Genomic DNA, 56744 nt, shown 5'->3' with positions numbered 1-56744 from the left:
GAGGGCACCCGAGCCGTCCTCACCGACTTCCGGGTGAGCGACTGGGGTGAGGACCGCTACGGGATCGCCGTCGGCACGGGGTCCGTGGCGCACCTCTCCTCCGGCCGGATCTCCGACTCGGCCTCCACCGGCATGGCGGTGAAGGGAACGGTCACCGCCGACCGCCTGGGCTTCGAGAACGTCCGGAGCACCAACGTCCTCGTCCAGGGCGGCCACCTCACGGGGCGGGGACTGCGCTTCGAGGGGATGGGGCAGGCCGCGATCCTGGCCTTCGAGAGCCGGGTCGAGCTGTCCGACGTCGAGTTCGCGGACGCCCACCCGGACTCCTACCTCCCCTCCTCCGAGTCCAGCCTGTACGGGCGCGGGGTGCACGTGCGGGGGAGCCGCCTAGAGGCCGACGGGCTCAGGGGTACCGACCTGGCCGGGCCGGTGGCCACCGTGACCGGCTCCGAGGCGGTCCTGGCCTCGCTGTCCTCCGAACGCACGAGGGGCACGGTCCTGGCCGAGGAGGGCAGCACGGTCACGGTGCGCGGCCTGGAGGCCGCCGGGGACCACGGCGCCGCGGTCCGGTCGCGGACGGGCTCGACCGTGGAGGTCGTCGACGCCCGTGTCTCCGACGTCTCCGGCGTGGCCCTGGCCGCGCACGAGGCGTCGCTCTCCCTGACCTCGGGCGAGGTGAGCGGGGCGAAGGGGGCCGGAGCGCTGGCCGACGACGGCGGCACGGTCACGCTGGAGGACGTGGTGATCAGGGACGGCCGCCACGCCGGGTTGGGCGCCGCCGACGCCACGAGCCGGGTGGCGGCGGTGCGGTGCCGGATCACGGGGAACGCGGGAGCGGGAGTGCGCGCCCATCCGGACGCCGTGGTCGAGACGCGGGACGTCACCTTCCAGGACAACGGCGGAGGGGACCGGGAGCACGTCTCCGGACCCAAGGGGTGATCCCGGATGGATTCGGTCGGGGAGGCCTCCGCTGACCTGCGGTCCGGGGGTTTCTGACCGACCCTGGCCACAGGTGTGTGCGTCGTCCCGGGTTCCCGGCGTCCCAGGTGGATACGGTACCTATCGCAGACCCTCCGGCGCGGCGCCGGGGCCGAAACCCCCATGGGAGTCGATGGATGATCACGGTCCGCGTCTCGAAGACAGATCCCGCCGCCACTTCCTCGCTCGGGAAGGCGGTCCGGGACCACCGTTACGCCGGGGAGGACCTGCACCTGCGCGTCGCACCGGGTGAGTACGTGGAACCCCTCGTCATAGGCGTGCGGGGGCGGGTGGTCGTGACGCCCGACGAGGGCGCCGGGACGGTGACGGTGGCCGCGACCGGTGAGACCAACGTGTTCAACGTGCACGAGGGCGGCAGCCTGGAGCTGCACGGGATCTCCGTGCGGAGCGCCTCGGAGGAGTACCCGCCGCTGTACGTCCAGAAGGACGCCCGTCTCCGTGCGGTGGACTGCGTCTTCACCGCGCCCCGGCGGGTCAACGTGGTGGGCGCCCGCGCGGAGATCGTCGGCTGCCGGTTCGAGGAGAGCGGGCTGCTGTGGGACGGCAGCGAGGGCAGCGTGAGCGAGTGCTACTTCGCCGGGGCGGTGATCGCGGTCCAGGGCCGGTGCAGCCCGAAGATCAGCGGGACGGTCTTCACCGGCGCCCACGAGGACTGGCACACGCTGTACGTGGCCAACGCGTCCCCGGAGTTCACCGACTGCGCGCTGGTCGACGGCGGCGGGGTGTACGTGCGGGACCGGGCGCGGGCGGAGTTCACGGACCTGCGGGTCACCGGCTCCTACGACTGGCCCGTGCGGGTCTACGAGCGTTCCAAGGCCACCTTCACCCGCATGGTGGTGGAGGGCGCCCGCAAGGAGGACACCGACGCGTTCTTCGTCCACGGCGACTCCGAGGGAACGCTGAACGACTGCGAGATCACCGACGCCACCCGGACCGGGGTCGCGATCGAGGGCGGCAGACTCACCGTCCGGGGACTGACGGTGACCGGTACCGCCACGGACGCGGTGCTGGTGGACGGTGGCCAGGCCGACGTCACCGACCTGCGGTGCACGCGGATCGGCAAGGCCGCGCTGCTCATCGCGGACGGGGCCCGGGTCACCGTCGCGGGGATGTCCGTGGCCGAGAGCGGCGTGGAGGAGCGCGGCGCCATCGCCTCGGTGCGTTCCCGGTTCGAGGTGAGCGACCTCAGGGTGAGCCGCTGGCACGGCCCGATGGCGATCGTGGTGGGCGGTCGGGGGGACTTCGAGGACATCGTCGGGCACGACGTGGGCTCGGGTATCCACAGCCGCGAGGATGCCACGCTCAAGGTGCGCGGCATGGTGCTGCGCGACGCCCGCGAGGACGGGCTCAACATCCTCGACGGCACCGAGGTCCAGCTCCACCAGGCCGACCTGTCCGACTGCGGTGAGGACGCCGTCTACGTCCAGGGCGGGCACGTCACGGTGCGCTCCTCGACCCTGTCCGGCAGCGGGGAACGCGGGATCAGGGTGGGTGAGGGCGGTGTGGCCGCCCTGGAGGACACCTCGATCCGCGACGGGCGCGGGGACGGGGTCATGGTGGAGGAGGGCGGCCGGGTGCGGTTGGTGCGGTGCACCGTGACCGGCAACGACGAGGAGGGCCTGTGGGCCGCCGACAGCGCCTCGGTGTACCTGGAGGAGAGCACCTTCAGCGACAACAGGGGCGGCGACCTCGACCAGGGCGGCAACGGTGACCGGGCCGCGGCCCGGGTGGCGGGCACGGGGGCGACCCGGCCCGACGAGGGCGGGGCGGCCGCCCAGGAGTCCGGTGACGCGACCGTGCGGGACCGGGCCCGCCCGTTGGAGATCCTGCTCGCCGAACTGGAGGGGCTGGTGGGGTTGGAGCGGGTCAAGAAGGAGGTCCGCGCCCTCGTCAACATCCAGATGGTCAGCGCCAAACGGGTGGAGGCGGGGTTCCCGCCGCTCAACGTGAGCCGCCACCTGGTGCTCTCGGGGCCTTCCGGGGCGGGCAAGGCGACCGTGGCCCGGTTGTACGGGGAGATCCTGCGCTCGCTCGGGCTGCTCAGCCAGGGGCAGTTCGTGACGGCCGGACGGGAGGACCTGGTGGGCGACGGCGCCCAGGGGGCGGCGGACCTGGTGGAGCGGGCCCGGGGCGGTGTGCTGTTCGTGGCCGGGGCGCACGCTCTGGGCCGGGAGCAGGAGGCGGTCGACACCCTGTCCGAACTCATGAAGGAGCTCCGGGACGAGGTGGTGGTGGTCCTCTCCGGCCCCACCGGCGCGATGCGCGCCCTCCTCGACACGAACCCGGCGCTGCGCTCGCGGGTGGCGCGCACGGTGGAGTTCGAGGGCTACTCACCGGAGCAGCTGGGCGGGATCTTCGAGGGCATGGCGCAGGCGCGCGGCTACACCCTGGGGAAGGGGGCGCGCGACCTCCTGCTCCAGCACTTCCGGGGACGGCTCGCGGAGGGTTCCTTCGGCCACGGGCGGGAGGCGCGGGCCGTGTTCGAGGAGGCGCTCCGGGTCCAGGCCGCACGCGTCACGGCGGGCGGCTACCAGACCGTCGCGGACCTCACCCAGATCCGGACCGACGACCTGGAGAGCGTGGTGGCCGAGGGCCTCACGACAGTGGACGGGCCGGTCGACGGCGTCCGGGTGAACGCCCTGCTGGCCGGTCTGGACGGCATGGTGGGGCTCGGGGAGGCCAAACGCCAGGTGAGGGGGCTCACGGAGCTCCTGCGCCGGGCGCGTTCGGAGGGGGATCGGTCCCCGTCCGTGCGGCACCTGGTGTTCCTGGGGGATCCGGGAACCGGGAAGAGCACGGTGGCGCGGCTCTACGGGGAGCTGCTGGCAGCTCTGGGGGTCCTGTCGCGCGGGCACGTGGTGGAGGCCTCGCCGGGGAGCCTGGTGGGCCCGCCGGGACAGCGGGGTCCCGGAAGGGTGGCGCGGCGGACGCGTGCGCTGTTCGAGCGGGCGCGCGGCGGCCTGCTGTTCCTGTCCGACGCGGACGTGCTGAACAGGGACTTCTCCGGTGGGCGCGGGGTCGGTCAGGACGTGGTCGACACCCTGCTGCGGCTCATGGAGGAGCACCGGGACGAGGTCGTGGTGGTCGTGTCCGGCCGGGCGCGGGAGACGACCGGGTTCCTCGCGGACCACCCCGGACTGGCCGCACGGTTCTCCCGGACGGTGGAGTTCCCCTCCTACGACCGGGAGGAGCTGGCCGCCGTCTTCGTGGGGATGGCCGAGCGGGCCGACCTCCTGGTGCCGGAGGCGACCCGGCGGGCGCTCACGGAGGTGGTGGGGGGCGCCGAGGGCAACGGGCACGGGGTGCGCGCGCTGTTCGAGGCCAGCCTGACCAGACAGGCGGGGCGGATCGAGGCGGCGGCGCTGGCGGGGGGCAACCCCGACGTGTCCGAACTCCAGACCCTGCTGCCCGAGGACCTTCCGGACGGGGACCGCGGCTTGGCGGAATGATTACTCCGCGTGAAGGGGTGTTGTGCCTGCTGTGTCCGAAGTATGGGTAGGTGGGCGTTATGAGTCTGATGTTCATGCTGTTCGCCCTGATGGGCGCCGTGGTCGTCGTCGGCGGCGGCTCCTACGCCCTGCGCCGCGTCCTCGCCCACATGGACGCGCGCCTGGAGACCGCGGAACCGGAACCGCCCCCGAGCGTCGAGCCCGACCCGCAGCACGTGGGCGGGTACGTCCCGGTCCAGGGAGACCCGGGCGACCTGCCCGCCGAACTCCGCGCGCGGGTGCGCAACCTGATCGCGCTGGGCCGCACCGACGACGCGGTCCGCGTGGTGCGCACCCGCCTCGGCGGTGACGAGGCGGGTGCGCGCGGGGTCGTGCGGCGCCTGGGCGGCGAGGAACGACCCGCGCTGGAGCCCTGACCGGCTCAGATCCTCTGGCGGTTCTGGAACCAGCCCCACACGGCGGTCGCGACGAAGAGCAGGCCGCCGATCACGGCGAGCCAGAACAGCCCCTTGATCACGACACCGATGATGGCGAGGAGCAGCCAGACGGCGAGCAGGACGAGGACGAGGTAGACCATGTTGACCCCCAGGTGGTCGGCGTTTTCGGTGACCACCTACCCCGGCGCCCCGCCTCCGAAGCGGCCCCGCCCCCTCAGGGCCAGGTGCCGTCGACCACGGTCCCGTGGTCGGGTTTCTCCCGGTCCAGCCACTCCTGCCGCCCGCGGGCGTACTCCAGGGCCCACTCGACCTGGCGCCGGTGCAGTTCGGGCAGGAGCAGGGCGGCGGTCTCGGGGCGGCGGGCCCCGATCTCCACGGCCAGGGCCAGCGCGGCCCGGGCGTCTCCCTCGGCGGTGTGCGCGTCGGTCACCGGCACCCCGTAGTACTCGCACAGGATGCCGAGGGTGCGCCTGCCGCGCCGGTAGGGCTCCACGGCGCGGTCGATCACCAGCGGGTCCACGATCGGCCCCGGCGGGCGCCCGAGGGCCGCGGCGAGCGGACTCAGGCCGTGCCGGCGGCGCTCCGCGTCGAGCAGGGTGAGGTCGAAGGGCGCGTTGAAGACGACCAGCCCGTGCCCCCGACCCAGGTGTTCGGCCAGTGCCCCGGTGATCTCCTCCAGGCACTCCGCCGCCGGTCGGCCCTCGGCGCGCGCCCGTTCGGTGGTGACGCCGTGGACGGCCACCGCCCCGGCGGGGATCTCCTTCTCGCCGGGATCGACCAGCCAGGTGCGTGCGCCGCCCCTCCCGTCGGTCAGCGCGGCCGACACCAGGAAGGCGGTGGCCGGGTCGGGGGAGGAGGTCTCGGTGTCGAACCCGAGCAGGTCGGAGGTGTGCCAGCCGGGGTGGTCGCCGCGCGGGGGCGGGACCGGGCGCGGCTCGTGCCCGGCGCAGTAGGTGCGCCAGCGCGCGTCCTCCTTGACGACGTGCCCCTCTCCGGTCCCCACCCGGGCCGCGCAGGTGGAACAGGTGCCGGGGTAGCGGTTGCGCATGGATTCCTCTCCGACCGGGCGGTCTCCCGGTGCCTGCCTCGGCGTCCCCGCCGTGAACAGCGACGACACCGGGTTCATCGTAGGCGCGGCGGGTGACGTTCCCGGGCGGAGGAGTGACGGGGCCCATGGGGCGAGTGTGTGCGGACGTCCAATTCTGGGGAAGGGAAGGAGCATGAGTCTGGAAGAGGCATCACGTCAGCTGGAAGCCACCATCCACGACGCGCGGGTCGCGTTCGACTGCATCCTGCTGGAGGAACTGGACCGGGCGCACACCAACGCGATCACAGCCAGGGCCGCCGTGGACGCGGCGGAACAGGCCATCCGGGTGGAACTGGAGAAGCGCACGGCCGAGAAGGAAGAGGCCGACACCCCCGACTGATCGGAGGGCTCCGCGATCTCGGAGCCGTGGACATCGAACATACTTTCGAACAACGGGTATGCTGTGTGGTATGCCCGATCAGTCCCTGACATCGGACTGGCCCGCGAGTGTGCACCCACCCGGGTCGGACTCCTTCGAGCAGACGGCCCTGGAGTGGCTGTTCGACCACGTGCCCGCCGACTACCGGCTGCACGGGGTCCTGCGACGTCATCCCGTGGCCCTCTCCCGCCTGGCCCGCCAGTACGTCTCCGCGACGCTGGACGCGGCCCGGGAGGGGTACCGCACGGCCCGCGTGGACCTACGCGGCCAGCTCCCTCCGCACGCGCTGGACCAGGTGATGAACGCCTACCTCGCGGAGGGGCGGCGGACCGCCGAGGTCCTGCGCGCCGTCGAGGCCGTGGACGGTGCCCTGCGCGCCGCGGCCCCGGACCGGGGCCGGGGCCGCGATGAGTGAGCCCCCGAGTCAGTGCCCCGTACCGGTGTCGTCCGGACCGTTCCGGGGCGTTCCGTCGGCTCCGCGCCGGACGCGGACGCCCCGCCCCGTTCGGTTGGGGAGGGGGTGCTCAGACGCTCACACGGACCAGGACGGCGACCTCGTCGCCGGTGTTCACCAGGTGGTGGTGGCCCTGGCCGGAGCCGCCGACACCGCCCACCACGCGGGTCCGGCCGGGGGCCAGCTCCGCGGCCGAACGCATCTGGCCGTCGGCGCCGGAGGTGATCAGGTGGGCCCGCCCGCTGACCAGGTGCAGGACCTCCATGCCGTGCGGGCGGTCGGAGCGCCGGGCCGGGCCGGGCACGAAGCTGTTCGGTTCGAGGGCCACCGTGGTCACCCGCAGACGGCCCCCCGCATGGCGGCGGGCACTGCGCGGGGCGGGCTGCCAGTGCCCCCTGCGGGTCGGCCACAGGGTCGGCCGACGCAGCGAGGCGGCGGCGCCGCGGGCCGCGGTGACCAGCTGGCCCACGGTGGGCAGACGGCGTTCCGCCAGGTGGGCGTAGCCGGAGGTCCGTCCGGCGTCGACCACGTCACCGATCCCGTCGAGGGAGACCGACGCGGCGCGCGGGCGGGGAGTGTGCTCGGTCGTGGCCAGGACCTGCTGGGGCATCGTGGGAGGATCCTTCACGTGTACGCGGCCGGGTCCGGTGACCGGGGCCGCGAGGATGTCGTCAATGGGCCCCGGAAGACGCGGGGCGGCAGGGGCGCCCGCACCGAACGCACGTTCGGAGAGGACAATCACCCTGGTGGAGTTCGTTCGCGGACCGGTCACACCGGAAGGCGGAGGCCGCTCACGGACTGGTCGGGCGGGGTCGGTCGACTCAGACCCCTCGGCGACGACTCAGCGACGACAACACGGACACGCCGCACGGGCCAGGTGGCAGGAGACCCAGGGGGTCGTGCGAGCCGTGGCGTCGGTGCGGGTGCGCGGATACATGAAGGTAAGGAGACCAGCAAAGTCGGTGGCGCGTCAAGCGAACGCCGGGAATCGTGCGTGTCGGACCACTTACCGGTCTGCCCGGAACGTGTTGCGGGCGGCGTCCCGTGGTGGTGACATGTGGAACCCGAGAACACGGCGCGTCCGTCGAACCGGAGTCCATCCCCCAGTACAGCCGTAGTGACAGGAGTGGCCGTGCAGCCGTCCGTCCCCAGAGGGCAGCCTTGACCCCCGAGGCTCAGGGACTGTGGGCGCGTGTCCTGGTGCGTGCCCTCGTGGTGGTCGCCGCCGGTGTGATGGCGCTCGGTTTCCTGGGCCCCGGGGCGGCACTGCTGGTCGCCTTCCTGACCGCGCTCACCCACGTGCTGCTGTGGGCCCGCTCCCGCTACGCGGGCTTCCTGTTCGTCGACTCGGGGGACGACCCCCGCGAGGACCGCGACGACCCGCGAGACGCTTCGGACTGAGGTCACACTCGCCCCCGCCGGAAACCCTCCCGGGCAGGTCGGAGCCGGTCCGGAGCCGAGAGAGGGCGGAGGCCGCCCCGGCGAGCCGTGGGGCGGCGCGCCGCGCGCGGCGTAGATTCTAGGTCTATGACGGACCGGGACCTCCTGCACGCCCTGCGCTTCGACCGGGCCGACACCGCGGACGCCTACGCGAGGCTCCTCGACGCCTACGGGGACGAGCTGTACCGGCGCTGCATCCTGGTCCTGCGTGACCGGGACGCCGCGCACGTCGTCCTCCGGGACACCCTCATCGCCGCCCGCGCGCACATCGAACACCTGCCGGACGCCGAGCGTCTGGGCGAGTGGCTGCACGCCCTCACGGAGGCGGAGTGCTCCCGCTACCTGGAGAGCCACCGCGCGTGCCGGGCCTGGGACGCGCACCCCCTGGCCCTGCCCGCGCGGACGGACCTCGTCCCGGCGCGGGTCCTCAACGGCATCGGCAGACCGGAACTGGCCGGATACCGCACCCACGTCGCGGCCCGGGCCGACCGCTTCGGCCGCGACGGCTTCCCGCTGCCCCCGGGCGCCGGTCCCCTCGCGGACGGGCCGCTGCCCCGGCTGTCCTTCGTCATCGCCGTGCTGTGCGCGCTGCTGGTCCTCATCCTGGCCGGGTACGCGCTGACCCGTGACCCCGGCCGTGAACTGGGCACGGACGCGCCGCAGATCGCCAAGGCCACCTGACCCCGGGCACGACGAAGGCCCGGCGGGAAACCCCGGCCGGGCCTGACAGACACCGGAACTCCGGTTACTGGGCCTCGTTGGTGATGTGCGAGGAGTCGCCGTGCACACCGGCCTCCTCCGCGCGCTTCACCGACGCGATGATCTCCTGCTCGGCCTCGTGGCGGCCGACCCAGCTGGCGCCCTCGACGGACTTGCCGGGCTCCAGGTCCTTGTACACGGTGAAGAAGTGCTCGATCTCGAGGCGCTCGAACTCGTTCACGTGGTGAATGTCACGCAGGTGCTCCTGGCGCGGGTCCGTCGCCGGGACGCACAGCAGCTTGTCGTCACCGCCGGCCTCGTCGCGCATCCGGAACATGCCGATGGCGCGCGCCCGGATCAGGCAGCCCGGGAACGTCGGGGCCTTGAGCAGGACAAGGGCGTCCAGGGGGTCGCCGTCCTCGCCGAGAGTCCCCTCCACGAAGCCGTAGTCGGCGGGGTAGGTGGTGGAGGTGAACAGCATGCGGTCGAGACGGATACGACCGGTCTCGTGGTCCACCTCGTACTTGTTGCGCTCCCCCTTGGGGATCTCGATCGTAACGTCGAATTCCATGCTGATCTCGGCTCCCAATGCGACTAATGTCGCCGTATAACTACAACGTCAGGCCGCGACACCGACGGAAGGCAGGTCCCCGGGTGCGACGGGTACGAGGCGAGGCGTTCCTCGCGCTGGCCCTGCTCAACATATTCGTGCTGATCACCGGGTTCGTCGCCCTGGACGTGATCGAGGCACGACCGCTGTCGGCGGTGCCCAACCCCGTCACGCGCGCCGACGGCGTGGCGGCGGTTGCACCCACGACCCCGACCCCGGCGGACCCGGCTCGGATCGCGGACATTCTTGATGATCCCATGTCATCGTCCGGGCTCGATGAGGGCCTCTCCGGTTACGTCGTGGACGGTGTGACCGGAGAGACGCTCTTCGAACGCGACGCGGACACCCCCGTGACCCCGGCGTCGACGACGAAGATCGCCACGGCCGTCGCCGTCCTGGACACCGTCGGCCCCGACCACGTGCTGCGGACCGAGGCCTACCTCGACGCCGAGGAGAACCGCGTGGTGCTGCGTGGCGGGGGCGACGTGACACTGACCACGACCGCCGACTCCGCAGACTACCCGCAGGTAGCCACACTGGAGGATCTGGCGGAGGAGACCGCCGCCGCCCTCGACGACCTGGGCCTGGACACCGTGGCCGTCGGCTACGACGACTCGTTGTTCACCGGCCCGGACACCGCACCCGGGTGGAAGCCCAACTACGTCACCGAGGGCAGCACGGCCACCATCCACGCCCTGATGATCGACGGCGGCCGGGTGGACCCCGACATGTCCACCCGCTCCCCGAACCCCCCGCTGGCCGCCGCCGAGGCCTTCGCGGACCAGCTGGAGAAGGCCGGGCTGACCGTCGAGGGCCCGCCCGCCGAGGCCGGTGTCTCCGGTGACCCCGTCGCCTCCGTGGACTCCGTGCCGATGAGCGCCCTGGTCGAGTTCATGATGCTCGCGAGCGACAACAACATGGCCGAGTCCCTGGGCCGGATCACCGCCCTGGAGATGGGTGAGGAGCCCGACCACGCCGGGGCCGCCGCCGCCACCCACCGGGTCATGGACGGCCTGGGCATCGAGGGGGTCCGGCTCTCCGACAACAGCGGCCTGAGCACCAAGAACCGCATCACGCCGCGCGCCCTGGTTCAGCTGGTCAAGACCGCCGCCGACGACCCGCGCCTCAACGCCACCATCACCGGACTGCCCACGGCCCACTCCACCGGGACCCTCGCCGGGCGCTACTCGGAGCACAGCAGCTCCCACGCGGCGGCGGGCCTCGTCCGCGGCAAGACCGGCACCCTGGACGGCGTCAGCACCCTGGCCGGGACCATCCACGACCAGGAGGGCAACGTCTTCGTGTTCGCCCTGATGGCCAACAGCCCCGGCGCGACCGGCCCCCAGATGGACACGTTGGCCGCGGCGCTCAGCCAGTGCGGGTGCGGCTAGAGGACCGGGGACCGGGGAGAGTGATTCGGGCGGGCTCAGGGGTAACCCGGGGTCTGCCCTGAAATAGCTCCCTGATCCCCGTGCTCCCCCGCGTCGCGTGGGTAGGCTGGCGGTGTGACTGTGATCGACTGGGACGTAGCCGTCAACACCGGTGTCCGCCTCGTGCGCCCTGGGCCGCAGGTAGACCTGTCCGACGCACGGCAGGCCGTGGTGCAGTTGCGCGAGCTGTCCACCGTGGCGGCCGGGCACGTGCGTGACTTCACCGGAATGAACCCCCTCGAACCCTCAGGGCCCGCGGTCATCGTCGACCGTCCGGGATGGATTCGAGCCAACGTCGACGGGTTTCGGGTCGTACTCGAACCCGTACTCGAACAGATGGGCGCCGACCGGCTGAACAACAGCCCGGCCGGGAACCTGACCAGCGCGGTCGGTTCGCGGATCACCGGGGTGCAGCTGGGTGCGGTCCTGTCCTACCTGGCCGGGCGGGTCCTCGGCCAGTACGAACTCTTCCTGCCACCGGACCCCGACGGCCACTCGCCGACCGGGCGCCTGACCCTGGTGGCGCCCAACATCGTCAACACCGAGCGGGAGCTGGGCGTCGACCCGCGCGACTTCCGCCTGTGGGTCTGCCTGCACGAGGAGACCCACCGGATGCAGTTCACGGCCACACCGTGGCTGCGCGGGCACGTCCAGGACCTCATGCGGGAACTCCTGCTGTCCACGGAGATGGACGCCTCCGACCTCATCGACCGGCTGCGGCAGGCGGGCGAGGCCGTGGCGGACGCCGTGCGGGGCGGCGAGGGCAACCTCCTCACCGCGTTCCAGACCCCGGAGCAGAGCGCTCTGATGGACCGCGTCACCGCCGTCATGAGCCTGGCCGAGGGCCACGGCGACTACGTGATGGACGCCGTGGGGCCGGACGTCGTCCCCTCGGTGGAGACCATCCGCTCCCGCTTCCAGAAGCGGCGCGAGTCACCCAACCCCCTCGACCGGATCATGCGCCAGCTGCTGGGCATGGACCTCAAGATGAAGCAGTACGAGGAGGGGGCCGCCTTCGTCCGGCAGGTCGTCGCTCAGGTCGGGATGGCCGACTTCAACCGGGTGTGGACCTCGCCCGAGACGCTGCCCACCCTGGAGGAGATCCGCGCCCCGTCGCAGTGGATCGAACGGGTCGTGCGCCCCGCCGCCATCACCGAGTGAGCGGGCCGCCCCCCGCCGTGGCCGCCGTCCGATCGGCGGTCCGGCGGGCGCTGTCCGAGCTGCCCGAGGGGACGACCGCCCTGGTGGCGTGCAGCGGTGGCGCCGACTCCCTGGCCCTGGCCGGCGCACTCGCCTTCGAGGCCCCCCGGATGGGGGTGCGCGCGGGCGGCGTCACCGTCGACCACGGGCTCCAGGAGGGTTCGGACGAACGGGCCGGGGCCGTGGCCGAGGTCATGGCCGGGCTGGGGCTGGACCCCGTGCGGGCGGTCAGCGTACGGGTCGGAGGCTCGGGGGGTCCCGAGGCGGCGGCCCGGCGGGCCCGCTACGACGCTCTGGACGGGGTGGTCGACCAGCTGCGTCCGGCGGTGGTCCTGCTCGGCCACACCCTGGACGACCAGGCGGAGACGGTCCTGCTCGGGCTGGCCCGGGGTTCGGGGGCCCGGTCCCTGGCCGGGATGGCCCGGCGCACCGGCGCCTACCTGCGCCCCCTGCTGGACCTGGACCGCGCCACCGTCCGCGAGGCCTGCTCCCTGACGGGACTGAGCCCGTGGGAGGACCCGCACAACCACGACCCGCGCTTCGCCCGCTCACGGGTGCGGCACGAGGCCCTGCCCGCCCTGGAGGCGGCCCTGGGGCCGGGGATCGCGTCCGCGCTGGCCAGGACCGCCGCCCTGCTGCGTTCGGACGCCGACACCCTCGACGCGCTCGCGGAGGCCCTGCACGAACGGGCCCGGGAGGGCGCGGGGCTGGCGGTGAAACCCCTGGAGGGCGCCGAACCCTCGCTGCGCACCCGCGTGCTGCGCCGCGCCGCCCTCGAATCGGGGTGCCCGGCCAGCGCACTGAACGCACGTCACGTACGTGAGCTGGATCGCCTTGTCACCGAGTGGCGGGGACAGGCCCACATCGACCTCCCCGGCGGGGTTCGGGGGCGTCGGAGCGCTGGTCGGATCGTCTTCGGGAGCTGACCCGGACCCCGAACCCCGGGCCCGGGGCGGCCCTCCGGGCACCGTGGCCTCGTTCGGCACGTTTATCCTGGTTGCCGCAAACGGGGAACCCAGCAGCGAGGACGTGAGCGTGGACGCTAAGGACATGGGCGAGGACCTTGAGAAGGTCCTGGTCACCGAGGAAGAGATCAAGACGCGCCTGGCCGAGCTGGGGGCGCGGATCGACGCCGACTACGCGGGCCGCGACCTGCTGATCGTGGGCGTGCTCAAGGGTGCGGTCATGGTCATGGCCGACCTGGCGCGGGCGCTGCACAACCCCGTCTCCATGGACTGGATGGCGGTGTCCTCCTACGGGGCCGGGACCACCTCCTCGGGTGTCGTGCGCATCCTCAAGGACCTGGAGACCGACATCAAGGACCGCGACGTCCTGATCGTCGAGGACGTCATCGACTCCGGCCTGACCCTCTCCTGGCTGGTCGGCAACCTGAAGTCGCGCGGCCCCCGGTCCGTGGAGATCTGCACCATGGTCCGCAAGCCCCTGGCCTTCGACGTCGACCTCGACGTCAAGTACATCGGCTTCGACCTGCCCAACGAGTTCATCATCGGCTACGGGCTCGACTACGCCGAGAAGTACCGGAACCTGCCGTTCATCGGCACCCTCGCCCCGCACGTCTACGAGAAGTAGCGTTCGGCGCCGCCGCGCGGGGCCCGCGCGGCGGCGGTCGCGGGAACAACGGAGCGGGTCACCGTCGTTGCGTTCATGACGGACCCGTCACCGGCCAGAGCGGTGTGCCCGCTCCGCGCGGCGAGGTGTACCGTCGAATATCCCGGCGTCATCGCAGGGAGCACGTGTCCGATAGGTCCTGCTTCGGAAACTCCTCTGGGGCGGGCGGCCTGGTCAGGAGGGACGGACCCGACAGGGTTCCGCTCACATGAATCTGAAGCGTTTTTTCCGCGGCCCGTGGATCTGGATCCTGGCTGTCGCCCTCATGCTCGTCATCGGCTTCCGCGTGTTCGACGTGGGCGCCGGTCCCCAGCCTGAGGAAGCGGACATCTCGACGGTCTACCAGCTCATCGAGCAGGACAAGGTGGACAACGCCGAGATCGTCGACCGCGACCAGCGCATCCGACTGACCACGGTCGACAAGGACATCCTCGAGGCGTACTGGGTCGAGGGGCAGGGCCTCCAGCTGGCCGACATGCTCCAGGAGTCCAGCGAGAACCCCGACGGGAACCTGAAGGCCTACGAGGTCTCGGTGGCGACCACACCGATCTGGACCACGGCCCTGTTCAGCCTCCTGCCGCTGATCATCATCATCGTCATCTTCTGGTTCATCTTCAGCCAGATGCAGGGCGGCGGCTCCCGGGTCATGCAGTTCGGCAAGTCCAAGGCCAAGCTGATCACCAAGGACACCCCGAAGAACACCTTCGAGGACGTGGCCGGTGCGGACGAGGCCATCGAGGAACTGCACGAGATCAAGGAGTTCCTCCAGAGCCCGGAGAAGTTCCAGTCGATGGGGGCGAAGATCCCCAAGGGCGTCCTGCTCATGGGTCCGCCCGGAACCGGCAAGACCCTCCTGGCCCGCGCCGTCGCCGGTGAGGCCGGGGTCCCGTTCTACTCGATCTCCGGTTCGGACTTCGTCGAGATGTTCGTCGGTGTGGGCGCCTCGCGTGTGCGCGACCTCTTCGAGCAGGCCAAGGCCAACGCCCCCGCGATCATCTTCATCGACGAGATCGACGCCGTCGGCCGCCACCGCGGCGCCGGTATGGGCGGCGGGCACGACGAGCGCGAGCAGACCCTCAACCAGATGCTGGTCGAGATGGACGGCTTCGACGTCAAGGGCGGCGTCATCCTGATCGCCGCCACCAACCGCCCCGACATCCTCGACCCCGCGCTGCTGCGCCCGGGCCGCTTCGACCGCCAGGTCGTCGTGGACCGCCCGGACATGGACGGCCGCAAGGACATCCTCGCCGTGCACGCCAAGGGCAAGCCCATGGCCGAGGACGTCGACTTCACCGTCATCGCCCGCCAGACCTCCGGGATGACCGGCGCCGACCTCGCCAACGTCATCAACGAGGGCGCGCTGCTGTCGGCGCGCGCGGACAGCAAGGTCATCACCCACGCCGTCCTCGAGGAGGCCATCGAGCGCGTGATGGCCGGTCCCGAGCGCAAGACCCGCGTGATGTCGGACCGCGAGAAGAAGGTCATCGCCTACCACGAGGGCGGCCACGCCCTGGTGGGCCACGCGCTGCCCAACGCCGACCCGGTCCACAAGATCACCATCCTGCCGCGCGGCCGCGCCCTCGGCTACACGATGTCGGTGCCGACCGAGGACAAGTTCCTCACCTCCCGCTCGCAGATGATGGACCAGCTGGCCATGATGCTCGGCGGACGCGCCGCCGAGGAGCTCGTCTTCCACGAGCCCACCACGGGCGCCGGGAACGACATCGACAAGGCCACCCAGCTGGCCCGCAACATGGTCACCGAGTACGGCATGAGCGAGCGCCTGGGTGCCCGCAAGTTCGGCTCCGGCAACACCGAGCCCTTCCTGGGCCGGGAGATGTCCCACGCCCGCGAGTACTCCGAGGAGATCGCCTCCCTCATCGACGAGGAGGTGCGCCGCCTCATCGAGTCCGCGCACGACGAGGCCTACGAGGTCCTCGTCGAGTACCGCGACGTGCTCGACGATCTGGTCGTGCAGCTCCTGGAGAAGGAGACGCTCACCAAGAACCAGGTGCTGGAGATCTTCGAGCCGGTCACCAAGCGGCCCTCGCGCGGTTCCTACACCGGCTACGGCAAGCGCCAGCCCTCCAACCGGCCCCCGGTCCACTCCAAGAAGGAGCTGGCCGCGCTGAACGGCGCCGACGTCCAGGGCCCGTCCGACAACGGTCAGCACCCGGAGTCGACCACCACGACAGAAGGAGACCAGGCGTGAGCTCGGACCTGCCCGCCAGACCCGTGGACCGCGAGCGCATCGAGCACGCGGTTCGGGAGATCCTCATCGCGATCGGGGAGGACCCCGACCGCGACGGCCTGACCAAGACCCCCGAGCGGGTCGCACGGGCCTACGAGGAGCAGTTCTCCGGTCTGGGCCAGAAGCCCGGCGACGTCCTCACCACGGTCTTCGAGGCCGACCACGAGGAAATGGTCCTGGTCAAGGACATCGAGCTGTACTCCACCTGCGAGCACCACCTGGTGCCGTTCTTCGGGGTGGCGCACGTGGGCTACATCCCGGGCCCGCACGGACGGATCACCGGGCTGAGCAAGTTCGCCCGCCTCGTGGACGTCTACGCCCGCCGCCCGCAGGTGCAGGAGCGCCTCACCGGGCAGGTCGCGGACGCCATCATGGAGCACCTCGACCCGCGCGGGGTGATAGTGGTCGTCGAGGCCGAGCACCTGTGCATGACCATGCGGGGCGTGCGCAAGCCCGGCGCCAAGACGGTCACCTCCGCGGTGCGGGGCATCTTCCGCAGCAGCGACCGCACCCGCTCCGAGGTCATGAGCCTCATCCTCGACCAGCGCTGACCCGCTTCCGGGCGGCGCCGGGTCACGACTCCGCACCACCGGCCGAGGGGCCGGGGGCCGTGTGCCCCCGGCCCCTCGGCGTACGCGTAGGGTGATGCGCATGGCGCCGAAACACACACTTCCGGGGCTGCCCGACCACGGGCGGTGCCTGGTCATGGGGGTCGTGAACGTCACCCCCGACTCCTTCTCCGACGGCGGGTCCTGGTTCGACCCCGAGCGCGCGATCGACCACGGTCTGCGCCTCGTCGAGGAGGGCGCGGACATCATCGACGTGGGCGGTGAGTCCACCCGTCCGGGAGCCCAACGGGTCTCGTCCCAGGAGGAGCTGCGCCGGGTCGAACCGGTGGTGCGCGAACTCGCCGCGCGCGGGATCGCGGTCAGTGTGGACACGATGCGGGCCGAGGTCGCGGCGAGCGCGGTCGAGGCCGGTGCGGTGCTGGTCAACGACGTCAGCGGCGGTCTCGCGGACCCGGAGATGGCCCGACTCGTCGCTTCTTCCGGTGTCGCCTACGTGTTGATGCACTGGCGTGGGCATAGTCATGACATGCAGAGCCGTGCCGTGTACACGGATGTCGTCCAGGAGGTCCTCGATGAGCTCCGCGACCGTATGGAGGCCATGATCAGTGCAGGTGTCGACCCCGGCCAGATCGTTCTGGACCCGGGTCTGGGATTCTCCAAGCGTCCCGAACAGGCGCACAACTGGGCGCTGCTCCAGAGCCTCGACCGGTTCCACGAGCTGGGCCGGCCCGTCCTCGTGGCGGGATCACGCAAACGCTTCCTCAGCCGTCTCCTCGGAGACGCCAAGGGCGAGGACCGCCCCTTCGTCGAGTGCGACGCGGCCACCGCGGCCGTGACCACCCTGTCCGCCGACCGCGGCGCCTGGGCGGTCCGGGTGCACGACGTCCGTCCGAACGCCGACGCCGTGCGCGTGGCGGCGGCCTGGTCCGACGGCGGGGCCAGCCTCGCCGAGGGCCGGGACCGGACCGTGGACCGGGGGGACGCGTGAAGTCCCGCCAGGAGGTCATGGAGCGCGTGGGCGAGGCCAACGCGCAGTTCTACAGCGCCATCGAGAACGGCGACATCGACCTGATGCGCACCGTGTGGGCGGAGGAGCACGAGGCCCCCGACCTGGTGTGCGTCAACCCCGGGTGGCCGCTCCTGCGCGGCCGCACCGAGATCATGCGCGCTTGGTCGCTGATCATGGCCAACGTCACCTACATCCAGTACGTGCTCACCGAGACGCACATCGGGGTGGGCGGTGACATCGCCATGGTGACGTGCGAGGAGAACGTGCTGACGGCGGAGGACGGCAGCCCCGGGTTCGTCGCGGGCGGTCAGGTGGTCACCACCAACCTGTTCGTCGACACCGACCAGGGCTGGCGCCTGTGGTCGCACCACGCCTCACCGGTGCTGATGGAGGACGACGACGAGGCGGAGGCCGAGGACTGATGCGGGACCGCGTCGTGCTCCGCGGCCTGCGGGCCCGGGGCCACCACGGGGTGTTCGACTTCGAGCGCCGCGACGGCCAGGACTTCGTCGTGGACGCCGTGCTGTACCTGGACACGGCCCCCGCCGCGACCAGCGACGACGTCCGCGACACCGTGCACTACGGCGAGTTGGCCGACCGGCTGGTCGCGGTGGTCACCGGAGAGCCGGTGAACCTGATCGAGACCCTGGCCGAGCGCCTGGCCGGTGTGTGCCTGGCCGAGCCCCTGGTGGAGGGCGTGGAGCTGACGGTGCACAAGCCGTCGGCACCCATCGAGCACGAGTTCGCGGACGTGGCGGTCACCGTCACCCGGGGTCGGAGGGGCGAGTGGTGAGCCCGGCGGCGACGCGGGCCGTGCTCTCCCTGGGGTCCAACCTCGGGGACCGGATGGCCACCCTCCAGGGCGCGGTGGACCTGCTCTCGGCGGGGGAGGGCGTCACCCCGGTGACGGTCTCCCCGGTCTACGAGACGGCCCCGGTGGGCGGGCCCGACCAGGGCGCGTTCCTCAACGCGGTCCTGGTCGTGGACGCCCGTGTCGGGCCCAAGGACCTGTTGGAGCTGGCCCGTTCCGCCGAGCGCGCCTTCGAGCGGGTCCGCGAAGTCCGGTGGGGGCCGCGCACCCTGGACGTGGACGTGATCGCCTTCGGGGACGTGACCGACGACGACCCGGAGCTGACCCTGCCGCACCCGCGCGCGCACCTGCGCGCGTTCGTGCTGCGCCCGTGGCTGGACACGGACCCCGGCGCGGTCCTGCCCGGCCGGGCGCCGGTCGCCACCCTGCTGGCCGGGGTGGAGGCGGCCGACACCGAGGGGGAGCAGGAGCTGACCGTCCGGGAGGACCTGCGCCTCCGGCTGCCCGGGGAGGCCGGACGTGTCCGGTGAGGGCGGGGGCACGCTCGCCCCGACCGGGTGGCGCGTCCCGACCCTGCTGGCGCTCCTCGGAGCGCTGGCGGGGCTGCTGGTCGCCAACTCGGTGAGCGGTCTGCCCCTGATGCCGTGGTCGGCGATCCCGACCCTGCTGCTGCTCGCCCTCGCGGAGGGGTTCACCGCAGGGCGGACCGCGCGCCGGGTCCGCAGGGCGCCCGGGACCGAGCCGATGGAGCCGCTGAGCGCGGCCCGTCTGCTGGCCCTGGCCAAGGCGAGCGCGCTGTTCGCCTCGCTGGCCGTCGGGTACTTCGCCGGGACCGCGCTGTCCGTCACCGGGCGGTTGGAGCTGCCCAGCCACCGCGAGGTGTTCCTGATCGCGCTGGGCACGGCGATCGCCGCGGGTCTGCTGTTGGCCGCCGCGCTCTACCTGGAGCACGCCTGCCGGGTGCCCGAGGACGAGGACGAGGACCGGAACGACCCGCCGGGGCTCGCCTAGCACGGGGCGTGCCCCGGGGCCCGACCCGTCCGGGGCGGGGTCGGAACGCGGTCCACTCCGGGTTCCGGCCGAGCCGTTTCGGGCGGGTCCGGCCCGCTGATGATTGACTGAGCCCGTGGACACCAGTGAACCGACACCGCCGACACCGGAGGGGGCCGCGCCGCCCCCTCGCCCCGTGGACGCCGCCTTCGCCGCGCCCGGGGACACCGACTGGACCCGGGTTCCGGTCGCGCTGGCCTGGTACCGCCGCCTGGTGACGACCGCGGGCTGTCTGGCCGCCGGCGCGGGCGGGGCCCTGCTCCTGTTCCTGTGGCGCGGGCCGTGGCCGGCCGTGGTCTGGGCGGCGCTGGTCCTGGTGGCCGCCGTCGCGCTGTGGCTCCTGGCCGGGCGCTTCCAGCGTTCCTGGGGCCACGTCGAGGGGGAAGCCGAGCTGTACCTGACCTACGGGGTGCTGGTGCGGCAGCTGGTGGTGGTCCCCTATGGCCGGATGCAGGTCGTGGACGTCACGACGGACCTGCTCGAACAGGCGCTGGGGATCGCGACGGTGCGCGTGCGCACCGCCGCGAGCACGGCGGACACACGGGTGGTGGGGCTTCCGCTGGCCGACGCAGTCCAGCTGCGCGACCGCCTCGCGGCGCGCAGCGAGACCTTCTCTACGGGGTTGTAAGTGCACGGACAGCCGCAGCCGGGCCCGTGGTCGCGGGGACCGCACCGACCCGGACCGCCGCCCCCGCCCGCCTGGGGCCCGGCGATGCTGCCGCCGCGCCCGGCCTGGGGCCCTCCGGCGCCGCCCCGTCGGCGCGACCCGGCGGACGACGTCACGACGGGGGTCTTCCGGTCGCACTGGCTGATCATCCCGCTCCAGGTCATCGGGGTCACCCTGGTCTTCGTCGCGCTGGTCGGACCGATCCTGAGCCAGTTCGGGCTCGCCTGGGTGTTCGTGCTGGCCGTGGCCGTGGTGTTCGGATCCCTCGCCTACGCGCTTCCCGCGTGGTGGTACGGCTCCTTCGGGCTGCGGGAGGACCATCTGGTGGTGCACAGCGGGCTGTTCCTGCGCAGCTCACGCGAGATCCCGCTGAGCCGCCTCCAAGCGGTGGACGTGGTGCGCCCGCTGCTGATGCAGGTGTTCGGGCTGGCGGAGCTGCGGGTCGAGCTGGCCGGCGGCGACGGGAGCGCCATCCGGCTGCGCTGCCTGCGGTGGAAGGTGGCCGAGCGGATGCGGGTGGCGGTGCTGGCGCACGCCGCCGGACTGTCGGGGCGGGCTCCCGAGGCGCCCGAGTGGCCCTTCTACCGGCTCCCTTTCCTGCTGCTCCTGGGCGCACTGACCTTCCGTGTGCCGGTGCTGCTCTCGTTCGTCCTGCTGCTCCTGCTCCTCACCGCGTTCGTGGTCTTCCTCGAACCCGGAGCGCTGGCGGGGGCCGTCCCGCTCGTCCTGGGGCTGCTGCGCTACTACTGGGGGCCGCTGGCGCGCTACACGGACTTCTACGCGTCGTCGTCCTCGGACGGGCTGAGGCTGCGCTACGGGATGTTCCAGCGGCGCATGCAGACGGTCCCGCCCGGCCGGGTGCAGGCCGTACGCGTGGTGGAACCGCTGCTGTGGCGGGCGCTCGGGGTGGCCCGGGTCGAGGCGACGGTGGCGGGCTACGCGGGCGCGCGCCAGGGCGACTCGACGGCGCTGCTTCCGGTGGCGCCGCGTCGGAGGGCCTTCGCCCTGGTGAACGAGGTGTTCCCGGAGAGCGAGGCGGCGCTGGTGCCGCTGGTGGACAACCGCCTCCTGTTGCCGCAGGCGGTGGGGGTGGACGAGCGGCTGTTCGTGAGCGTGCGCGGGCTCCTGTGCCGGGTGACGGAGATCGTGCCGGTGGAGCGGATGCAGGCGCTGCGGCTCTCGGCCGGTCCGGTGGCGCAGCTGAGGGGCCGGGTGACCGTGGACGTGGACACGCCCCCGGGGCCGGTCACGGCGCGGGCGGCCGACCGGGAGGCGGGGGAGGGGCGCCGGTTCCTGGACGCTCTCGTGGAGCACGGAAGACGCGCGAGAGTGCCCTCTGCGGGAACGGAACGGTGGGCGACCCGGGCGACCATGCACGGAGAGTCGGTAACGAGCCGGGACGAGGGTGAGAAAACGGCGGGTTCGAGCGGTGACACCCCCGGGAGTACAGAGTGACCTGTGTCACATTCAGGGGCCACAGGGGCTCCGGTTCGGGGTTGCATGTCCGACATGTCTTCTCACTCCTGGTGATACCTCCAGGTCAGGACCGGAAAAATCTTTCGCGTTCCGGTCACGTACGGCAACGGAGTATGGCTAAATAGTGGTGAACACGTTGAGTGTTCACTGTCATACACATCGTCAACGTTATCGACCGGTTGGCGCCCCCGCTGACCGGTCTGACGGGAGAAAACACATGCTGAAGAAGGCTCTCGCCGCCACGGCCATCGCCGCTGCCGCTGGCAGCGTCCTGTTCGCCGGCACTCCTGCCATGGCCAACAGCAACGTCTTCACCTCCGGCAACGGCGGCATCCTGAGCGGCAACCAGCTCGTGGCGGATGTCGACGCGCCGATCAACGTCTGCGGCAACGCGATCTCGATCCTGGGTGTCTCCGGCGCCAACTGCACCGGCTCCGGCGCCGTCGTCAAGAACTAAGTGCCGGACTGACTTCCCGGCCCGCCCGGGCGGGGGTGTCCGGTCGGAGACGTCCCGACCGATCCGACCCGGTCCAGGGCCAGCGAGCTTTCCGCGCAGGGGCGCCACTCCGTGACGACGGAGTGGCGCCCTTTCGCGTGCCCGGAGTCCGCTCCGGCCGTGGTGCACACCCGGAACCGGGGTTGGTGTCTGACTGCAACCCCGAACCCCCGTCACTCTGCGCGCACGCGGTGGGGGTCGAAGTCCCCGCCTTTGTCCCGATCGGCACCGGGACGTTCTGCCACCCAGTGTCAACATAGCCCGATTTTCTGTGATCAATGCAGCTCAGGGCATGTTCAGGAGGGCCGTGCGTCGATAGCTTCTTTCTCGACGCCCCAGGGCGCCACCGAAGGGTCACTGCGAGTCCGGCCGGCCCCCCGTCCGGACACTGAAGGAGACAAGAAGTGCTGAAGAAGACGCTCGCCACCGGTGCCGTGCTCCTCGCCTCCGCCGGAGTCCTCCTCTCCGCCGCCCCCGCCGCGGCGCACGGACCCTGGACCCCGCACCACTCCAACGCCAGCGGCAACATCTCCTACATCAAGGACCTGGAGGCCGAGAACGAGGGCTGCGGCAACTCCAACGCGGTCCTCGGCAAGTCCCTGGGCTCCTGCTTCAACTCCGGGGTCATCATCCAGAACTGATCCCGTGGGGCGGGCGCCCTCGCCCGCCCCTCACCCCGCCGCTCACCGCCCCGTCCCCTACCCAGGGGGCGGGGCGGCTGGTCAGGGGTCCGGGAGGGCTATCGTGTGCTCAGAGCACGGTGCGGAGTGAAGCGGACGCACCGGACCACGAGGGGACACGATTCATGGAGACGACCGAGGGGCGTCCCGCCCGCCTGCGCGTCGGCGTGATCGGGGCGGGCCGGGTCGGCTCCGTCCTGGGCGTCGCCCTGGCCCGTGCCGGACACAGGGTCGTGGCCGCATCGGCGGTCTCCGACGCCTCACGGATCCGAGTCGAGGAGCGGCTGCCCGGCGCGCGCGTCCTCGAACCGGCCCAGGTGGCCGAGGCCAGCGACCTCGTTCTGCTCACCGTCCCCGACGACGCGCTCCCCGACCTCGTCGAGGGCCTGGCCGCGACCGGGACCGACCTGCGCGGCAAGATCCTCGTCCACGCCAGCGGCGCCCACGGCTACGGCATCCTGGCCCCCGCCACCGTCGTCGGCGCGCTCCCGCTGGCCCTGCACCCGGCCATGACCTTCACCGGCCGCGACGAGGACGTCGAACGGCTCGCCAACTGCGCCTTCGGCGTGACCGCGCCGGAACAGCTCCGGCCCATCGCGGAGGCCCTCGTGGTCGAGATGGGTGCCGAGCCCGTGTGGATCGCGGAGGACAAGCGCACCCTCTACCACGCTGCCCTCGCCGGTGGGGCGAACCACCTGGTCACGCTGGTCGCCGACAGCGCCTCGCTGCTCTCCGCCGCCGGGGTGCCCGAACCGGGGCGCATGCTCGCCCCCATGCTCAGCGCGGCGCTGGACAACGCCCTGCGCCTGGGCATCCACGGTCTGAGCGGCCCGGTCCTGCGCGGCGACGCCGGGACCGTGGCCGGACACGTCGAGCAGCTGCGCGAGCACGCTCCCGAGAGCGTGGCCAGCTACGTCGAACTGGCCCGGCTCACCGCCGACCGCGCCATCAACGCCGGGATGCTCAAGCCCGAGGACGCCGCCCGACTGCTGGACGTCCTCCGGCGCTGACCGCTCCGGTGCCCCGCGGCCGGGTCACCCCCGGGCCCCGAGGCTCCGCCCCGGACCCGACGCGGTCCCGGCCGCCCACCAAGGAGAACCATGTCCGATTCCGCACGGCCCGACCGCGCCACCGGTCCGCTCGTCGTCAGCACCCCGGAGGAACTGCGCCGCGCACTGGCCGACGCGGGCCGGGTGGGGCTGGTCCCCACCATGGGCGCCCTCCACGGCGGCCACCGCAGCCTCATGCGGCTGGCCCGCGAACGCGCCGACACCGTCGTGGTCAGCATCTTCGTCAACCCGCTCCAGTTCGGCCCGAACGAGGACCTGGACCAGTACCCGCGCGACCTGCCCGGGGACACCCGGCTGTGCGGCGAGGAGGGCGTGGACGTGGTCTTCGCCCCCGAGACCGCCACCATGTACCCGCGTCCGCAGATGGTCACCGTCGACGCCGGGGCCATGGGGGAGCGCCTGGAGGGCGCCTCGCGCCCCGGCCACTTCACCGGTGTCCTCACCGTGGTCACCAAGCTGTTCCAGCTGGTCCGCCCGGACCTGGCGGTCTTCGGGGCCAAGGACGCCCAGCAGATCGCCCTGGTCCGCCGCATGGTCGCGGACCTCGACCTCCCCGTGGAGATCGTCGGCGCCCCCACCCTCCGCGAACCCGACGGTCTGGCCTCCTCCAGCCGCAACGTCTACCTCACCGAGCGGGACCGGGCCAGCGCCCTCTCCCTGTCCCGCGCCCTGCGCGCGGGCGCCGACGCCGCGCTCGGGGGAGCCGACGCCGTCCGCGCGGCCGCCCGCGCCGTCCTGGACGAGGCCGCCCGGGCCACCCCGCCGGTCGAGCTCGACTACCTCGCCCTGGTCGACCCGGCCACCTTCGCCGACGCCGCCGCCGACCACCGGGGCGACGCCGTCCTGGCCGTCGCCGCCCGGGTGGGCCGGACCCGGCTCATCGACAACGTGACGGTGGCCCTCCGGCCGTGACCGTCCCGCCTCCCTCCTCCACCGCCCCCAGAAGAGAACCCAGATGACACCTGCCAGACAGACCCGGATCGGGGCCCCCGAACCGGGGTGGACCGTCCACGCCGACGTCGCGGTGGTGGGCTCGGGCATCGCCGGGCTGAGCACCGCCCTGCGCTACGTGCGCCGCACGGAGACGGGCCGGGTCGTCCTGGTCACCAAGGACCGGCTCTCCACCGGATCCACGGCCTACGCCCAGGGCGGCATCGCGGCGGCGATGGCGCCCGAGGACGGTCCGGTCGCCCACATGGTCGACACCCTCCTGGCCGGTGCCGGGATGTGCGACCCCCACGCGGTGCACGTCCTGGCCACCGAGGGGCCCGACGCGCTGCGCTGGCTGATCTCCCTCGGCGCGGAGTTCGACCGGGACGACGACGGGGCGCTGTCCCTGACCCGTGAGGGCGGGCACCGCGCCGACCGGGTGGCCCACGCGGGCGGCGACGCCACCGGAGCCGAGATCCAGCGGGCCCTGGTCCACGCGGTCCTGGCCGAGGAGCGGATCGAGGTCGTCGAACACGCCGTGGCCCTGGACGCCCTGCGCGACCCGGACGGCGGCGCGGTGCTCGGCGCCACCCTGCACGTCATGGGGGAGGGGGAGCGCGACGGCGTCGGCGCCGTCCTGGCGCCCGCCCTCGTCCTGGCCACCGGGGGGATGGGCCAGGTCTTCGCCGCCACCACCAACCCGACCGTGTCCACGGGCGACGGCCTCGCGCTGGCCGCCCGGGCCGGGGCCCGCCTGCGCGACCTGGAGTTCATCCAGTTCCACCCGACCGTGCTCTGGCTCGGACCGGACGCGCGCGGACGCCAGCCCCTGGTCTCCGAGGCCCTGCGCGGCGAGGGCGCCTACCTCGTCGACGCCGGGGGCCGCCGGATCATGGACGGGGTGCACGAGCTCGGAGACCTCGCCCCCCGCGACGTCGTGGCCCGCACCATCGCCCGGACCATGGCCGAACAGGACACCGACCACGTCTACCTGGAGACCCGCCACTTCGGCCGGGCCACCTGGGAGCGCCGCTTCCCGACCATCCTGGCCTCCTGCCGCTCCCACGGCATCGACCCGCTCACCCAGGTCATCCCGGTCGCCCCGGCCGCGCACTACGCCTCCGGCGGGGTGGAGACCGACATCGACGGCCGCACCGGGGTCCCCGGCCTCTGGGCGGTGGGCGAGGTCGCCCGCACCGGAGTGCACGGAGCCAACCGCCTGGCCTCCAACTCCCTCCTGGAGGGGCTGGTCTACGCCGACCGGATCGCCTCCCGGCTGGTCCGGGAGGAGACGCGCGGCACGGGGGCCGCCCGGACCACCGGAACCACCGCACCGTTGGCCGACCCCTCCACCGTCGCCACGGTCCGCGCCCTGATGTCCCGCGACGCCGGGGTCCTGCGCACCGGCGAGGGCCTCGCCGCACTGGTCGACCGGCTCGACGTCCTGGCCGCCCCCACCGCGCGCGTCGCCCCCGGCGTCGCCGCCTGGGAGGCCACCAACCTGCTCACCGTGGCGCGCCTCGTGGCCGCCGCCGCGCTGCACCGCACCGAGAGCCGGGGCGCGCACCAGCGCGCCGACACACCCGAACCCCGGCCCGAGCTGCGCGTGCGGCCCGTGGTCGTCCGACTGGAAGGGGACACGATCGTGACCACCGACGAGATCCGGGAGCCCGAGCTGCCGCCCGCCCTCGTGAGCGAGCTCGACGCCATCGCGTTCCCCCTGGCCCAGCCCGACCCGTCGCCGGAGGCGCGCGCGGAGTTCACCCTTCCGTGGACCGCCCCGCACCAGTCCCACGTGGACACCGTCCGCCGCGCCCTGGCGGAGGACCTCACCGCCGGGCCACGGATCGACGTCACCACCGTGGCGACGATCCCCGCCGACCAGGTCCGCACCGCCCACGTGGTGGCCCGCGCCCACGGCACCGTCAGCGGGCTCCCCCTCGCGGAACTCGTCTTCTGGATGGTGGCCGAGGGCGCCGTGGACGTCTCCCGGGTGGCCCGGGACGGCGACGCCGTCAAGCGCGGCGACGTGCTCATGACCGTCACCGCCCGTACCCGCGACCTGCTCACCGCCGAACGCACCGCGCTCAACCTGCTCACCCACATGTCCGGCATCGCCACCGCCACCCGCACCTGGGTGGACGCCGTGGCCGGTACCGGGGCGCGGATCCGGGACAGCCGGAAGACCACCCCGGGGCTGCGCGCGCTCGACAAGTACGCGGTCCGCTGCGGCGGCGGGGTCAACCACCGCTACTGCCTCAGCGACGCCGGGCTGGTCAAGGACAACCACGTGGTCGCCGCCGGGGGAGTGGCCGAGGCGGTCCGCGCCATCCGCGCGCGCTTCCCGGACCTGCCCCTGGAGGTCGAGGTGGACCGGATCGACCAGATCGAGGACGCGCTGGCCGCCGGGGCGGAGGAGATCCTGCTGGACAACTTCCCCGTGGAGCGGCTCACCGAGGCCGTCGCCCTGGTGGACGGCCGCGCCCGCCTGGAGTCCAGCGGCGGACTCACCCTGGACGTGGCCGCGGACGTCGCCCGCACCGGGGTCGATTACCTGGCGGTCGGGGCGCTCACCCACTCCAGCCCGGCCCTGGATATCGCGCTCGACCTGTTGTGAGGGGCCCACTTGGTGGAAGATTCCTTGGGTACACACCAATTCGACCAGTGAGGCCCCCAGAATGCTGCTCGCGATCGACGTCGGCAACTCCGAGACGGTCTTCGGTCTCTTCGACTCCGACGACCTTCTCGAACACTGGAGAGTGGGAACCGACACCAGACGCACCGCCGACGAGTGGGCGGTGGTCCTGCGCGGGCTCATCGACGGCAGCTCCCTGAACGACCCGAGCGAGGTCGACGGCATCGCGATGTGCTGCTCGGTCCCCTCCGTCCAGCACGAGATGCGGGACATGTTCCGCCGCCACTTCGGGGACCTGCCCGCGGTGATCGTCGAACCCGGTGTGAAGACGGGCGTGCCGATCCGGATGGACAACCCCAAGGAGGTGGGCAGCGACCGGATCATCAACGCGCTGGCCGCCAGCCACCTCTACGGGGGGCCCAGCGTGGTGGTGGACTTCGGGACCGCGACCACCTTCGACGCCGTCAGCGCCAAGGGCGAGTACGTGGGCGGCGCCATCGCCCCGGGGATCGACATCTCGGTGGACGCCCTGTCCCGGCGCGGGGCGCAGCTGCACATGGTCGAGATCGTGAAGCCGCGCTCGGCCATCGCCAAGAACACCACGGAGGCGCTGCGCTCGGGGATCGTCTTCGGGTTCGCCGGGCAGGTCGACGGCATCGTGGACCGCATGGTCGCGGAGCTGACCGACAACCCGGACGACGTCACGGTGGTCGCCACGGGGGGCCTGGCGGGCACCGTGGTCAGCGAGTGCGAGACCGTCGACGTCCACGAGCCCTGGCTCACCCTCACCGGGCTGCGCCTGGTCTTCGAACGCAACGCGGGCTGACCCCCGGGTGGGCGGACCCCCGCGCCCACCCGCCCCACCGCGCTCCGGCCACCACCGCGGACCGCCTCGCCCGGTGCTCCCGGGGGCGCCGACGCCGGTAGGATCGGGCCCGTGAATGACACGCACGACGACTATGACGACCTGCCCGAACAGATGCGGGTCCGGCGGCAGAAGCTGGACCGTCTCCGGGAGGAGGGCACCGACCCCTTCCCCGTGAACTACCCGCGGACGACGTCGATCGGTCCCGTGCGTGAGAAACACCAGGGCCTGGAGCCCGACACCCACACCGGGGCGAGGGTCGCCATCGCCGGTCGCGTCATGCTCTACCGCTCCGGCGGCAAGCTGTGCTTCGCGACCCTGCGCGACGAGACCGGGGACGTGCAGATCATGCTGTCCCTGGACCAGGTCGGCAAGGAGGGCCTGGACGCCTGGAAGGCCGACGTCGACCTCGGTGACCACGTGGGTGTGGAGGGCGAGGTCATCACCTCCCGCCGCGGTGAACTCTCCATCATGGTGAGCGACTGGACGCTGACGGCCAAGTGCCTGCGCCCGCTCCCGGAGAAGCACAAGGGTCTGACCGACCCCGAGGCCCGGGTGCGCCAGCGCTACGTGGACCTCATCGTCAACCCCGAGTCGCAGCAGATGGTGCGCAGCCGCTCGGCCGCCATCCGGGCGATCCGCGAGGGCCTGAGCTCCCGCGACTACATCGAGGTCGAGACCCCGATGCTCATGCGCGTGCACGGCGGCGCCACCGCGCGTCCGTTCGTCACGCACATCAACGCCTACGACATGGACCTGTACCTGCGCATCGCCCCCGAGCTGTCGCTGAAGCGGCTGGTCGTGGGCGGCCTGGAGAAGGTCTTCGAGGTCAACCGGAACTTCCGGAACGAGGGCGCGGACTCCACGCACAACCCCGAGTTCACGATGCTGGAGTTCTACCAGGCCTACGCCGACTACAACGACGTGGCGGAGGTGACCCGCGAGCTCATCCAGGAGGCGGCCCGCGCGGTCTTCGGCTCCACCACGATCGAGCGTGACGGCGAGACCTTCGACCTGGGCGGCGAGTGGCCGCGCGTCACGCTGTACGGCTCGGTCTCCGAGGCCCTGGGCGCCGAGGTCACGCCGAGGACGCCGGTGGAGGAGGTCCGTCGCCTGGCCGAGGCCAAGGGCGTCGAGTTCAGCCACGAGTGGGGTCCGGGCAAGCTGGTGGAGCACGTCTTCGAGGAGCTGGTGGAGCACACGCTCGTCCAGCCCACGTTCGTGTGCGACTTCCCGCTGGAGACGAGCCCGCTCACCCGCCAGCACCGCGAGGACCCGCTCCTCACGGAGAAGTGGGACCTGATCGGGTTCGGGATGGAGCTCGGCACGGGCTTCTCCGAGCTGGTCGACCCGGTCGAGCAGCGCCGCCGCCTGACGGAGCAGTCGCTGATGGCCGCCGACGGAGACCCCGAGGCGATGCAGCTCGACGAGGACTTCCTGCGCGCGCTGGAGTACGGCATGCCGCCCACCGGCGGCGTGGGGATCGGCATCGACCGCCTGCTCATGGCCTTCACCGGCAAGAACATCCGGGAGACGGTGCTCTTCCCGATCGTGAAGCCCTCCGGGGACTAGGGTCCGACCGAAGGACCCACGCGGGGCCGTCGCACCTCAGGTGCGGCGGCCCCGCGTCGTGGGCCCCGTGGGCGCGAGTGTGGCCGAGAACACGAGAGCCGCCTCACCCACGGGTCAGGGGGAGCGAACTCCCCGACAGGGCGGGATGTCCCGGGGGGAAGAACCCGGTTTTTCCCTTGAAAGTTGAGTAATCGGAGCTCCGACAATGGCGGAGTTGGTTTGCGCAGGTCAACACGGGAAGGACATTTCCCGACCCGCGATCATGTGACCCAGGGGCCCTGTGCCATCACTCATGGTGATTTATTGGGCCTTGACGGTATCATCCGCTCCGCTTAGCGTGCTGAGGGCGGACTTCGGTCCGCGTGTTTGCCGAAGTGATCGAGAACAACGGTGAGCCGGGCACGGATCGAGACGCGATCCGTGGAACCCGCCGCACACGTACCCACGATGTGGTCTGTCCGTCCCAGACCCCAGCGACCGGGGTCCGTGTGTCTCGTGCTCCCCTCCTACTCCCACCCCTGTGCCAGAGGGGCTCCGGGAGCGGTCGGGGTGGCTCGGGGCTCGCCCGCGCCGACAGCCAGTCGACGCGCTTGACTCCTCGGTGACGAGTTGATGTTCCGCACTCACATGGATGAGGGAGGACGGAGTGGAACAGGCCACACTCGTACGACGTACCGTTGAGGACCAGAACACCCTCGCGCCGCGGGAGCACAGGGAGAACGTGGTTCCCCTGCAGGCCCGCTCGCGGGAGAACACGCTCAGCGGCCCCTACGCGCCGGTCGAGCTGAGTCACGAGGAGCTCGAACTGCTCGCGGAGATCGCCACCGGTGTCACCACCGAGGTGGCGGCTCGGCACCTCGAACTCAGCGCCCGGACCCTGCGACGTCGCATTCGCAACATCTGCGACGTGCTGGGCGTGAACACACCCATCGAGGCGGTCGTGTGGGCCGCGAGGCGTCAGCTCATCTGATCTGACGCCACCCGGCGGCCGCCGGGAGACACCGCGGGCATACCGGTTCAGCAGACCGAGCCGCCCCCACCGGATGAGGAGCGTTCCGGCGGGAGGTCGCTTGGGCGTAGTCTGGTCCGGCTATGCCCGTTCGTCATGTCCGGGTCCGTCGCGCCAGGACGCGCGACGTCACCCACATCCGCCGCCTCGTCGACACCTACTCCGTCGACCGCCGCGTGCTCTCCAAGAGCACGGTCAACCTCTACGAGGACATCCAGGAGTTCTGGGTGGCCGAGGCGGAGAGCGCTCCCGACCCGGCTCCGGGCGAGGAGGCCGCGCCGGAGGGTGAACTCCGGGTGGTCGGCTGCGGCGCCCTCCACGTCCTCTGGGAGGACCTCGCGGAGGTGCGCACCGTCGCCGTGGACCCCTCCCTGCGCGGTTTCGGCGTCGGACACCGAATCGTGACCGAACTGCTGGACACGGCACGTGAGTTGGGCGTGCGCCGTGTGTTCTGTCTGACATTCGAGACCGGTTTCTTCGCCAAACACGGCTTTGCCCCGATCCAGGGCACCCCGGTCCCGTTCCGTGTCTACGAGGAACTCCTGCGTTCCTATGACGAGGGCGTGGCGGAATTCCTTGACCTGGAGCGGGTCAAACCCAACACCCTGGGGAACACCCGGATGCTTGTGCACCTCGACGGCAGTCCGGCAAGCGTGTCGGGCTAAAGGTTTTCGGTCCGGATAGGGCGAGCTTGGCCTTCGGAACGGTACGCCGCATCCCCCGATGGACGTAGGTCCTTAACCGCACCGGGTGGTATGGGTGTGGAACAAGGCAGGTAATGTGTACCTGCGTCCGTCAGGATCGCCGGTTCCCCGGTTGAAGTGACGACGGGACGTTCGGGATCCCGGATTTGTGGGACACCGTCCGCGATCGTCCGTCTCCGTGGCCGAGGTCTTCCGCGCGCCGGCTGGAACAGACGACCGGACATTGGCCACCATCAGGCTTTGAAGGGCCATCTTCGGTACGTCCGGTGTCAAGCCGGGGGCAAACGATGTCTATGATGTCTGGTATGCGTTTGCCCGGCGGTGCCGGAGCGCCATCCCCCAGCGCAGACCCGACACTGAGTCGGGTATTTGCTGCAATAAGTAACAACCAGGAAGGGTAGGCCGCTTCGATGGGTGACTTTTTGTCATCGGTGCTTCCCCCTGGACTGATCGACGTATTGTCCGCGCTCATCCCGCCCGTGGTTGTCGCGACCGTGTTCTGTGCCTTCGTCATCAAGCTGCTGCGCAAGGAGATGGCGCCGCGCAGGATGGACGGAAGCCTGGTCAGCGACGAGGCGAAGGGTGAGGAGGCCGCCGTCGACAACGGCGCGGCCGGGGTCGAGGAGACCAAGGCGACGAGCGAGACGCCGATTGCCCAGGATGGGGAACGTACCGAATCCGAGGCTCGTTAGATACGGTGCCTGGCTGAACCCGGTCCCCGGCGCCCAGCGCGTTGGGGGTCAGCGTGTGCGGGCCAACTCGTCGGCCCCGCGCTGCTCCGGCGACCCCGAATCCCGCCGATCCGGGTCCAGGTGATTTCTGGCACGCCGGGAATTGTCTTTCGCGTTCTCGCGAGATAGCTTTATATTCAGGTGTGGAGACACCGCTCTGCTGAAAGGTTTGATTCCATGGCACAGAAGGTCCAGGTTTTCCTGGTCGACGACCTCGACGGCGGCGAGGCCGAGGAGACGGTGACGTTCGGTCTCGATGGATCGACGTACGAAATCGACCTCAGCGCGGGTAATGCCGCCAAGCTCCGTGAGGCTCTTACTCCGTTCATTGAGGCCTCCCGCAAGGCCCCCGCGAAGCAGGCCCGCGGTACCGCTCGTCGCGGCACCCGGAATGCTCCCAGCCGTGAGCGCAGCGCCGAGATTCGCGCCTGGGCGAAGGCCGCCGGGAAGCCCGTCAATGAGCGCGGCCGTATCCCCGCTGCCATCGTCGCCGAATACGAGGCCGTCAAGGGTTAGGTTTGCCGCCGCCCAGCGCGGCGGAATAGGGGTGGTCTGGTCGATATTTCGCCCACGCCTCAGCGGGGCCGAGCCCCGGACCCGTTCGTCCCGAGGCCCGTCGGATCGGGCCTGTGACACCGGGACGAGGGGCCTGAGGTTCCTGTGGGTGCGGGCCCCGGCCCGAGCCCGGGCGGGTGTCGGACCGGCGACCGCGGTCCCCGTCGTCACCGACGGCGGAGGGCGCGGGTGGCGTGACACGCGCGGGACCCCCGCCCACGGGGCGGCGAGGTTCACCGGCGCGAGGGCGCGGCACGGTTCCGCGCAGTAGAGGAGAAGCCCGCGAGCGCGAGGAGATTCGGCCCCCGGCCCGCCGCCGGGGTGGCACGCACGCGGGTCGACCCGGGTCACCAGGGTCACTCCGGGAGATGGTTCGGACCATTTCCGCTTGAAGAACAACACGGCTTCCGCTTGTTCGCTTAGAGCCGATAATCCGGCTTACGCACGTGCGGCCCGGGCACTCTCGTGATGGATGGGAGTCCCGGGCCGTTCGCCTTCGGCGTACAGGGAAATCTGACGCGCCAATTGGTAGTTGGATGTTGGGTGAACGCCCTATCGTCGGGGAAAGTCTCTGGCACGGACGGCTGCGGTCGGCCGTACGGAGACGTCCACCCTGTCGGCAGCAGCCGGAAGGGTGGGCGGGTGCGACAGTGCTCCCCGGGGCGGTTAATCCCTGTGGGGCCTATATGCGGAAGAGTCGGGTCGGTCATCGCCGTCCCTGCCTGACCGCTCTGTAGAGGAGCGACGAGACATGTTCGAGAGGTTTACCGACCGCGCGCGGCGAGTGGTGGTTCTGGCTCAGGAAGAAGCCAGGATGCTCAACCACAACTACATCGGTACGGAGCACATCCTGCTCGGCCTCATCCACGAGGGTGAGGGCGTCGCCGCCAAGGCTCTGGAGAGCCTTGGTATCAGCCTCGAAGCGGTTCGGCAGCAGGTCGAGGAGATCATCGGTCAGGGCCAGCAGGCGCCGTCGGGACACATTCCCTTCACCCCGCGCGCCAAGAAGGTCCTTGAGCTGTCGCTGCGCGAGGCGCTTCAGCTCGGCCACAACTACATCGGTACCGAGCACATACTGCTGGGCCTGATCCGCGAGGGCGAGGGCGTCGCCGCCCAGGTCCTCGTGAAGCTCGGCGCGGACCTCAACCGTGTCCGCCAGCAGGTCATCCAGCTGCTGCACGGGTACCAGGGCAAGGAGCCGCAGGCCACCGGCGCCTCCTCCGAGTCCACCCCCTCCACCTCGCTGGTGCTGGACCAGTTCGGCCGCAACCTGACGCAGGCCGCGCGCGAGTCCAAGCTCGACCCGGTCATCGGTCGGGACAAGGAGATCGAGCGGGTCATGCAGGTGCTCTCACGGCGCACCAAGAACAACCCGGTGCTCATCGGTGAGCCCGGTGTCGGTAAGACCGCCGTGGTCGAGGGCCTGGCCCAGAAGATCGTCAAGGGTGAGATCCCCGAGACGCTCAAGGACAAGCAGCTGTACACGCTGGACCTGGGCGCCCTGGTCGCGGGCAGCCGCTACCGCGGTGACTTCGAGGAGCGCCTCAAGAAGGTGCTCAAGGAGATCCGCACCCGCGGTGACATCATCCTCTTCATCGACGAGCTGCACACGCTGGTCGGAGCGGGCGCGGCGGAGGGTGCCATAGACGCCGCCTCCATCCTGAAGCCCATGCTGGCCCGGGGTGAGCTCCAGACCATCGGCGCGACCACGCTCGACGAGTACCGCAAGTACCTGGAGAAGGACGCCGCGCTGGAGCGCCGCTTCCAGCCGATCCAGGTGGACGAGCCGACGATCACGCACGCCATCGAGATCCTCAAGGGCCTGCGTGACCGCTACGAGGCCCACCACCGGGTCTCCATCACGGACAGCGCCCTCGTGGCCGCCGCGCAGCTGGCCGACCGCTACATCAGCGACCGCTTCCTGCCGGACAAGGCGATCGACCTCATCGACGAGGCCGGTTCGCGGATGCGCATCCGCCGGATGACCGCTCCGCCGGACCTGCGCGAGTTCGACGAGAAGATCGCCGGGGTGCGCCGCGACAAGGAGTCGGCCATCGACGAGCAGGACTTCGAGAAGGCCGCGTCCCTGCGCGACGACGAGAAGCAGCTGCTCAACAAGAAGGCGCAGCGGGAGAAGGAGTGGAAGGCCGGCGACATGGACGTCGTGGCCGAGGTCGACGAGGAGCTCATCGCCGAGGTCCTGGCCGCGTCCACCGGCATTCCGGTCTTCAAGCTGACCGAGGAGGAGAGCTCGCGCCTGCTGCGCATGGAGGACGAGCTGCACCGCCGGGTCATCGGCCAGGAGGACGCCATCAAGGCGCTCTCCCAGGCGATCCGCCGTACCCGCGCCGGTCTGAAGGACCCCAAGCGCCCCGGTGGTTCGTTCATCTTCGCCGGTCCGTCCGGTGTGGGTAAGACCGAGCTGTCCAAGACCCTGGCCGAGTTCCTGTTCGGGGACGAGGACTCGCTGATCCAGCTGGACATGTCCGAGTTCATGGAGAAGCACACGGTCTCGCGGCTGTTCGGTTCGCCCCCCGGCTACGTCGGGTACGAGGAGGGCGGCCAGCTCACCGAGAAGGTGCGCCGCAAGCCGTTCTCCGTGGTCCTGTTCGACGAGATCGAGAAGGCCCACAACGACATCTTCAACTCTCTGCTCCAGGTGCTGGAGGAGGGTCGTCTCACCGACGCCCAGGGTCGCAACGTCGACTTCAAGAACACGGTCATCATCATGACGACCAACCTGGGTACGCGGGACATCTCCAAGGGCCAGGCCATGGGCTTCGCCAAGGAGGACGACGCCAACACCAACTACGAGCGGATGAAGGCGAAGGTCAGCGAGGAGCTCAAGACCAACTTCCGGCCGGAGTTCCTCAACCGTGTGGACGACGTCATCGTCTTCCACCAGCTGACCGAGAAGGAGATCTTCCAGATCGTCGACCTGATGATCACGAGCCTGGACAACAGGCTCAAGGAGAAGGACATGGGCATCGAGCTCCGCCCCAAGGCGAAGCAGATCCTGTCCGAGCGCGGGTTCGACCCGGTCCTGGGCGCGCGGCCGCTGCGTCGCACGATCCAGCGGGAGATCGAGGACCAGCTCTCCGAGAAGATCCTCTTCGGCGACATCAAGGCGGGTCAGATCGTCGTGATCGACGCCGAGGGCGAGGGCACGGACGCCAAGTTCACCTTCAAGGGTGTTCCGAAGCCCGCCGCGGTGCCGGACACCCCCGAGGTGGAGTCCGCCGCCAAGGGCGAGTAGTGACGCCCGCCGGTCGCGGACCGGCGGTGGTCTGAGGACGGGGGCATCCCTTCGGGGGGTGCCCCCGTCGTCGTTTTCGGGAGCGGGGGCGGGCACCCGGACGCTAGGGTGCCGTCCGTGGCCAATCCAAACGAACCCCGTCCGGACGGCTCCCTGCCGCCGCAGTCGGCGCCCCTCGGCTCCTCGTTCCCGCAAGGCCCCTCGGGGCCGCACGACGCCTCTCAGGGGCCTCCGGCGGGTCAGGGCCCGCCTCCCGGCCCCCTGCCGCAGGGTCCGCCGCCGCCGTATCCCCCTCAGGGCCAGTACCCGCAGGGTCCGCCCGGGCAGGGGTACCCGCCCCAGTACCCGGGTTCGCCGCCCGGCTTCGCTTCGGGACAGCCTCCGCAGGGCCCGCCTCCGCCCGGATATCCGCCGCACGGGTACCCGGGGGCGTCGGCGCCCCAGCCGGGCCGCCGGTCGGCGGTGCCGTGGCTCATCGTCGGCGGTGTCATCCTGGCGGTGGTCCTGGTGGGCGGCGCGGCGCTCGGCGGTGCCTGGCTGTACGGCGGCGCCGGGGCGTCGGACGAGGCGAGCGGCCCGGAGGGCTCCGGGTCGGAGGGCTCCGGGACGGGCGGCGGCGCGCGCCCCGACGGGGTCGAGACCTTCGAGGGGCTGTCCAAGAACCACGTGGACACCGGCGAGACCGTCGACTACGCCCAGTTCCCGCCGGTGGGCGGGGAGCACTACAACTTCTGGCAGAACTGCGGGGTGTACGACGAGCCGGTCCTGACCGAGGCGGCCGTGCACTCCCTGGAGCACGGGGCGGTGTGGATCACCCACGACCCCGGTCTGTCCGACGACGAACTGGCGACGCTGACCGCGCACCACACACCGGGCTCCTACGTGCTGGTCAGCCCGATGGAGGACCTGCCCTCACCGGTGGTGGCCTCGGCCTGGGGCGCCCAGCTCACGCTGGACGACCCCGCCGACCCGCGTCTGACGGACTTCCTGTTGGAGTACGAGCAGAGCCCGGACGCCCCGGAGCCGGGGGCTCCGTGCAGCGGCGCCTTCGACGGCACGCAGGCGGAGTTCGACGCCGAGGGCGCCGGGGAGGTCGACGCCCGGATGGACTGACGGTGCCCACCGGTGGGCACCGGACCGGGGCCCACCGGTCAGCCGGGCAGGGCGTAGCGGCCGTCGTCCAGGGGGTCGACCAGACCGTCGGAGACCAGGGCGTCCAGGGCCCTCTCACGCTGGACGCCGTCGTCCCAGACCGCGTCCAGGGCGTCCTTGACCACCGGTTCGCGGGAGGCGCGCAGCACGGCGAGGAGCTTGCCGCGGACCTGGCGGTCGGTGCCCGCGTAGGTCTGTCCGCGCCGGGGCGGGCCGTCGTACGCGGGCTTCCCGGCGAGCTTCCAGGCGCACTGCCCGGCGATGGGGCAGTCCGCGCAGCGCGGCGAGCGGGCCGTGCAGACGAGGGCGCCCAGCTCCATCACCGCCACGCCCCAGCGGGCCGCGACGGAGGGTGTCGGCGGCAGGAGCGTCTCGGCCAGAGAGGTCTCCGCCTTGGTCTGGGTTTTCGGCGGGTACTCGATCCCGGTTTCGGTCCTGGCCAGGACCCGGCGCACGTTGGTGTCCAGAATGGCGTGCCGTTGCCCGTAGGCGAAGCTCGCGACCGCCGCCGCCGTGTACGCGCCGATCCCCGGGAGCGACAGCAGGGTCGCGTGGTCGTCGGGGACCTCGCCGCCGTGCTCCTCCGTGATGGCCACGGCGCAGGCGTGCAGGCGCAGGGCCCGGCGCGGGTAGCCGAGCCGGTTCCACATGCGGACCGCCTCGCCGGACGGCTCCTTGGCCAGGTGGGCGGGGGTGGGCCAGCGCTCCATCCAGGCCTCCCAGGCGGGGAGCACCCGCACGACGGGGGTCTGCTGGAGCATGATCTCGCTGACCAGGATGGACCAGGCCGTGGCCTCGGGGCGGCGCCAGGGCAGGTCCCTCGCGTTGGTCTCGTACCACGCCAGAACGGCGGTGCTGTAAGGGTTATCGCTCATCTTTAACGGGAAATCGGCGGGTTGAGTAGGTGGGTGGCACGCAAAACCGCAATACTACGGCCCATGGCGTCAAGTACCGGACAACCAGCACCCGTCAGCCGTGAGACCTACTGGAAGCGACGCGCCTTCGTACTGGCCGGCGCGATGCTGGTGTTCGCCCTGGTCGCGCTCGCGTTCCGGAACACCTCCGACGAAGGCGAGCCAGCGGGCTCCCAGGCGGCGATCGAGGAGCCCGAGGCCTCCTCCAGTGTCCCAGCCGAGGAGCCCTCCGACGCCGAAACCGAGGAAGAGGACGCGGATCCTTCCGCCTCACCCTCCCCGTCGGCGTCCCCGTCCGCCTCGCCCTCCGAGGGCGAAGGGGGCAAGGAGGACTCCGAGGGCGGATCCGGTGACGGTTCGGCCGAGGCCGCGGCCCCGGAGCGCCCCGAGGACCACTGCCGCCCGCAGGACGTCGTGGTCACCTTCGACTTCGCGGAGAAGGAGCGGGAGGTGTTCGGCGGCGGCGCCAAGCCCGAGTTCAAGGTGACCGTGGTCAACGTGGCCGAGCAGACCTGCACCGTGGACGTGGGGCCGGAGGCGATCGAGCTCAGGCTGGACTCCGGCGAGGACCGGATCTACTCCTCCGCCGACTGCGTCGAGGGCAACGGCAAGGAGGAGCGCCAGCTCACCCAGGGCCGCCCGCACGAGTACACCCTCAGCTGGGACCTGGAGCGCTCCTTCACCGACTGCCGCGACGGCGGTGCCAAGGCGCAGCCGGGCTGGTACAAGGCCAACCTGCGCGGGGACCTCGTCGGCAGCGTCGACCAGCTCGTGTTCCAGCTCAAAGCCTGATTCAGCTCCCGGGTCGGGACGGGTTCACACAAAACACACAACTCATCGTCACCGTGTGGCTACTATTCGTGTCGAACCTTGTTGTCGTCCCGGGAGTTCCCAGTGAATCGCATCGCCACCGCCCTGACCTGTGCCGCCGCCGCTGTCGCCTTCGCCGTGACGGCGACCGCGCCCGCCGCCGCCGACGAAGAGCGCAGGAGCGTCTACACGCTCGAGGTCTTCGGCGCCGTCGAGAAGAGCGGTGACACCGCCACGAGCTGGGCCCGGCAGGCCAGCCTGGAGTGCGACCCGGCGGGCGGCGAGCACCCCCGGGCCGACGAGGCCTGCGACCTCATCTCCCGGCACGGCGACATCGCCAGTGTGCGGGCCACGCCCGAGGGCGCCTGCACCATGGAGTACCGTCCGGTCACCGTCCGGGTCAGCGGCGCCGAGGACTACGAGGAGACCTTCGGCAACGCGTGCGCGCTGGCCAACGCCAAGGGCGTGATCTTCGACTTCTAGGCCGTCACTCCTCGGAGGAGCCACGGGCGGCGCCCCGCCGCCGCCCCCGTCGCTCCACCCAGGAGAGGGCCTCGCTCAGCTCCTCCACCTCGTGCACGCGGATTCCCTGGACCGGGTCGCCGAAGTGCTTGGGCACCACCGCCTGCGTGAAGCCCAGGCGCTGGGCCTCCGCGACCCGGCGGCGCACGCCGTTCACGCTGCGCACGTCACCGGCCAGCCCCACCTCACCGATCGCGATGAAGCCGCTCGGCAGGGCGACGTCGTTGTTGGAGCTGGCGGCGGCCAGGGCCAGGGCCAGGTCCACGGAGGGCTCGCCCAGCTTCACCCCGCCCACGGTCGAGGCGTACACGTCCATGTTGGCCAGCTTCATGCCGGTGCGCTTCTCCAGCACCGCGAGGATCATGTTCACCCGCGAGGTGTCCAGGCCCGAGGTCGCGCGGCGGGGAGCCGGGAGGGGGGTCGGCGCGACCAGCGCCTGCACCTCCGTGATCAGGGGTCGCCGTCCCTCCAGGGTGACGGTGACGCAGGTGCCCGGCACCGGGTCGGTCCGTTCGGTGAGGAAGAGCCCGCTGGGGTCGGGCAGACCGTAGATGCCCTTCTCGGTGAGCTCGAAGACGCCGATCTCGTCAGTGGGCCCGTAGCGGTTCTTGACCGCGCGGAGCAGGCGCAGCTGGGAGTGGCGCTCGCCCTCGAAGTGGAGGACGACGTCCACCAGGTGCTCCAGGAGGCGGGGACCGGCGATCGAGCCGTCCTTGGTGACGTGGCCGACCAGCACGGTGGCGATGCCGCGCTCCTTGGCGATCTGGATGAGCGCGCCGGTGACCTGCCGGATCTGGGTGACGCCGCCGGGGACGCCGGTGGCCTCGGGGGAGACCATGGTCTGCACCGAGTCGACGATCAGCAGCTGCGGCGCCACCGCGTCGACGTGGCTGGCCAGGGTGGCCACGGAGGTCTCGGCGGCGAGGAAGAGCTGGTCGGACAGGGCTCCGAGGCGTTCGGCGCGCAGCCGGACCTGCCCGGCCGACTCCTCACCGGTCACGTAGAGGACGGGGGCCTTGGCGGCGCGCATGGCCGCGACCTCCAGGAGGAGGGTCGACTTGCCCACCCCGGGCTCTCCCGCGAGGAGGACGACGCCGCCGGGCACCGCGCCGCCGCCCAGGACGCGGTCGAGTTCGTCCACCCCGGTGGGCACCGCCTCGGCGCTCTCCACGCTGATCTCGGTGATGGGGCGGGCCCGGGAGGTCACCGGGGCGGCCGCGACCGCCATGGGAGCGGGGGCTCCGGCCTCCTCGACGGTGCCCCAGGCCTGGCACTCGCCGCAGCGTCCCACCCACTTGAGGGTGGTCCATCCGCACTCGGCGCACCGGAACGTCGTCTTCGCTGCTTTTGCCATGGTCGCCACGCTAACGGCTGCGGGGGACAGGCCCGGGGGGAACCGGGGCCCTCAGGGAACACAAGAAAGTTACCTACCGGTTAGGTCAAGGATTTGGTAGGTCATGTTAGAGAATGTGTGGGGAGAGTCACCCTCGCCCCATGGCAGAACACTCCTGTGCCCCCGCTCCTTGGAGAGAGGAAACCCCTCGTGTTCCGTACGAACCGAACCCCCGCAATCCCCCGTTCCCCCGGAGGCGGTGGCCGCCCCGGCGGGCTGCGCCGCCTCGCCCGCCTCGCGGCCCCGCTGGCCCTCGCGGCCATGGGGATCTCGCTGGCGACCGCGCCCGTCGCCGCGGAGGAGGCCGAGTCGGCCGCCTTCGAGCACTACGTGGCCATCGGTGACTCCTTCGTCGCCGGTCCGCTCGTCCAGGCCCAGGCCAACATGCCGCTCCTCGGCTGCATGCAGTCCTCGGTCAACTACCCCAAGCGCCTCGCTGAGGAGCTGGGGATCACCGACCTCACCGACGTCAGCTGTTCGGGCGCGGTCATGAGCCACCTCTACGAGGCCCAGTTCGACGACACCCCGCCCCAGCTGGACGCGCTGCGGCCCGAGACCGACCTGGTCACGGTGGGGATCGCGGGCAACGACTTCGGCTTCTCCCAGGTCCTCATGGAGTGCGCCAAGCGCAGTCTGACCAACCCGCTGGGCAGCCCCTGCGCCGACCACTACGGCGATGAGCTCGACCAGCGGATCGAGGGCCTGCGGGGCGAGGTTTCGGGGGTGTACGCGGACATCGCGGAGCGCAGCCCGAACGCCACGGTCCTCAGCGTCGGCTACCTCCAGATCCTCCCGGAGAGCGGGGGCTGCTGGCCGAGCACGCCGATCTCCCGGGGTGACGTCCCGTTCCTCGACGCCGCGCAGACCAAGCTCAACGCGATGCTCCAGGAGGAGGCCACGGCCCAGGGGGCGGTCTTCGTGGACACCTTCGAGCGCGGCCACGACGTCTGCCAGGGTTCGAGCACCCGCTGGGTCGAGGGTCTGATCCCAGAGGACGGTGCGCCGATCCACCCGAACAACCTCGGCATGGCGGCGACGACCGACTTCGTGCGGTCCGCCCTGAACGTCCCGCAGCCCTAGGTCGTGTTTTTTTGGATCATTCCGCGCTCGCGACCACCAGGCTGCCTCTCACTGCGCCGATGAAGCTCGGACAGCCAAACCCGGGCTGACCTTCACTCATCGTCTTGCGAGAGATTGCCTGGACGGCCGCTCGCATCGATGGCGGCTCCGCCGCCACCGGCGAAAGCATCCAAAAACACTCCCTAGGGACGTGGTCGACGGACGGTAGTCGACCTCGGCGGGCAGGCGGTCGTTTGATGGTTCGATGACCGGTATGCCTGCCGAGGTCATGTGGTCTTTACCGTCTTTGGGGACGGATTGGGCCACGGAGAGTGATTTTCCTTGGTGTCTGTGTGACGAATGGTGGTGTGTTGGCGGCAGGGAGACCCGCGTCACAGTGGCGCGGGCTGCCCCGACGGACCAGGAGCACCACGTCATGCGAAAACCTCGGCACCACGAGCCAGCGCGGGCCTGCCGTTCCACCACGAACACGGGGCGGCAGGCCGCATCCGCCCGGACGCGCCGCCGATCGCGGCGCGCACTCCTCGCCACCGCCCTCGCGGCCGCGACCCTCGCCGCCGGGGGAGCCCCCGCGCAGGCCGAGATCGACCGGCCGGGAGACGACGCCACGGCCGCCCCGTCACGGGGCCCCGCGCACTCCCAGGACCGCGAGCGCGTCCACCAGTCCCTGGCCTCCACCGACGTGGAGAAGGCCGTCACCGCCGCCGAGTCCCAGAAGGGCAAGCCCTACGCCTGGGGCGGGACCGGACCCCACTCCTTCGACTGCTCCGGACTGGTGCAGCACTCCTTCGAGCAGGCCGGTGTGAGCCTGCCCCGCGTGGCCCAGGACCAGGTCGGTTCCGGGACCCGGGTGAGCTACTCCAACGCGCGCCGCGGCGACGTCCTGTACTGGACCGACAGCGGGGGATACGCCTACCACGTCGCGATCTACCTCGGCGGGGACCGCATGATCGACGCCCCGAGCTCCGGCGGGAAGATCGCCGAGCGGGACGTGACCCGCCACGACCTCGCCGGTGCCGTGCGGCTCTGACCCGCCGCCCCGGCGCCGCGTCGCGAGGCGCGCCGGTGTCGCTCCGACGGCCGTTCCCCGAGTGCCGGGGAACGGCCGTCCCTCCGGTCCCGCGCGTCCCGCCCGTTCCGTCCGGAGGGGCCCCGCCACGCCGTGTTCACACGCCCGCCCACCCCGGATCGCCGTGGAGCGCATAGTCTGGGAGGCGTGAGCCCTATCCAGGTCCCAGACGCGCCCGTGGTCCTCTCGTCGGCGTCGGTCTACCCGGAGAAGACCCCGGCCGCGTTCGAGATCGCCGCGAAGCTGGGGTACGACGGCGTTGAGGTCCTCGTCTCCTCCGACCCGGCCAGCCAGGACATCGAACTCCTGCGGCGCCTCTCGGACTATCACCAGATGCCCGTGACCGCGGTCCACTCCCCGTGTCTCGTCCTCACCCAGCGCGTGTGGGGCCGTGAGCCCTGGGGCAAGCTCGTCCGGTCCAAGGAGATGGCCGAGGCACTGGGCGCCTCGACGATCGTGGTGCACCCGGCCTTCCGCTGGCAGCGCGAGTACGCCCGTGACTTCGAGAACGGCGTGGCCCGCATGCAGGAGGAGACCGACGTGGTCTTCGCCGTCGAGAACATGTACCCGGTCCGGGTGCGCGAGCGCGAGGTCGTCCCCTACGCGCCGAGCTGGAACCCGCTCGACCGGGACTACCCGGACGTCACCCTCGACCTCTCCCACACCGCCATGTCCGGGTCCGACGCGATGGACATGGCCAGGCGGCTGGGCGACCGGCTCTCCCACGTGCACGTGGCCGACGGCTTCGGCGGCCAGAACCTGGACGAGCACCTGATCCCCGGACGCGGCAGCCAGCCCGTGGCGGAGCTGCTCGAACACCTCGCGGGAACCGGCTACGAGGGGCAGCTGGTGCTGGAGGTGAGCACCCGCAAGGCGGTGGACCGGGAGGCGCGCCTGCGTGAGCTGGCCGAGGCGCTGGCCTTCACCCGGCTGCACTTCGCGCAGGGTCCGCCCGAGCCGGAGCCCACGCTGGGCCGACGCGAACGCATCGCGCTGCTGCGCGGGCGCCCCCAGTCCCCGCCCCGGCGCTTCTCGGTCGACCCCGGGGGAGCGGTGGACGACGAGGGCACTCCCGACCAGGGCTGACCGGCCGGGGCCGGGCCCCTCCCCGGGGTGTCCACTCCGTGGGACGCGAGGCGGCGCGGGAGCCTCCGGGCCGCTAGCGTGGAGGGAACGCGCAGAGAGGACCCCTAATGATCGCGATCATCGGCGCAGGAAAGATGGGCGAGGCGCTGCTCGCCGGGCTGCTGGCCCAGGGCCACGCCCCGGAGGACGTGCTCGTCACGGAGCCGCGCGAGGAGCACGCGGCGGAGCTGCGCGCCCGCCACGGGGTCGAGACGGTTCCGGCGGAGGACGCCGCCAAGCGGGCGGGCACCCTGCTGCTCGCCCTCAAACCCCAGGACATGCTGGCCCTGCTGGACGACCTCGCTCCGCACCTGTCCGGCGAGCACCTGGTCATCTCGGTGGCCGCCGGGCTGACCACCGCCGTGATGGAGAACCACCTGCCCTCGGGCGTGCCGGTGGTGCGCGCGATGCCGAACACCCCGGCGCTCATGGGCCGGGGCATGACGGCCGTCGCCGGAGGGGCCTACGCCGGGGGCGAGCACCTGGACCGCGCCGAGGAGCTGCTGGGCGCCGTCGGTGAGGTACTGCGCGTCGGTGAGCAGCACATGGACACGGTCACCGCCATCTCCGGCAGCGGACCGGCCTACTTCTACTTCATCGCGGAGACCATGATCGAGGCCGGTGTGGCCATGGGTATGCCCCGGGTCACAGCGGAGCGCCTCGTGGGGCAGACGATCACCGGCGCCGCGGCCATGCTCGACGGTTCGGGGGAGCACCCGGTGGTCCTGAGGGAGGCCGTCACGTCACCCGGAGGGACCACGGCGGCCGCTCTCCGTGAGCTGGAACGACACGGGGTGCGCACGGCCTTCACGGACGCGATCGAGGCGGCGCGGGACCGCAGCAGGGCGCTGTCGGAGAGCTAGACGCCTTGTTTGTGACGTAAATCACAGATGGATTTCCTGGCGGCTCTGGTCGCGGGGCGTCGGACATTGCGTCCTACCTGACGAATAAAGTCGGGATAAGAGGGCTCGTCCCCTCTTCCCTCCTCGACTCCGTACGTCTTCCCCTCACTGATTCCGGGGCCCCATGACAACTCCTCAACCCCCTTCTGACCCGTCCAACTTCCCGGGCCAGCCCGGGTCCGCGACACCTCCCCCCGCTCCGAGCGGCCCGCAGACCCCGGTCGGCGGTCCCGCACCGGGAAGCGGTCCCGCCGCCCCGACCCCGTCCGGCGGCCAGCCGCCGCCCGTGGGCCGGCCTCCCGGAGGCCCGCCGCCCGGTGGGCCGCCCCCGATGGGGCAGGCCCCGAGCGGACCGCCCCCCGGCGGTCCCCACGGTCCCGGTGCTCCCGGCGGCCCCAATGGCCCCAATGGCCCCGGTGCTCCCGGCGGACCGAACGGTCCCGCCGGTCCGGGTGGGCCCCCTCCCGGACAGTTCGGCGGCCCGCCCCCGGTCGGCACCCCCTCCGGCGGCAACCCGCCCTTCGGCCCGCCCCCGGGAGGCCCGCCGCCCGGCGGCATGCCCCCCGGTGGGATGCCGCCCGGCGGTATGCCCCCCGGCCCGCCCGCCGGTCAGTTCGGCGGACCGCCGCCGCCCCTGCCCCCGCTCGGCCTCCTCAAGTCCAAGGCGGGGCTGCGCGCCGCGCTGCTCAACCTGTCCGGTGTCGGTGCGGGCTACTTCTACCTGCGCAGCTGGGTGTTCTTCGGGATCAACCTGGCCGTCACCGTCGGCCTGCTGGTCACGGCCGCCCTCATGGGCGCGGCCGACAACCTGCTCACCTGGGTTCCGGTTCTCCTGGGCTGGGTCCTGGTCACCGTCGTGCACGGCCTCCTCGCGGGCCGCAAGCACGACCGCCGCCTCATGGCGCGCGGAGAGGAGCCCCGGGCCACGGGCAAGCCGGTCGTCCTGGCCGCCTGCCTCGTCGTGGTCATGGCGCTCTCGCTGGTCGGCGTCTGGCAGACCGGCGAGTGGCGGCTCCGCGTCGCGGACGCCGCCCACGCCCAGGGCGACTGCGACAGCGCGATCGACACCTACGGACAGGTGGAGGGCGGCTTCCAGCTCTCCATGTCGCCGTCCCTGATGAGCCGGGCCCGCGCGGGCAGCGAGGCCTGCGAGATCCTCAGCCGGGCCCAGTCCGACGTCGCCAACGAGGCCTACGACCACGCGCTGGAGTCCTACACCGACTACTTCGCGCACGCCGGCGCCCGCTGGGAGGACACCGACGGCAGCATCGCGGAGATCCACTTCGACTACGCCGCCCAGCTCGCCGCCGACGCGGACGAGTCCTACAGCGGAACCGTGACCGACGAGGTCAGCGAGGCCTTCCGGAAGGCGCAGGAGACCTACGCCTTCGTCGCGGAGGACTTCTCCGACACCCCGTCCGCCGCCCAGGTGCCCGACGCCCTCGTCGAGCTGTACGACCTGGCCACCGGCGACTACCAGGCGGAGAACTGGTGTTCGGCCTTCGACCAGATCGGGATGTTCGACGACCTCACCTGGGACGCCGCGCCCGACATCGCGGAACGCATCGAGGAGGAGCGCCCCGACGCCGCCCTCAACTGCGGCTGGGCCCAGGTGGACTCCGGTGACCTCGACGACGCGGACGAGACCGTCGAGTTCCTGGAGGCCAACTACCCCGACCACGAGGCCGACGACGTCGAGAAGCTCACCAAGCACATCGGCGCCGGCCGCATCGAGCAGGAGATGGACCGCAGGACCATCTTCGGTGATTCCTCCATCGAGGACATGAGCCCGTACAGCACCGGCAACGGCGACAAGGTCGTCATCGAGTTCACCAACAACTCGCCGGAGGAGATGCACTTCATGTTCGTGGGCCCGGACGCGGTCCACGGCGAGGAGTTCACCGAGGCCTGTGAGGGCTGCGAGGTCTACTCCTCGCCGCCCACCGGCAACTCCTGCTTCGACGAGGGCGAGGTCATGAAGGTCGAGCTCGACCCGGGCGAGTACCGGCTGATGATCACCTCCACCGAGACCGGCCTCGGCAAGCCCCTCCACGGCACCAAGAAGCTCAAGGCGGGCGAGACCTACAAGTCCTGCTACTACAAGATGGAGAACAGCTAGGCACGCGCGGCGGCGGGACCGCCGCCATGGGCCCCGCGGCCCCGGAGGGACCCCCTCCGGGGCCGTTCCCGTCTCCTCGGGTGCGCGTCCCCGCCGGGAGCGCCCGGGAAACGAACCGGACCCGGGGTTCTGCCCGGGCCCGGCCTTGCGTACTGTGTGCTTCGGAGCACGCACACCTGAAACGGGGGTCACCACATGGGAGGGCGCACGTCCTGCTCGCTTCGGGTGGCATGGGACGACGGACTCACCGCCTACGACTTCGGGCCGCAACACCCGATGGCGCCGATCCGGGTCGAGCTGACCATGGCGCTCAGCCGCGAGTTCGGCGTCTTCGACGGTGCCGGGGTCGACTTCCTGGACGTCGAACCGGCCTCCGACGAACTCCTCTCCCTGGTGCACGACCCCGCCTACGTCGAGGCGGTCAAGCGGGCCGGTCGGACCCTGGAGCCCGACGACACCCACATGCTCGGCACCACCGACAACCCCGTGTTCCCGCACATGCACGAGGCCTCCGCGCTGATCGCGGGCGCCTCGGTGGCCGCCGCGAGAGCCGTGTGGACCGGCGAGAGCGCGCACGCCGCCAACATCGCGGGCGGCCTCCACCACGCCATGCACGGCAACGCGTGGGGGTTCTGCGTCTACAACGACCCCGCGCTGGCCATCGCCTGGCTCCTGGAGCAGGGCGCCAAGCGCGTCGCCTACGTCGACGTGGACGTCCACCACGGGGACGGCGTCCAGAACGCCTTCTACGACGACCCCCGGGTCCTCACCATCAGCCTCCACGAGTCACCGGCGACCCTGTTCCCGGGCACCGGACACGCCTCGGAGGTCGGCGGCCCCAACGCCGAGGGCTACGCCGTCAACGTCCCCCTGCCCGCCGGGACCGGGGACACCGGCTGGCACCGCGCCTTCGACGCCGTGGTCCCGCCCCTGCTGCACGAGTTCCAGCCCGAGATCCTGGTGACCCAGCAGGGTTGCGACACCCACGCCCTCGACCCCCTCGCCAACCTCACGCTCAGCGTGGACGGCCAGCGCCGGGCCTACGAGGAGCTCCACAAGCTGGCGCGCAAGACGGCGGGCGGCCGCTGGCTGCTGTTCGGGGGCGGCGGCTACGGTCTCGTCCACGTCGTGCCCCGTGCCTGGACCCACCTCCTCGCGGAGGCGGCGGGATCGCCGATCGACCCGGACCGCGAGACCCCGCAGGGGTGGCGCGACTTCGTGCGCCAGCGCACCGGCGAGCTGGCCCCGCTCTACATGACCGACGGCCGGGGGGTCTCCTTCACCCCCTTCGAGCAGGGTTACGACCCGGGGGACCCCGTCGACCGGGCCATCCACGCGACCCGCACCGCCGTCTTCCCGAGTCACGGGATCGACCCCACCCTCTGACCGGTTCCCTCCGCCCCGCCTCCGGCGCCGCCGACGGGTCACGCCACGGTGAAATCTCCGGGATGGCGGCGTGGCGCGCGTTCAGCGGGTAGGAAGGTGATGAATACCGGGCGAACAGGAGCCGAAGCCGTGGTGGTCGCGCGGCGTGTCACCGGCTCGCCGCGCAGACGAGGAAGGGGAACGCAGGTGACGCCGCCGACACGCGCCGAACTCATCACCTATCTGGTTCGCACGGGGATCGCGGGGCACGTCGACACCCCACGGCAGAACAACCTGCGCCACTACCGGCGGCTCGTGCAGAAGGACCCGTACCACCAGTTCGGGCTGACCTTCTCGCACGACTGGACGTACGCCGAGGTCCTCGCCCTGATGAACAAGCGCTGCGGTGTGGTGGGGGACGCGGAGTACGTGTGGGGGATCGACACGATCGACCCCGACCTCACCATCGACGCGCTGGAGGCCCTCGCGGACCGGCTGGCGCTGGCGGCCACGCGTCAGGAGAGCGTCATGTTCGCCACCGGGCACCCGCGCAACCTGCGGGAGACCTACCAGGCGTGGAAGGACGCGCTCACCGCACGCGGGTGCAAGGTCCTCACGGCGGCGGGCGGCTACTCCTACGAGGTGACCACCGAACGGCCTCCGAACCGGCGGATCGTGGTCTGGAGGGAGGACGTGGCCCTCGTGACGGACGGGAACCTGCCCCGGCACAGCCACCACCCCTTCGCGATGCGGGCGATCCTGGCCGAGCTGACGGACCGGGGCGAGCCATGGCCGCAGTTGGTCATCGCGGATCACGGTTTCGCGGGTGCGGCGGGGGAGGCGGGGGTGCCCACGATGGGCTTCGCGGACTGCAACGACCCCGCCCTGTTCCTCGCTGAGCACGAGGGAAAACTCCTGGTCACCGTGCCTCTGGACGATGGATACCTGCCCGAGGACTACGCTCCGCTGCGCGACTACGTGCTCGCCAGAGCGGGCCTTCTTTGAGCGTGGTCGGCCATTTATACCCACCGTTAAACCTCATCTGACCCGTGGTCACCGCACAACCACGAAGACCGCACGAACGACCTTCCGTAGAGGGGAACTCGGCTCTACTCTGAAAACGGACGTGTCAGTAGTGACAGCATGACACGCTGGCGTGTCGGTGGGGCGGGGACTGTTTCGCCGGAGTCCCCCGAGCACCGTGAGGCACGCCAGGGCTGAACGGTAGACAAATGCTCACGTCCGGGAATGAGGGCGTCGGAAGATGAACGGGAGCAAACCGCCTCTCGAAGAGGTCAGGTTCCTGACCGTGGCGGAGGTCGCCACGATCATGCGTGTGTCCAAGATGACCGTTTACCGAATGGTGCACTCGGGAGTTCTCCCCGCGATTCGTGTGGGGCGTTCCTACCGGGTCCCCGAACGAGCCGTGCACGACTACCTCCGCGAGGCTTTCGTCGAGGCTGGCTGACGAACCAGGCCGGACCCGGGGGCGGGGCCCTCTGACCCAGCACCCGATCCGCCGACCACTCAGGGGCGATGTTCCCCAGCATCGCCCCTGACGTGTGCCGTCCCCCGTCTCCGGCGCCGTCCCCACGGCGCCGGTACCGCTCCTCTCACCGGGCGCCGAACCCGCCGAAACCGGGCCGTACCTGGAGGAGGCTCCCTTGTGTCGGGTCGGCCGAGCGGGCCCCAGGGCATCTACTACACTTTGTCGTTGTTGTAGTCCGCCCTGATCACACCCGGTTCGCGAGGTCCCCTCGATGCCCAGTACCAGCACAGGTACGCGACGCCGTCGTGCCGTGCCGTTCCTTTCGGCCGCCGCGATGACGGCCGTCCTCGTCCTGTCCGGCTGCGCCGGTGGCACCGAGATCGAGACGGGGGGTGAGGAGGACCGGTTCATCTCGGGAGACGGCAGCGCGACGGAGTTCGAGGCCGGTGAGCGTGCCGCGGCCCCGGAGGTGACGGGGACGACGTTCGAGGGCGACGAGCTGTCGCTGTCGGAGTACGAGGGCCGGATCCTCGTCGTCAACGTGTGGGCGAGCTGGTGCGGGCCCTGCCGTGCCGAGCAGCCGGTCCTGGACGAGGTGCACGCCGAGTACGGGGATCTGGGTGTGGACTTCCTGGGTGTGAACATCAAGGACGACGAGACGGCGGCGGCGGCCTACACCGAGAACAAGGGCGTGGAGTACCCGAGCCTGTACGACCAGCCGGGGGAGATCCCGCAGGCCTTCCGGGAGACCGTGCCTCCCCGGGCGATCCCGAGCACGCTGGTGATCGACCCCGACGGGAACATCGCCGCGCGGGTGATCGGTCCGACCACGTACGGGCAGCTGACGGGTCTGCTGGATCCGTTGGTCGTGGAGTTCGACCTGGGTGACCCCGAGGAGCGGACCCGGATCTCCGAGCTGGAGGGCTACGGCGAGGGCGCCGACGACTCCGAATCCACAGACGAGGCGGAGCCCACAGGCGACGCCGAGGCCTCCGAGGAAGCGACCGACGAGGCCGCTCCGGCCGGGGACGGCGACTGATGGACGCGATCGGCACCACCGTCATGACCGGCTCCCTCCTCCTGGCCGCACCGCTGGCCCTGGCCGCCGGACTGGTCTCCTTCCTCTCCCCGTGCGTGCTGCCCCTGGTCCCCGGCTACCTGTCGTACGTGTCCGGGATGAGCGGCTCCCACGTGCGGGAACGCCAGGCGGGCGCCCCGGACGCCGCTGGCGGCGACGGCGGGACCGCCACCAGCACGATCGCCGACGTGGACGCCGAGCTGGCCCAGCGCCGTTGGACGATGGTCACCGGCAGCGTCCTGTTCATCGCCGGGTTCAGTCTCGTGTTCATCGCCGTGGGCGGGTTCATCGGCTGGCTCGGTGACCTCCTCATGGACTACACCGACCCGATCACCCGCGTGCTCGGCGCGCTCACGATCCTCCTCGGCCTGGCCTTCATGGGCGTGCTGCCCGGTCTGGGCCGCGAGTTCCGCTTCCACCGCCTGCCCCGCGCCGGACTCGCGGGGGCGCCGCTGCTCGGTGTCCTGTTCGGCCTGGGCTGGACCCCGTGCATCGGCCCGACCCTGGCGGCCGTCCAGACGCTGGCCTTCATCGAGGGCGGCGCCGGTCGCGGCATGCTCCTCTCCCTGGTCTACTGCGTCGGGCTGGGCCTGCCGTTCATCGTGGCGTCGCTGCTCTACCGCCGGGCGCTGAACGCGTTCGGCTGGCTGAAGCGCCACACCCGCACCGTCACCGTGGTCGGCGGTGTCATGCTCGTCCTGGTCGGCCTGGCCATGGTGACGGGTCTGTGGACCCAGATGACCATCGCCATGCAGGGCTGGGCCGCCAACTACCAGACGGTGATCTGACTTGAGTACGCGTACGTCCGAGAACTCCGGGAACGCCGACGAGGGCGCGTCCACGGCGGCCGAGCCGACCGGGACCGGCCCGAAGGGGCTCGGCCTGGCCGGGTGGGGCCGGTGGGTGTGGCGCACGCTCACCTCGATGCGCACGGCGCTGATCCTGCTGTTCATGCTGGCACTGGGGGCGATCCCGGGGTCGATCCTGCCGCAGAACGTGGTGAGCGTGGACGAGGTCGCCACCTACATGCGGGAGAACCCCGAGCTGTCGGTGTGGTTGGACCGCTTCCACCTGTTCGACGTGTTCTCCTCGCCCTGGTACGCGGCGATCTACCTGCTGCTGTTCGTCTCCCTGGCCGGGTGTGTGATCCCGCGCGCCCTGGTCCACGCCAAGGCGGTGCGGGCGCGGCCGGTGGCCACCCCGCGCAACCTGGGGCGGATGCCCTACGTGGCGCGGTTCGGCACCGGGGCCTCGCCCGAGACGGTGCTGGAACAGTCCCGCACGGTCCTGAAGGGGTACCGGGTCGAGCGGTACGGCGACTCGGTCTCGGCCGAGACGGGATACCTGCGTGAGGCGGGCAACGTCCTGTTCCACTTCTCCCTGCTGGCGCTGCTGCTGGCTCTGGCGGCGGGTTCGTTCTTCGGTTACCGGGGCAACATGCTGCTGGTGGAGGGGGACGGGTTCGCGAACACGCTGCCCTCCTACGACGCCATCTACCCCGGGCACTGGACCGACACCGACGCCTTCGAGCCGTTCTCGATCCACCTGGACAGCTTCGAGGCGTCCTTCATCGACGACGGGGACCTGCGGGGTCAGGCCGAGTCCTACGTGGCGGAGCTGAGCTACAAGGAGTCGCCCGAGTCGGAGGAGCAGCAGCACACCCTGGAGGTCAACCACCCGTTGAGCGTGGACGGGGTGCAGGTGTACCTGCTGGGCCACGGGTACGCGCCGCAGTTCGAGGTGCGCAACGCCGACGGCGACCTGGTCTTCGACCAGGCGGTGCCGTTCCTGCACCGCGAGACCATGACCTACACCTCGGACGGTGTCGTGAAGGTGCCCGACACCGGTGGAGAGGAGCTGGGTTTCGTCGGGGTGTTCCTGCCCACGGCGGCCGAGGACCCCGAAGGCGAGCTGGTCTCGACCTTCCCCGGGGCGGAGAACCCGATGGTGACCCTGGAGGCCTACCAGGGCGACATGGGGATGGTGGATCCGCAGTCGGTCTACCAGCTCCGGACCGAGGGGATGGAGTCCCTGGGCGAGTCACCCGTCATGGCGGTGGGCGACACCTGGGAGCTGCCCGACGAGGCCGGTTCGATCACCTTCACCGGATACAAGGAGTACGCCACGCTCCAGAGCAACCGGGACGGCGCCCGCCTTCCCGCCCTGGGTGCGGCCACGGCGGCCGTGGCGGGTCTGCTGCTGACCCTGTTCGTTCGCCCCCGCCGGGTGTGGGTGCGCGCGACCAGGGGCGAGGACGGCACCACCCGCGTGGAGCTGGCCGGGCTCGGCAAGACCGAGGTCGCCGGTGACAACGCCGAGTTCCACGAGATCACCAAACGACTTGCCGGACGGCTCAGGAGCGAGTCCGACGACAACCCCCACACGACATCCGACCCGCGAGAGTCGACGACAAGAGGGAGTGACCGGTGACGTACACACTCGCCGGACCGGTGGACGAGACGATGGCGTCGGCCAGTGACACGTTGATCATCGCGATGATCGTGACGTACGCTGCCGCGCTGTTCCTCTTCGCCATCGAGGCCGCCTACGGACGACGCACCAGGCTCAGGGCGGGACGCCTCATGCCCGTGGGCGCGGGCTCCGTCGAGGGCGCCGACGACGACATCGAGGTCAGCGTCCGCACGGACGAGGGTGAGGCCCAGGCCTCCCAGAGCGTGCTCGGCCGGATCGCGCTGGGCGTGACGGCGCTGGGCTTCGTGCTCGGCGCCGTCCAGATCGTGACCCGGGGGCTGGCGGCGGGACGCTGGCCCTGGGGCAACATGTTCGAGTTCGTGGTGGCGATGTGCCTGGTGGCCGTGGGCGCGCTGCTCTACGCCTCCTGGCGGTACCAGGCCCGCTTCCTCGGCGCGTTCGTGCTGGTCCCCGTCCTCCTCCTGCTGGGCATCGGGGTGCGGTGGCTGTACGTGGATCCGGGCCCGCTCATCCCGGCCCTCCAGTCCTACTGGGTGCCGATCCACGTCTCCGCGGTCATCATCGCGGGTGGGGCGTTCATGGTGTCCGGCGCGGCGGGCATCACCTACCTGGTGGCCCACCGGGCCGAGGCCAGGCGGGCGCTCGGGGAGAAGGTGGTCGGGATCGCCGGGCGCCTGCCCAGTCCGGAGCTGCTCGACCGCATCTCGCACCGGTTCATCCTCTTCGCGTTCCCGCTGTGGACCTTCGGCGTCATCGCCGGTTCCGTGTGGGCCGACGAGGCCTGGGGCCGGTTCTGGGGGTGGGACCCCAAGGAGGTGTGGTCCTTCATCTCCTGGGTGATCTACGCGGCCTACCTGCACGCCCGTGCGACCGGCGGCTGGCGCGGACCCAAGGCGACCTGGATCAACGTGATCGGCTTCCTGACCGTCATGTTCAACTTCTTCGCCGTGAACTACATGTTCAGCGGGCTCCACTCCTACGCCTGACCCGGTCCGGGCGCGCCCCGGACGAAAGACGAAGGTGGGGCCGTACCCGGACGGGTACGGCCCCACCTTCTCGTGTTCCGGGTGCCGCGGCTGCCGCGTGCGGTGGAGCGTGTGCCAGCGCCTGCGGAGACTCAGTCCTCCGGGTCGATCCGACGGTTGAGGTCCCTGAGGAACTCCGGATCGTCGTCCGGGCCGAGTGGGTGCGGGCTGTCCGAGGGCTTGGCGAAGTCTGACGGGTCAAGGTCGTCCACGGACCTGGCGGCCTCCTTGGGGGAGGACGCGTCGCCCAGGACGGTGACGGGCTTGGGCGGACGACCGAGGAAGAGCCACAGGATGGATCCCACGGGCATGAACAGCGCGATGACGACCAACCACAGGACCTTCGGGAGGTTGCGGACCTCCTGGGCAGGGGTGGTCAACGCGTCGAAGAACGCGTACACCCATAGAACGATCGACACGAGCGTGATCAGGCCACCGAGCCACACCATGGTTCCAGCCTACTCATGCTGTCGACCCCTCCCGGCCGGGGACACCGGCCCGGGTTGGGGGAAGACCGCTCGGGTCGTCGGGTCCGGGACCGTCGGGGGTGTGCCGGACGTCTTCAGGTGGTGCTCTCGCTCGGTTCCCCGAGCAGGAGGGCGCGTACCTCGGACTCCCGGAAACGGCGGTGGCCGCCGGGGGTCCGAATGCTGCTGATGCGCCCGGAGGCGGCCCAGCGAGTCACGGTCTTGGGATCAACCCGGAAGAGTGAGGCCACTTCCCCGGGGGTCAACAGGCGTTCGCTTGCTCGTTCCACCTTCACATTCCCCCAATCGTGCCCGCCTGGACTGAGGGGGCGGCGGGCGTTTGATCCCCTAGTGTGCACGAGTTGGTCCGTTTCCTCCCTAGTTTTCGGAGAAATTGCGGTGTTCGGGGGAGAAGCGGGGGATATGTGATCGGAACGTGATGTTCTGACCCGGCTGTCGGGATTGGAAACATCCCATGACTATCTGAATCCAGTGCTGACCGCCGTTCGGCCTGCGACGGGACACACCCCGCCCTGGTGCGCACCGGCGAAGGCACCCCCTTAACCTGGAGGTAAGGCTGCCTGATCCGGGACACCTCCCCTTCGACCGCGGTCGCCTGACCCGGCCGTCCGCGCACGTGATGCGCGTGGATGGGTGCGCTGCCCAATCTAGTGCAGGTAAACGTCTGTTGTGAGGCTTTTTGATGCGTAGCTGGCTGACCTATACCGCCGCCCGTCTGGCGCTGTTCGCGGGCGCCTTCGGCGTCGTCTACCTGTTCGGTGCGCGCTCCTGGATCGCGTTGGTTCTCGCGTGGGTGATCAGCGGTCTCGCCTCCTACGTTCTCCTTTCCAAGTGGCGCGACCAGATGTCGGCGTCGGTCGACGAGTGGTCGCGGAAGCGCCAGGCACAGGACAAGGCCGTGGGGGACCGCCTTCAGGGCGGCGCCGCCCGCGAGGACGAGATCCAGGACGAGCTCCTGCGCGCCCAGGAGGCGGAGGACACCCGGAAGTGACCGACGGGGCGGTGCTCCGAACGTTCGGACACCACCCCGCCGGGTGCTTCTCGTCAGGCGCTCACCCGCCGCCGGGCCTCACGCGGTCGGGAACATCCCCAACCGCGCGTGGTACTCGCCCGCCAGGCGGTCGGTGTCGCTGCCGACGTAGAGGCCGTCGGAGGTCGCGTGCAGCGCCTCCACGCCGTAACCGCGGGAACGGCCCGGGTTCCACGACAGGGCCCGGCCCGTGGTGGGGTCCACCGCGGCGATGCCCTCGCGGGCGACCGCGCCCGGCCCCGGGTTCTGGGAGCCCTTCTCGTTGTCCATCCAGCGCTGATGGCCGCCCACGTAGACGGCGGACGAGGTGACCTCGACCGAGTACAGGGTGTCCCCGCCGGTCATGTTGGACCAGGTGGCTTCGGAGCCCGCCGTGTCGGTGTTCTCGAACCGGGCCACGGCCTTGCACAGACCGGGCTTCACCTCGGGCCCGCCCCCCGTCGCCACGGCGAAGTAGGAGCCGTCCGGCGCGAAGTCCATCTGCCGCATGTAGGTGTGGATGCTCTCGTAGTCGCACTCCGCCTCGTAGGCCGAGGTCGACCAGCTGGTGGGCGCGCCCGTCGACGTGTCGATCATGGCGATCTGGTACCGGTCCAGGCCG

At 71.3% G+C, this 56744-nt stretch carries 57 protein-coding genes (2 of these 57 cut by a window edge); 48 read left to right on the top strand and 9 right to left on the bottom strand.

The features are described from left to right. The 3 genes from AC0VYL_RS25250 to AC0VYL_RS25240 form a co-directional block, all read left to right on the top strand. A protein-coding gene (locus tag AC0VYL_RS25250; RefSeq protein ID WP_475481653.1) for a right-handed parallel beta-helix repeat-containing protein crosses the window boundary here: on the top strand, positions 1-939 show its 3' portion. 702 nt of this gene lie to the left of the window's left edge; the window shows 939 of its 1641 coding nt (coding positions 703-1641); its start codon lies beyond the left edge, outside the window; it ends in the stop codon at positions 937-939. Between the two features lie 176 nt (positions 940-1115). Continuing rightward, positions 1116-4448, top strand: a complete 3333-nt coding sequence (locus AC0VYL_RS25245; RefSeq protein ID WP_475481652.1) for a right-handed parallel beta-helix repeat-containing protein — start codon at positions 1116-1118, stop codon at positions 4446-4448. 59 nt (positions 4449-4507) lie between these two features. Continuing rightward, positions 4508-4864, top strand: a complete 357-nt coding sequence (locus AC0VYL_RS25240; RefSeq protein WP_475456546.1) for a hypothetical protein — start codon at positions 4508-4510, stop codon at positions 4862-4864. 5 nt (positions 4865-4869) lie between these two features. Here AC0VYL_RS25240 and AC0VYL_RS25235 read toward each other — a convergent pair whose 3' ends face one another. Then, entirely contained in the window at positions 4870-5061 is a 192-nt protein-coding gene (locus AC0VYL_RS25235) for a hypothetical protein (RefSeq protein ID WP_475483593.1), read from the bottom strand. A gap of 38 nt (positions 5062-5099) precedes the next feature. Then, positions 5100-5933, bottom strand: coding sequence for an exonuclease domain-containing protein (locus AC0VYL_RS25230; RefSeq protein WP_475481651.1), 834 nt, complete (start codon positions 5931-5933; stop codon positions 5100-5102). 172 nt (positions 5934-6105) lie between these two features. On the opposite strand from AC0VYL_RS25230, the gene AC0VYL_RS25225 reads away from it, so the two are divergent. Further along, positions 6106-6312, top strand: a complete 207-nt coding sequence (locus AC0VYL_RS25225) for a hypothetical protein (RefSeq protein WP_378738801.1) — start codon at positions 6106-6108, stop codon at positions 6310-6312. Positions 6313-6370: 58 nt separating this feature from the next. Continuing rightward, positions 6371-6766 carry a hypothetical protein gene (locus tag AC0VYL_RS25220; protein WP_475481650.1) on the top strand — a complete coding sequence of 132 codons (396 nt, stop codon included), beginning with the start codon at positions 6371-6373 and terminating at the stop codon, positions 6764-6766. 109 nt (positions 6767-6875) lie between these two features. Here the strand turns inward: AC0VYL_RS25220 and AC0VYL_RS25215 are convergent, their stop codons facing one another. Further along, positions 6876-7415, bottom strand: coding sequence for a hypothetical protein (locus AC0VYL_RS25215; RefSeq protein ID WP_475481649.1), 540 nt, complete (start codon positions 7413-7415; stop codon positions 6876-6878). Between the two features lie 551 nt (positions 7416-7966). Between AC0VYL_RS25215 and AC0VYL_RS25210 the strand changes: the two genes are divergently transcribed. Both AC0VYL_RS25210 and AC0VYL_RS25205 read left to right on the top strand, forming a co-directional pair. Next, positions 7967-8206 carry a hypothetical protein gene (locus tag AC0VYL_RS25210; protein ID WP_475456539.1) on the top strand — a complete coding sequence of 80 codons (240 nt, stop codon included), beginning with the start codon at positions 7967-7969 and terminating at the stop codon, positions 8204-8206. A gap of 126 nt (positions 8207-8332) precedes the next feature. Further along, the gene (locus AC0VYL_RS25205) at positions 8333-8926 is read left to right on the top strand and encodes an RNA polymerase sigma factor (RefSeq protein ID WP_475456537.1); all 594 of its coding nucleotides are present in this window, start codon (positions 8333-8335) and stop codon (positions 8924-8926) included. 64 nt (positions 8927-8990) lie between these two features. Here AC0VYL_RS25205 and AC0VYL_RS25200 read toward each other — a convergent pair whose 3' ends face one another. Then, on the bottom strand, positions 8991-9515 hold the full coding sequence (locus AC0VYL_RS25200) for an inorganic diphosphatase (RefSeq protein WP_475456535.1): 525 nt from the start codon (positions 9513-9515) through the stop codon (positions 8991-8993). 83 nt (positions 9516-9598) lie between these two features. Between AC0VYL_RS25200 and dacB the strand changes: the two genes are divergently transcribed. The 26 genes from dacB to AC0VYL_RS25070 all read left to right on the top strand — a co-directional run bounded on the left by dacB (position 9599) and on the right by AC0VYL_RS25070 (position 37262). Then, entirely contained in the window at positions 9599-10945 is a 1347-nt protein-coding gene (gene dacB / locus AC0VYL_RS25195; protein WP_475456533.1) for a D-alanyl-D-alanine carboxypeptidase/D-alanyl-D-alanine endopeptidase, read from the top strand. 120 nt (positions 10946-11065) lie between these two features. Continuing rightward, positions 11066-12145 carry a zinc-dependent metalloprotease gene (locus tag AC0VYL_RS25190; RefSeq protein ID WP_017542895.1) on the top strand — a complete coding sequence of 360 codons (1080 nt, stop codon included), beginning with the start codon at positions 11066-11068 and terminating at the stop codon, positions 12143-12145. Further along, a complete protein-coding gene (tilS, locus tag AC0VYL_RS25185; RefSeq protein WP_475481648.1) occupies positions 12142-13110 on the top strand; it encodes a tRNA lysidine(34) synthetase TilS in 969 nt (322 codons plus the stop codon). Before AC0VYL_RS25190 ends, tilS begins: the two co-directional genes overlap by 4 nt. 109 nt (positions 13111-13219) lie before the next feature. Next, positions 13220-13774 carry a hypoxanthine phosphoribosyltransferase gene (hpt, locus tag AC0VYL_RS25180; protein WP_475456529.1) on the top strand — a complete coding sequence of 185 codons (555 nt, stop codon included), beginning with the start codon at positions 13220-13222 and terminating at the stop codon, positions 13772-13774. A gap of 247 nt (positions 13775-14021) precedes the next feature. Beyond that, the gene (gene ftsH / locus AC0VYL_RS25175) at positions 14022-16025 is read left to right on the top strand and encodes an ATP-dependent zinc metalloprotease FtsH (protein WP_475456527.1); all 2004 of its coding nucleotides are present in this window, start codon (positions 14022-14024) and stop codon (positions 16023-16025) included. Continuing rightward, positions 16022-16615, top strand: a complete 594-nt coding sequence (folE, locus tag AC0VYL_RS25170; RefSeq protein WP_017542899.1) for a GTP cyclohydrolase I FolE — start codon at positions 16022-16024, stop codon at positions 16613-16615. Before ftsH ends, folE begins: the two co-directional genes overlap by 4 nt. A gap of 100 nt (positions 16616-16715) precedes the next feature. Further along, complete coding sequence (gene folP / locus AC0VYL_RS25165; protein WP_475456524.1) at positions 16716-17621, top strand: dihydropteroate synthase; 906 nt, start codon at positions 16716-16718, stop codon at positions 17619-17621. After that, positions 17618-18064, top strand: a complete 447-nt coding sequence (locus AC0VYL_RS25160; RefSeq protein WP_475456522.1) for a nuclear transport factor 2 family protein — start codon at positions 17618-17620, stop codon at positions 18062-18064. The genes folP and AC0VYL_RS25160 overlap by 4 nt, the downstream gene beginning before the upstream one ends. Further along, positions 18064-18435: a dihydroneopterin aldolase gene (folB, locus tag AC0VYL_RS25155; protein WP_475456520.1), complete on the top strand. Its 372-nt coding sequence runs from the start codon at positions 18064-18066 to the stop codon at positions 18433-18435. Before AC0VYL_RS25160 ends, folB begins: the two co-directional genes overlap by 1 nt. Before the next feature lie 53 nt (positions 18436-18488). Next, entirely contained in the window at positions 18489-18983 is a 495-nt protein-coding gene (folK, locus tag AC0VYL_RS25150) for a 2-amino-4-hydroxy-6-hydroxymethyldihydropteridine diphosphokinase (RefSeq protein ID WP_475463256.1), read from the top strand. Beyond that, complete coding sequence (locus tag AC0VYL_RS25145) at positions 18973-19464, top strand: DUF3180 domain-containing protein (protein WP_475456518.1); 492 nt, start codon at positions 18973-18975, stop codon at positions 19462-19464. Before folK ends, AC0VYL_RS25145 begins: the two co-directional genes overlap by 11 nt. Before the next feature lie 175 nt (positions 19465-19639). Further along, a complete protein-coding gene (locus AC0VYL_RS25140) occupies positions 19640-20131 on the top strand; it encodes a PH domain-containing protein (protein WP_475483575.1) in 492 nt (163 codons plus the stop codon). Positions 20132-20215: 84 nt separating this feature from the next. Then, the gene (locus AC0VYL_RS25135) at positions 20216-21625 is read left to right on the top strand and encodes a PH domain-containing protein (RefSeq protein ID WP_475481647.1); all 1410 of its coding nucleotides are present in this window, start codon (positions 20216-20218) and stop codon (positions 21623-21625) included. A gap of 238 nt (positions 21626-21863) precedes the next feature. Next, entirely contained in the window at positions 21864-22103 is a 240-nt protein-coding gene (locus AC0VYL_RS25130) for a chaplin family protein (protein WP_352388334.1), read from the top strand. Between the two features lie 443 nt (positions 22104-22546). Beyond that, positions 22547-22783: a hypothetical protein gene (locus AC0VYL_RS25125; protein ID WP_475456513.1), complete on the top strand. Its 237-nt coding sequence runs from the start codon at positions 22547-22549 to the stop codon at positions 22781-22783. A 164-nt stretch (positions 22784-22947) separates the two neighbouring features. Then, entirely contained in the window at positions 22948-23832 is an 885-nt protein-coding gene (locus AC0VYL_RS25120) for a Rossmann-like and DUF2520 domain-containing protein (RefSeq protein WP_475481646.1), read from the top strand. 90 nt (positions 23833-23922) lie between these two features. After that, on the top strand, positions 23923-24804 hold the full coding sequence (gene panC / locus AC0VYL_RS25115) for a pantoate--beta-alanine ligase (protein WP_475481645.1): 882 nt from the start codon (positions 23923-23925) through the stop codon (positions 24802-24804). A gap of 43 nt (positions 24805-24847) precedes the next feature. Next, positions 24848-27439 carry an L-aspartate oxidase gene (locus AC0VYL_RS25110; protein ID WP_475481644.1) on the top strand — a complete coding sequence of 864 codons (2592 nt, stop codon included), beginning with the start codon at positions 24848-24850 and terminating at the stop codon, positions 27437-27439. A gap of 61 nt (positions 27440-27500) precedes the next feature. Beyond that, the gene (locus tag AC0VYL_RS25105) at positions 27501-28283 is read left to right on the top strand and encodes a type III pantothenate kinase (protein ID WP_475456506.1); all 783 of its coding nucleotides are present in this window, start codon (positions 27501-27503) and stop codon (positions 28281-28283) included. Between the two features lie 111 nt (positions 28284-28394). Next, positions 28395-29894 (top strand): bifunctional lysylphosphatidylglycerol synthetase/lysine--tRNA ligase LysX, encoded by a 1500-nt coding sequence (gene lysX, locus AC0VYL_RS25100; RefSeq protein WP_475481643.1) that lies wholly within the window; start codon positions 28395-28397, stop codon positions 29892-29894. Between the two features lie 646 nt (positions 29895-30540). Next, entirely contained in the window at positions 30541-30864 is a 324-nt protein-coding gene (locus tag AC0VYL_RS25095; RefSeq protein ID WP_475456502.1) for a LuxR C-terminal-related transcriptional regulator, read from the top strand. A gap of 122 nt (positions 30865-30986) precedes the next feature. Then, positions 30987-31568 carry an amino-acid N-acetyltransferase gene (locus AC0VYL_RS25090; RefSeq protein WP_475481642.1) on the top strand — a complete coding sequence of 194 codons (582 nt, stop codon included), beginning with the start codon at positions 30987-30989 and terminating at the stop codon, positions 31566-31568. A 449-nt stretch (positions 31569-32017) separates the two neighbouring features. Next, entirely contained in the window at positions 32018-32299 is a 282-nt protein-coding gene (locus tag AC0VYL_RS25085) for a hypothetical protein (RefSeq protein WP_475456498.1), read from the top strand. A 216-nt stretch (positions 32300-32515) separates the two neighbouring features. Further along, positions 32516-32854: a histone-like nucleoid-structuring protein Lsr2 gene (locus tag AC0VYL_RS25080; protein WP_017542917.1), complete on the top strand. Its 339-nt coding sequence runs from the start codon at positions 32516-32518 to the stop codon at positions 32852-32854. Positions 32855-33644: 790 nt separating this feature from the next. Further along, complete coding sequence (locus AC0VYL_RS25075; RefSeq protein ID WP_083927449.1) at positions 33645-36149, top strand: ATP-dependent Clp protease ATP-binding subunit; 2505 nt, start codon at positions 33645-33647, stop codon at positions 36147-36149. 474 nt (positions 36150-36623) lie between these two features. Next, on the top strand, positions 36624-37262 hold the full coding sequence (locus AC0VYL_RS25070) for a DUF3105 domain-containing protein (protein WP_475483574.1): 639 nt from the start codon (positions 36624-36626) through the stop codon (positions 37260-37262). A 38-nt stretch (positions 37263-37300) separates the two neighbouring features. On the opposite strand, the gene AC0VYL_RS25065 is transcribed toward AC0VYL_RS25070, so the two are convergent. Next, entirely contained in the window at positions 37301-38176 is an 876-nt protein-coding gene (locus AC0VYL_RS25065; RefSeq protein ID WP_475456493.1) for an HhH-GPD family protein, read from the bottom strand. 144 nt (positions 38177-38320) lie between these two features. Here AC0VYL_RS25065 and AC0VYL_RS25060 point away from each other — a divergent pair, with 144 nt between their 5' ends. After that, complete coding sequence (locus tag AC0VYL_RS25060; protein ID WP_475463252.1) at positions 38321-39007, top strand: hypothetical protein; 687 nt, start codon at positions 38321-38323, stop codon at positions 39005-39007. Between the two features lie 102 nt (positions 39008-39109). Continuing rightward, on the top strand, positions 39110-39508 hold the full coding sequence (locus AC0VYL_RS25055) for an SSI family serine proteinase inhibitor (protein ID WP_475456491.1): 399 nt from the start codon (positions 39110-39112) through the stop codon (positions 39506-39508). Between the two features lie 4 nt (positions 39509-39512). Here the strand turns inward: AC0VYL_RS25055 and radA are convergent, their stop codons facing one another. Beyond that, positions 39513-40901 carry a DNA repair protein RadA gene (gene radA, locus AC0VYL_RS25050; RefSeq protein WP_475481641.1) on the bottom strand — a complete coding sequence of 463 codons (1389 nt, stop codon included), beginning with the start codon at positions 40899-40901 and terminating at the stop codon, positions 39513-39515. Positions 40902-41090: 189 nt separating this feature from the next. Here radA and AC0VYL_RS25045 point away from each other — a divergent pair, with 189 nt between their 5' ends. The 12 genes from AC0VYL_RS25045 (at position 41091) to ccsB (ending at position 54586) form a co-directional block, all read left to right on the top strand. Continuing rightward, positions 41091-42020: an SGNH/GDSL hydrolase family protein gene (locus AC0VYL_RS25045; RefSeq protein ID WP_475481640.1), complete on the top strand. Its 930-nt coding sequence runs from the start codon at positions 41091-41093 to the stop codon at positions 42018-42020. A gap of 415 nt (positions 42021-42435) precedes the next feature. Continuing rightward, positions 42436-43050: a C40 family peptidase gene (locus tag AC0VYL_RS25040; protein ID WP_475481639.1), complete on the top strand. Its 615-nt coding sequence runs from the start codon at positions 42436-42438 to the stop codon at positions 43048-43050. Positions 43051-43236: 186 nt separating this feature from the next. Beyond that, positions 43237-44175: a sugar phosphate isomerase/epimerase family protein gene (locus tag AC0VYL_RS25035; protein WP_378738719.1), complete on the top strand. Its 939-nt coding sequence runs from the start codon at positions 43237-43239 to the stop codon at positions 44173-44175. Positions 44176-44282: 107 nt separating this feature from the next. Beyond that, positions 44283-45077 carry a pyrroline-5-carboxylate reductase gene (gene proC, locus AC0VYL_RS25030; RefSeq protein ID WP_475456483.1) on the top strand — a complete coding sequence of 265 codons (795 nt, stop codon included), beginning with the start codon at positions 44283-44285 and terminating at the stop codon, positions 45075-45077. A gap of 610 nt (positions 45078-45687) precedes the next feature. Next, complete coding sequence (locus tag AC0VYL_RS25025; protein WP_475463250.1) at positions 45688-47235, top strand: tetratricopeptide repeat protein; 1548 nt, start codon at positions 45688-45690, stop codon at positions 47233-47235. A 225-nt stretch (positions 47236-47460) separates the two neighbouring features. Beyond that, positions 47461-48621, top strand: coding sequence for an acetoin utilization protein AcuC (locus AC0VYL_RS25020; protein WP_475456481.1), 1161 nt, complete (start codon positions 47461-47463; stop codon positions 48619-48621). A gap of 186 nt (positions 48622-48807) precedes the next feature. Continuing rightward, positions 48808-49605, top strand: coding sequence for a phosphatase (locus AC0VYL_RS25015; RefSeq protein WP_475481638.1), 798 nt, complete (start codon positions 48808-48810; stop codon positions 49603-49605). Between the two features lie 259 nt (positions 49606-49864). After that, positions 49865-50068: a helix-turn-helix domain-containing protein gene (locus tag AC0VYL_RS25010; RefSeq protein WP_013155995.1), complete on the top strand. Its 204-nt coding sequence runs from the start codon at positions 49865-49867 to the stop codon at positions 50066-50068. Between the two features lie 331 nt (positions 50069-50399). Next, entirely contained in the window at positions 50400-51128 is a 729-nt protein-coding gene (locus AC0VYL_RS25005; protein WP_475481637.1) for a TlpA family protein disulfide reductase, read from the top strand. Beyond that, on the top strand, positions 51128-51955 hold the full coding sequence (locus AC0VYL_RS25000) for a cytochrome c biogenesis CcdA family protein (protein ID WP_475456476.1): 828 nt from the start codon (positions 51128-51130) through the stop codon (positions 51953-51955). The genes AC0VYL_RS25005 and AC0VYL_RS25000 overlap by 1 nt, the downstream gene beginning before the upstream one ends. A 1-nt stretch (position 51956) precedes the next feature. Beyond that, complete coding sequence (gene resB / locus AC0VYL_RS24995) at positions 51957-53597, top strand: cytochrome c biogenesis protein ResB (RefSeq protein ID WP_475481636.1); 1641 nt, start codon at positions 51957-51959, stop codon at positions 53595-53597. Then, complete coding sequence (gene ccsB / locus AC0VYL_RS24990) at positions 53594-54586, top strand: c-type cytochrome biogenesis protein CcsB (protein ID WP_475456472.1); 993 nt, start codon at positions 53594-53596, stop codon at positions 54584-54586. Before resB ends, ccsB begins: the two co-directional genes overlap by 4 nt. Before the next feature lie 131 nt (positions 54587-54717). On the opposite strand, the gene AC0VYL_RS24985 is transcribed toward ccsB, so the two are convergent. Then, positions 54718-55074 (bottom strand): PLD nuclease N-terminal domain-containing protein, encoded by a 357-nt coding sequence (locus AC0VYL_RS24985; protein WP_475456470.1) that lies wholly within the window; start codon positions 55072-55074, stop codon positions 54718-54720. Between the two features lie 113 nt (positions 55075-55187). Continuing rightward, entirely contained in the window at positions 55188-55388 is a 201-nt protein-coding gene (locus tag AC0VYL_RS24980; RefSeq protein ID WP_026116196.1) for a BldC family transcriptional regulator, read from the bottom strand. 407 nt (positions 55389-55795) lie between these two features. On the opposite strand from AC0VYL_RS24980, the gene AC0VYL_RS24975 reads away from it, so the two are divergent. Then, the gene (locus AC0VYL_RS24975; protein ID WP_475481635.1) at positions 55796-56104 is read left to right on the top strand and encodes a DUF4229 domain-containing protein; all 309 of its coding nucleotides are present in this window, start codon (positions 55796-55798) and stop codon (positions 56102-56104) included. A 78-nt stretch (positions 56105-56182) separates the two neighbouring features. Here AC0VYL_RS24975 and AC0VYL_RS24970 read toward each other — a convergent pair whose 3' ends face one another. Next, on the bottom strand, positions 56183-56744 hold the 3' portion of the coding sequence (locus tag AC0VYL_RS24970) for a hypothetical protein (protein WP_475481634.1). 707 nt of this gene lie beyond the right edge of the window; only the last 562 of its 1269 coding nucleotides appear in the window; its start codon lies off the right edge, out of view — the gene reads right to left on this strand; its stop codon occupies positions 56183-56185.

The sequence above is a fragment of the Nocardiopsis sp. iso_238 genome (assembly GCF_056173325.1).
Note: the sequence above shows the minus strand (reverse complement) of the source record. Positions and strands in the feature narration are given on the sequence as shown.

Bases quoted from the DNA above. Each gene is read 5' to 3' on its own strand.
- AC0VYL_RS25245 (WP_475481652.1), top strand. From the start codon at position 1,116: ATGATCACGGTCCGCGTCTCGAAGACAGATCCCGCCGCCACTTCCTCG.
- AC0VYL_RS25240 (WP_475456546.1), top strand. From the start codon at position 4,508: ATGAGTCTGATGTTCATGCTGTTCGCCCTGATGGGCGCCGTGGTCGTC.
- AC0VYL_RS25230 (WP_475481651.1), bottom strand. From the start codon at position 5,933: ATGCGCAACCGCTACCCCGGCACCTGTTCCACCTGCGCGGCCCGGGTG.
- AC0VYL_RS25225 (WP_378738801.1), top strand. From the start codon at position 6,106: ATGAGTCTGGAAGAGGCATCACGTCAGCTGGAAGCCACCATCCACGAC.
- AC0VYL_RS25220 (WP_475481650.1), top strand. From the start codon at position 6,371: ATGCTGTGTGGTATGCCCGATCAGTCCCTGACATCGGACTGGCCCGCG.
- AC0VYL_RS25215 (WP_475481649.1), bottom strand. From the start codon at position 7,415: ATGCCCCAGCAGGTCCTGGCCACGACCGAGCACACTCCCCGCCCGCGC.
- AC0VYL_RS25205 (WP_475456537.1), top strand. From the start codon at position 8,333: ATGACGGACCGGGACCTCCTGCACGCCCTGCGCTTCGACCGGGCCGAC.
- AC0VYL_RS25200 (WP_475456535.1), bottom strand. From the start codon at position 9,515: ATGGAATTCGACGTTACGATCGAGATCCCCAAGGGGGAGCGCAACAAG.
- ftsH (WP_475456527.1), top strand. From the start codon at position 14,022: ATGAATCTGAAGCGTTTTTTCCGCGGCCCGTGGATCTGGATCCTGGCT.
- folP (WP_475456524.1), top strand. From the start codon at position 16,716: ATGGCGCCGAAACACACACTTCCGGGGCTGCCCGACCACGGGCGGTGC.
- folB (WP_475456520.1), top strand. From the start codon at position 18,064: ATGCGGGACCGCGTCGTGCTCCGCGGCCTGCGGGCCCGGGGCCACCAC.
- folK (WP_475463256.1), top strand. From the start codon at position 18,489: ATGGCCACCCTCCAGGGCGCGGTGGACCTGCTCTCGGCGGGGGAGGGC.
- AC0VYL_RS25135 (WP_475481647.1), top strand. From the start codon at position 20,216: ATGCTGCCGCCGCGCCCGGCCTGGGGCCCTCCGGCGCCGCCCCGTCGG.
- AC0VYL_RS25130 (WP_352388334.1), top strand. From the start codon at position 21,864: ATGCTGAAGAAGGCTCTCGCCGCCACGGCCATCGCCGCTGCCGCTGGC.
- AC0VYL_RS25120 (WP_475481646.1), top strand. From the start codon at position 22,948: ATGGAGACGACCGAGGGGCGTCCCGCCCGCCTGCGCGTCGGCGTGATC.
- panC (WP_475481645.1), top strand. From the start codon at position 23,923: ATGTCCGATTCCGCACGGCCCGACCGCGCCACCGGTCCGCTCGTCGTC.
- AC0VYL_RS25110 (WP_475481644.1), top strand. From the start codon at position 24,848: ATGACACCTGCCAGACAGACCCGGATCGGGGCCCCCGAACCGGGGTGG.
- AC0VYL_RS25105 (WP_475456506.1), top strand. From the start codon at position 27,501: ATGCTGCTCGCGATCGACGTCGGCAACTCCGAGACGGTCTTCGGTCTC.
- AC0VYL_RS25090 (WP_475481642.1), top strand. From the start codon at position 30,987: ATGCCCGTTCGTCATGTCCGGGTCCGTCGCGCCAGGACGCGCGACGTC.
- AC0VYL_RS25085 (WP_475456498.1), top strand. From the start codon at position 32,018: ATGGGTGACTTTTTGTCATCGGTGCTTCCCCCTGGACTGATCGACGTA.
- AC0VYL_RS25080 (WP_017542917.1), top strand. From the start codon at position 32,516: ATGGCACAGAAGGTCCAGGTTTTCCTGGTCGACGACCTCGACGGCGGC.
- AC0VYL_RS25075 (WP_083927449.1), top strand. From the start codon at position 33,645: ATGTTCGAGAGGTTTACCGACCGCGCGCGGCGAGTGGTGGTTCTGGCT.
- AC0VYL_RS25065 (WP_475456493.1), bottom strand. From the start codon at position 38,176: ATGAGCGATAACCCTTACAGCACCGCCGTTCTGGCGTGGTACGAGACC.
- AC0VYL_RS25060 (WP_475463252.1), top strand. From the start codon at position 38,321: ATGCTGGTGTTCGCCCTGGTCGCGCTCGCGTTCCGGAACACCTCCGAC.
- radA (WP_475481641.1), bottom strand. From the start codon at position 40,901: ATGGCAAAAGCAGCGAAGACGACGTTCCGGTGCGCCGAGTGCGGATGG.
- AC0VYL_RS25040 (WP_475481639.1), top strand. From the start codon at position 42,436: ATGCGAAAACCTCGGCACCACGAGCCAGCGCGGGCCTGCCGTTCCACC.
- proC (WP_475456483.1), top strand. From the start codon at position 44,283: ATGATCGCGATCATCGGCGCAGGAAAGATGGGCGAGGCGCTGCTCGCC.
- AC0VYL_RS25025 (WP_475463250.1), top strand. From the start codon at position 45,688: ATGCCGCCCGGCGGTATGCCCCCCGGCCCGCCCGCCGGTCAGTTCGGC.
- AC0VYL_RS25010 (WP_013155995.1), top strand. From the start codon at position 49,865: ATGAACGGGAGCAAACCGCCTCTCGAAGAGGTCAGGTTCCTGACCGTG.
- AC0VYL_RS25000 (WP_475456476.1), top strand. From the start codon at position 51,128: ATGGACGCGATCGGCACCACCGTCATGACCGGCTCCCTCCTCCTGGCC.
- AC0VYL_RS24985 (WP_475456470.1), bottom strand. From the start codon at position 55,074: ATGGTGTGGCTCGGTGGCCTGATCACGCTCGTGTCGATCGTTCTATGG.
- AC0VYL_RS24975 (WP_475481635.1), top strand. From the start codon at position 55,796: ATGCGTAGCTGGCTGACCTATACCGCCGCCCGTCTGGCGCTGTTCGCG.